The 57,671-nt window shown below is 46.3% G+C and carries 54 protein-coding genes, 12 tRNA genes, 1 rRNA gene, 2 riboswitches and 1 other annotated feature (1 of these 70 running past the window's edge); of the genes, 15 read left to right on the top strand and 52 right to left on the bottom strand.

All coding sequences use genetic code 11. The features are described from left to right. Both CES81_RS08340 and asnB read right to left on the bottom strand, forming a co-directional pair. A protein-coding gene (locus tag CES81_RS08340) for a UDP-N-acetylmuramoyl-L-alanyl-D-glutamate--2,6-diaminopimelate ligase (protein WP_089121379.1) crosses the window boundary here: on the bottom strand, positions 1-687 show its 5' end (the start). 849 nt of this gene lie to the left of the window's left edge; 687 of the gene's 1,536 nt are visible here — the first part of the coding sequence; it begins with the start codon at positions 685-687; its stop codon lies off the left edge, out of view. 101 nt (positions 688-788) lie between these two features. Further along, entirely contained in the window at positions 789-2,693 is a 1,905-nt protein-coding gene (gene asnB, locus CES81_RS08335; RefSeq protein WP_089087443.1) for an asparagine synthase (glutamine-hydrolyzing), read from the bottom strand. Between the two features lie 248 nt (positions 2,694-2,941). Here asnB and CES81_RS08330 point away from each other — a divergent pair, with 248 nt between their 5' ends. After that, a complete protein-coding gene (locus CES81_RS08330; RefSeq protein WP_089087442.1) occupies positions 2,942-3,178 on the top strand; it encodes a hypothetical protein in 237 nt (78 codons plus the stop codon). Positions 3,179-3,378: 200 nt separating this feature from the next. Here the strand turns inward: CES81_RS08330 and CES81_RS08325 are convergent, their stop codons facing one another. The 12 genes from CES81_RS08325 to CES81_RS08270 form a co-directional block, all read right to left on the bottom strand. After that, positions 3,379-3,636: a hypothetical protein gene (locus CES81_RS08325; RefSeq protein ID WP_089121378.1), complete on the bottom strand. Its 258-nt coding sequence runs from the start codon at positions 3,634-3,636 to the stop codon at positions 3,379-3,381. A 1-nt stretch (position 3,637) separates the two neighbouring features. Continuing rightward, positions 3,638-3,922 carry a hypothetical protein gene (locus tag CES81_RS08320; protein WP_089121377.1) on the bottom strand — a complete coding sequence of 95 codons (285 nt, stop codon included), beginning with the start codon at positions 3,920-3,922 and terminating at the stop codon, positions 3,638-3,640. A gap of 91 nt (positions 3,923-4,013) precedes the next feature. Continuing rightward, complete coding sequence (locus tag CES81_RS08315; protein WP_089087439.1) at positions 4,014-4,229, bottom strand: hypothetical protein; 216 nt, start codon at positions 4,227-4,229, stop codon at positions 4,014-4,016. Between the two features lie 110 nt (positions 4,230-4,339). Then, positions 4,340-5,248 carry a helix-turn-helix domain-containing protein gene (locus tag CES81_RS08310; protein WP_089121376.1) on the bottom strand — a complete coding sequence of 303 codons (909 nt, stop codon included), beginning with the start codon at positions 5,246-5,248 and terminating at the stop codon, positions 4,340-4,342. A gap of 26 nt (positions 5,249-5,274) precedes the next feature. Then, a complete protein-coding gene (locus CES81_RS08305) occupies positions 5,275-5,607 on the bottom strand; it encodes a metal-sulfur cluster assembly factor (protein ID WP_089087437.1) in 333 nt (110 codons plus the stop codon). 212 nt (positions 5,608-5,819) lie between these two features. Beyond that, positions 5,820-6,797 carry a polyprenyl synthetase family protein gene (locus tag CES81_RS08300; RefSeq protein WP_089121375.1) on the bottom strand — a complete coding sequence of 326 codons (978 nt, stop codon included), beginning with the start codon at positions 6,795-6,797 and terminating at the stop codon, positions 5,820-5,822. 159 nt (positions 6,798-6,956) lie between these two features. Next, positions 6,957-7,307, bottom strand: a complete 351-nt coding sequence (locus CES81_RS08295) for a hypothetical protein (protein WP_089121374.1) — start codon at positions 7,305-7,307, stop codon at positions 6,957-6,959. A gap of 85 nt (positions 7,308-7,392) precedes the next feature. Beyond that, the gene (locus CES81_RS08290) at positions 7,393-7,950 is read right to left on the bottom strand and encodes an ECF transporter S component (protein WP_089121373.1); all 558 of its coding nucleotides are present in this window, start codon (positions 7,948-7,950) and stop codon (positions 7,393-7,395) included. 13 nt (positions 7,951-7,963) lie between these two features. Next, the gene (locus CES81_RS08285) at positions 7,964-9,241 is read right to left on the bottom strand and encodes an acetylornithine deacetylase (protein WP_089121372.1); all 1,278 of its coding nucleotides are present in this window, start codon (positions 9,239-9,241) and stop codon (positions 7,964-7,966) included. A gap of 88 nt (positions 9,242-9,329) precedes the next feature. Next, positions 9,330-9,429: riboswitch (TPP riboswitch) on the bottom strand. Positions 9,430-9,525: 96 nt separating this feature from the next. Further along, positions 9,526-10,416, bottom strand: a complete 891-nt coding sequence (locus tag CES81_RS08280) for a polysaccharide deacetylase family protein (RefSeq protein WP_089121371.1) — start codon at positions 10,414-10,416, stop codon at positions 9,526-9,528. After that, on the bottom strand, positions 10,397-10,702 hold the full coding sequence (locus CES81_RS08275) for a hypothetical protein (protein ID WP_089121370.1): 306 nt from the start codon (positions 10,700-10,702) through the stop codon (positions 10,397-10,399). Before CES81_RS08275 ends, CES81_RS08280 begins: the two co-directional genes overlap by 20 nt. Positions 10,703-10,704: 2 nt before the next feature. Further along, positions 10,705-11,919 (bottom strand): glycosyltransferase family 2 protein, encoded by a 1,215-nt coding sequence (locus CES81_RS08270; protein ID WP_089087430.1) that lies wholly within the window; start codon positions 11,917-11,919, stop codon positions 10,705-10,707. A 440-nt stretch (positions 11,920-12,359) separates the two neighbouring features. On the opposite strand from CES81_RS08270, the gene CES81_RS08265 reads away from it, so the two are divergent. From CES81_RS08265 to CES81_RS08255, 3 genes are all read left to right on the top strand, one after another. Then, complete coding sequence (locus CES81_RS08265; RefSeq protein ID WP_089121369.1) at positions 12,360-13,052, top strand: DUF3862 domain-containing protein; 693 nt, start codon at positions 12,360-12,362, stop codon at positions 13,050-13,052. Between the two features lie 87 nt (positions 13,053-13,139). Next, positions 13,140-13,223, top strand: a tRNA-Leu gene (locus tag CES81_RS08260). A gap of 194 nt (positions 13,224-13,417) precedes the next feature. Continuing rightward, positions 13,418-13,846 (top strand): hypothetical protein, encoded by a 429-nt coding sequence (locus CES81_RS08255; RefSeq protein WP_089121368.1) that lies wholly within the window; start codon positions 13,418-13,420, stop codon positions 13,844-13,846. Between the two features lie 87 nt (positions 13,847-13,933). On the opposite strand, the gene CES81_RS08250 is transcribed toward CES81_RS08255, so the two are convergent. Then, positions 13,934-14,239 (bottom strand): hypothetical protein, encoded by a 306-nt coding sequence (locus CES81_RS08250; protein WP_089087427.1) that lies wholly within the window; start codon positions 14,237-14,239, stop codon positions 13,934-13,936. Between the two features lie 145 nt (positions 14,240-14,384). On the opposite strand from CES81_RS08250, the gene CES81_RS08245 reads away from it, so the two are divergent. After that, positions 14,385-14,936: a biotin transporter BioY gene (locus CES81_RS08245; protein WP_089121367.1), complete on the top strand. Its 552-nt coding sequence runs from the start codon at positions 14,385-14,387 to the stop codon at positions 14,934-14,936. Positions 14,937-15,065: 129 nt separating this feature from the next. Then, the gene (locus CES81_RS08240) at positions 15,066-15,530 is read left to right on the top strand and encodes a MarR family winged helix-turn-helix transcriptional regulator (protein WP_089121366.1); all 465 of its coding nucleotides are present in this window, start codon (positions 15,066-15,068) and stop codon (positions 15,528-15,530) included. A gap of 70 nt (positions 15,531-15,600) precedes the next feature. Here CES81_RS08240 and CES81_RS08235 read toward each other — a convergent pair whose 3' ends face one another. Genes CES81_RS08235 through CES81_RS08225 form a run of 3 tightly spaced genes read right to left on the bottom strand, consistent with a single transcriptional unit; the run spans position 15,601 to position 17,220 of the window. Further along, complete coding sequence (locus CES81_RS08235; RefSeq protein ID WP_089121365.1) at positions 15,601-16,308, bottom strand: type II CAAX endopeptidase family protein; 708 nt, start codon at positions 16,306-16,308, stop codon at positions 15,601-15,603. Positions 16,309-16,347: 39 nt separating this feature from the next. Then, a complete protein-coding gene (locus CES81_RS08230) occupies positions 16,348-16,584 on the bottom strand; it encodes a hypothetical protein (RefSeq protein ID WP_089087423.1) in 237 nt (78 codons plus the stop codon). Between the two features lie 39 nt (positions 16,585-16,623). Then, positions 16,624-17,220, bottom strand: a complete 597-nt coding sequence (locus CES81_RS08225; protein ID WP_089087422.1) for a hypothetical protein — start codon at positions 17,218-17,220, stop codon at positions 16,624-16,626. Positions 17,221-17,409: 189 nt separating this feature from the next. Here CES81_RS08225 and mscL point away from each other — a divergent pair, with 189 nt between their 5' ends. The 4 genes from mscL (at position 17,410) to pgmB (ending at position 23,870) form a co-directional block, all read left to right on the top strand. Further along, positions 17,410-17,778: a large-conductance mechanosensitive channel protein MscL gene (mscL, locus tag CES81_RS08220; RefSeq protein ID WP_089121364.1), complete on the top strand. Its 369-nt coding sequence runs from the start codon at positions 17,410-17,412 to the stop codon at positions 17,776-17,778. Between the two features lie 174 nt (positions 17,779-17,952). Beyond that, the gene (locus CES81_RS08215) at positions 17,953-20,250 is read left to right on the top strand and encodes a glycoside hydrolase family 65 protein (protein WP_089121363.1); all 2,298 of its coding nucleotides are present in this window, start codon (positions 17,953-17,955) and stop codon (positions 20,248-20,250) included. 208 nt (positions 20,251-20,458) lie between these two features. Continuing rightward, positions 20,459-23,176: a glycoside hydrolase family 65 protein gene (locus CES81_RS08210; protein ID WP_089121362.1), complete on the top strand. Its 2,718-nt coding sequence runs from the start codon at positions 20,459-20,461 to the stop codon at positions 23,174-23,176. A 22-nt stretch (positions 23,177-23,198) separates the two neighbouring features. Continuing rightward, entirely contained in the window at positions 23,199-23,870 is a 672-nt protein-coding gene (pgmB, locus tag CES81_RS08205; RefSeq protein WP_089121361.1) for a beta-phosphoglucomutase, read from the top strand. Positions 23,871-24,050: 180 nt separating this feature from the next. Here the strand turns inward: pgmB and CES81_RS08200 are convergent, their stop codons facing one another. The 3 genes from CES81_RS08200 to CES81_RS08190 all read right to left on the bottom strand — a co-directional run bounded on the left by CES81_RS08200 (position 24,051) and on the right by CES81_RS08190 (position 30,136). Continuing rightward, positions 24,051-24,716, bottom strand: a complete 666-nt coding sequence (locus CES81_RS08200) for a TetR/AcrR family transcriptional regulator (RefSeq protein WP_089121360.1) — start codon at positions 24,714-24,716, stop codon at positions 24,051-24,053. Between the two features lie 31 nt (positions 24,717-24,747). Further along, positions 24,748-29,082 (bottom strand): 2-hydroxyacyl-CoA dehydratase, encoded by a 4,335-nt coding sequence (locus CES81_RS08195; RefSeq protein ID WP_089121359.1) that lies wholly within the window; start codon positions 29,080-29,082, stop codon positions 24,748-24,750. A 283-nt stretch (positions 29,083-29,365) separates the two neighbouring features. After that, positions 29,366-30,136 (bottom strand): Cof-type HAD-IIB family hydrolase, encoded by a 771-nt coding sequence (locus CES81_RS08190; RefSeq protein WP_089087415.1) that lies wholly within the window; start codon positions 30,134-30,136, stop codon positions 29,366-29,368. Positions 30,137-30,347: 211 nt separating this feature from the next. Here CES81_RS08190 and CES81_RS08185 point away from each other — a divergent pair, with 211 nt between their 5' ends. Then, complete coding sequence (locus CES81_RS08185) at positions 30,348-31,007, top strand: deoxynucleoside kinase (protein ID WP_089121358.1); 660 nt, start codon at positions 30,348-30,350, stop codon at positions 31,005-31,007. Between the two features lie 64 nt (positions 31,008-31,071). Here the strand turns inward: CES81_RS08185 and CES81_RS08180 are convergent, their stop codons facing one another. Together CES81_RS08180 and pepV are read right to left on the bottom strand one after the other, a co-directional pair. Then, positions 31,072-31,557, bottom strand: coding sequence for a universal stress protein (locus CES81_RS08180; protein ID WP_225356369.1), 486 nt, complete (start codon positions 31,555-31,557; stop codon positions 31,072-31,074). A gap of 12 nt (positions 31,558-31,569) precedes the next feature. After that, positions 31,570-32,985 carry a dipeptidase PepV gene (gene pepV / locus CES81_RS08175; RefSeq protein ID WP_089087412.1) on the bottom strand — a complete coding sequence of 472 codons (1,416 nt, stop codon included), beginning with the start codon at positions 32,983-32,985 and terminating at the stop codon, positions 31,570-31,572. Positions 32,986-33,200: 215 nt separating this feature from the next. Between pepV and CES81_RS08170 the strand changes: the two genes are divergently transcribed. After that, positions 33,201-34,025 carry an NAD(P)H-hydrate dehydratase gene (locus CES81_RS08170; protein ID WP_089121356.1) on the top strand — a complete coding sequence of 275 codons (825 nt, stop codon included), beginning with the start codon at positions 33,201-33,203 and terminating at the stop codon, positions 34,023-34,025. A 209-nt stretch (positions 34,026-34,234) separates the two neighbouring features. Here CES81_RS08170 and CES81_RS08165 read toward each other — a convergent pair whose 3' ends face one another. From CES81_RS08165 to leuS, 13 genes are all read right to left on the bottom strand, one after another. Then, on the bottom strand, positions 34,235-35,899 hold the full coding sequence (locus CES81_RS08165) for a putative polysaccharide biosynthesis protein (RefSeq protein ID WP_439951289.1): 1,665 nt from the start codon (positions 35,897-35,899) through the stop codon (positions 34,235-34,237). A 275-nt stretch (positions 35,900-36,174) separates the two neighbouring features. Beyond that, the gene (purD, locus tag CES81_RS08160; RefSeq protein ID WP_089121355.1) at positions 36,175-37,428 is read right to left on the bottom strand and encodes a phosphoribosylamine--glycine ligase; all 1,254 of its coding nucleotides are present in this window, start codon (positions 37,426-37,428) and stop codon (positions 36,175-36,177) included. A 25-nt stretch (positions 37,429-37,453) separates the two neighbouring features. Beyond that, a complete protein-coding gene (gene purH, locus CES81_RS08155; RefSeq protein ID WP_089121354.1) occupies positions 37,454-38,983 on the bottom strand; it encodes a bifunctional phosphoribosylaminoimidazolecarboxamide formyltransferase/IMP cyclohydrolase in 1,530 nt (509 codons plus the stop codon). Position 38,984: 1 nt separating this feature from the next. After that, positions 38,985-39,575, bottom strand: a complete 591-nt coding sequence (purN, locus tag CES81_RS08150) for a phosphoribosylglycinamide formyltransferase (RefSeq protein ID WP_225356368.1) — start codon at positions 39,573-39,575, stop codon at positions 38,985-38,987. Further along, on the bottom strand, positions 39,547-40,584 hold the full coding sequence (purM, locus tag CES81_RS08145; RefSeq protein WP_089121353.1) for a phosphoribosylformylglycinamidine cyclo-ligase: 1,038 nt from the start codon (positions 40,582-40,584) through the stop codon (positions 39,547-39,549). Before purM ends, purN begins: the two co-directional genes overlap by 29 nt. 1 nt (position 40,585) lies before the next feature. Continuing rightward, entirely contained in the window at positions 40,586-42,037 is a 1,452-nt protein-coding gene (gene purF / locus CES81_RS08140; protein WP_089121352.1) for an amidophosphoribosyltransferase, read from the bottom strand. After that, entirely contained in the window at positions 42,022-44,241 is a 2,220-nt protein-coding gene (gene purL, locus CES81_RS08135) for a phosphoribosylformylglycinamidine synthase subunit PurL (protein WP_089121351.1), read from the bottom strand. The genes purF and purL overlap by 16 nt, the downstream gene beginning before the upstream one ends. 5 nt (positions 44,242-44,246) lie before the next feature. Beyond that, complete coding sequence (purQ, locus tag CES81_RS08130; protein WP_305792633.1) at positions 44,247-44,921, bottom strand: phosphoribosylformylglycinamidine synthase subunit PurQ; 675 nt, start codon at positions 44,919-44,921, stop codon at positions 44,247-44,249. After that, positions 44,918-45,175 (bottom strand): phosphoribosylformylglycinamidine synthase subunit PurS, encoded by a 258-nt coding sequence (gene purS / locus CES81_RS08125; protein ID WP_089087405.1) that lies wholly within the window; start codon positions 45,173-45,175, stop codon positions 44,918-44,920. The genes purQ and purS overlap by 4 nt, the downstream gene beginning before the upstream one ends. Before the next feature lie 10 nt (positions 45,176-45,185). Then, positions 45,186-45,896 (bottom strand): phosphoribosylaminoimidazolesuccinocarboxamide synthase, encoded by a 711-nt coding sequence (gene purC / locus CES81_RS08120; protein WP_439951288.1) that lies wholly within the window; start codon positions 45,894-45,896, stop codon positions 45,186-45,188. 20 nt (positions 45,897-45,916) lie between these two features. Beyond that, complete coding sequence (purK, locus tag CES81_RS08115) at positions 45,917-47,038, bottom strand: 5-(carboxyamino)imidazole ribonucleotide synthase (protein WP_089121350.1); 1,122 nt, start codon at positions 47,036-47,038, stop codon at positions 45,917-45,919. Next, the gene (gene purE, locus CES81_RS08110) at positions 47,022-47,507 is read right to left on the bottom strand and encodes a 5-(carboxyamino)imidazole ribonucleotide mutase (RefSeq protein ID WP_089121349.1); all 486 of its coding nucleotides are present in this window, start codon (positions 47,505-47,507) and stop codon (positions 47,022-47,024) included. The genes purK and purE overlap by 17 nt, the downstream gene beginning before the upstream one ends. A gap of 271 nt (positions 47,508-47,778) precedes the next feature. Then, complete coding sequence (gene leuS, locus CES81_RS08105) at positions 47,779-50,202, bottom strand: leucine--tRNA ligase (protein ID WP_089121348.1); 2,424 nt, start codon at positions 50,200-50,202, stop codon at positions 47,779-47,781. 69 nt (positions 50,203-50,271) lie between these two features. Continuing rightward, positions 50,272-50,475, bottom strand: a binding site (T-box leader). Between the two features lie 171 nt (positions 50,476-50,646). Here leuS and mnmM point away from each other — a divergent pair. Then, a complete protein-coding gene (mnmM, locus tag CES81_RS08100) occupies positions 50,647-51,213 on the top strand; it encodes a tRNA 5-(aminomethyl)-2-thiouridylate-methyltransferase MnmM (protein WP_089121347.1) in 567 nt (188 codons plus the stop codon). Between the two features lie 40 nt (positions 51,214-51,253). On the opposite strand, the gene CES81_RS08095 is transcribed toward mnmM, so the two are convergent. From CES81_RS08095 to metK, 3 genes are all read right to left on the bottom strand, one after another. Further along, entirely contained in the window at positions 51,254-51,559 is a 306-nt protein-coding gene (locus tag CES81_RS08095) for a DUF960 domain-containing protein (protein WP_089089627.1), read from the bottom strand. A 61-nt stretch (positions 51,560-51,620) separates the two neighbouring features. Beyond that, the gene (locus tag CES81_RS08090; RefSeq protein ID WP_089121346.1) at positions 51,621-53,087 is read right to left on the bottom strand and encodes an MDR family MFS transporter; all 1,467 of its coding nucleotides are present in this window, start codon (positions 53,085-53,087) and stop codon (positions 51,621-51,623) included. 124 nt (positions 53,088-53,211) lie between these two features. Beyond that, positions 53,212-54,420, bottom strand: a complete 1,209-nt coding sequence (gene metK / locus CES81_RS08085) for a methionine adenosyltransferase (RefSeq protein WP_089121345.1) — start codon at positions 54,418-54,420, stop codon at positions 53,212-53,214. Then, a riboswitch (SMK box riboswitch) is annotated at positions 54,418-54,514 on the bottom strand. Its footprint overlaps the gene before it by 3 nt. A gap of 130 nt (positions 54,515-54,644) precedes the next feature. On the opposite strand from metK, the gene CES81_RS08080 reads away from it, so the two are divergent. Further along, entirely contained in the window at positions 54,645-55,364 is a 720-nt protein-coding gene (locus CES81_RS08080) for a hypothetical protein (protein WP_089121344.1), read from the top strand. Positions 55,365-55,459: 95 nt separating this feature from the next. Then, entirely contained in the window at positions 55,460-55,822 is a 363-nt protein-coding gene (locus CES81_RS08075) for a hypothetical protein (protein ID WP_089121343.1), read from the top strand. Between the two features lie 45 nt (positions 55,823-55,867). Here the strand turns inward: CES81_RS08075 and CES81_RS08070 are convergent, their stop codons facing one another. The 13 genes from CES81_RS08070 to rrf form a co-directional block, all read right to left on the bottom strand. Next, the gene (locus tag CES81_RS08070; protein ID WP_089121342.1) at positions 55,868-56,278 is read right to left on the bottom strand and encodes a hypothetical protein; all 411 of its coding nucleotides are present in this window, start codon (positions 56,276-56,278) and stop codon (positions 55,868-55,870) included. A gap of 155 nt (positions 56,279-56,433) precedes the next feature. Then, positions 56,434-56,518, bottom strand: a tRNA-Leu gene (locus CES81_RS08065). A 48-nt stretch (positions 56,519-56,566) separates the two neighbouring features. Continuing rightward, a tRNA-Cys gene (locus CES81_RS08060) sits at positions 56,567-56,637 on the bottom strand. 27 nt (positions 56,638-56,664) lie between these two features. Beyond that, positions 56,665-56,736, bottom strand: a tRNA-Gln gene (locus CES81_RS08055). A gap of 9 nt (positions 56,737-56,745) precedes the next feature. After that, a tRNA-His gene (locus CES81_RS08050) sits at positions 56,746-56,820 on the bottom strand. Between the two features lie 13 nt (positions 56,821-56,833). Continuing rightward, positions 56,834-56,904, bottom strand: a tRNA-Trp gene (locus tag CES81_RS08045). Position 56,905: 1 nt separating this feature from the next. After that, positions 56,906-56,991: transfer RNA gene (locus tag CES81_RS08040), tRNA-Tyr, on the bottom strand. Between the two features lie 5 nt (positions 56,992-56,996). Beyond that, a tRNA-Phe gene (locus tag CES81_RS08035) sits at positions 56,997-57,069 on the bottom strand. A 40-nt stretch (positions 57,070-57,109) separates the two neighbouring features. Beyond that, a tRNA-Asp gene (locus tag CES81_RS08030) sits at positions 57,110-57,183 on the bottom strand. An 8-nt stretch (positions 57,184-57,191) separates the two neighbouring features. Then, positions 57,192-57,264: transfer RNA gene (locus tag CES81_RS08025), tRNA-Val, on the bottom strand. 44 nt (positions 57,265-57,308) lie between these two features. Continuing rightward, positions 57,309-57,380, bottom strand: a tRNA-Glu gene (locus CES81_RS08020). Positions 57,381-57,398: 18 nt separating this feature from the next. After that, positions 57,399-57,490, bottom strand: a tRNA-Ser gene (locus CES81_RS08015). Positions 57,491-57,571: 81 nt separating this feature from the next. After that, a 5S ribosomal RNA gene (rrf, locus tag CES81_RS08010) occupies positions 57,572-57,671 on the bottom strand; the annotation flags it as partial.

Genomic DNA, 57,671 nt, shown 5'->3' with positions numbered 1-57,671 from the left:
TTTACAGTGCAGGTAATCCGCAAAGGTCGGGTGTTCGTTTTCGCCGATGTGATCCGGTGAAATATTTAGGAAGATCCCGACGTTATACTTCAACCCGTAGACCCGGTTCTTCTTGTACGCCTGCGAGGACACTTCCATCACTAAGTGGGTCATGCCGTTATCCACGGCGTGGCGCATATCGTGAAAGAGGTCCAGCGATTCGGGAGTGGTTAAATCTGATTTAAACCGGTCTTCCGGTGCGTTACCGACGATCCGGTCAATGGTTGAAAACAGCGCTACCCGATCGTGGGTATGTTTTTGTTCGATTCCGTAAGTAAAGTAGGCAGACGTGGTTTTACCCTTCGTCCCCGTAAAGGCAATGATAAAGAGGTCATTTTGAGGATAGCCGTAAAAGGCCGCTCCCAGCAACGACATGGCTTTTTGAATATTAGTCACGATAATGCTCGTGAGTCCCTGGCCTTCTTCATAGCGGGTTTCAGACACGTAGGCGGTAGCACCGGCTTTCTTGGCGCCGAGTAAATAAGCCGGTTTGAAGTTGCCCTTACAAAAGAATAAGGTATCCGGTTCAACCGTCTGTGAATTGTAGTTCACATGTTGAAAGGCTTGGTTTGCATCGGTCATCGTGACCGTTTTTAATAAATGATGTTCATCTAGTAAAGTCACCACTTGGGTAATATCAAGTGACACGGCTTTCATCTCCAATTAGTTGAGTCTTAAACCCTATTATTTCATCATTCTATCCAAAAAGAAACCGACATTTTAGCCGGTTTCGTATGGAAAATTGCAGTTTAGTTAGCAGCTGGGATTTTGTCGATATCGGTCCGGCGAACCTTGCTGATCGTATCTGCAGAAGTATTCTCAGGGAAGTAAACTTCGTACCAGAGAATGAAGGTGTAGATAGTAAAGATCTTTTGCATGGATGACTTACCGTTGATGTGTTCTTGCAGAATCTCAAGTAAGGCGTCCGTGTTGAAGAACTTCTTAGCAACGTCAGAGGTAAAGGCCTCTTCGATCCGCTTGCGGTACTTATCTTCCTTGATCCAGCTAGCGATTGGAGATGGGAAGCCCATCTTTTCCTTTTTAGCCACCCGTTCTGGCAGTTCGGCCAAGGCAGCTGTCCGCAGAGAAACCTTCGTTTCGGTACCGCGGATCCGCGTCTTGATCGGCATGGTAGAAGCAAACTTAGCCACTTCTTTATCAACCAGCGGTGTCCGGACTTCAAGGGAGTTGCACATACTCATGCGGTCGGCCTTGTGCAGGATGTCGTATGGCAGCCAAGTATTGATGTCAAAGTACTGCATCTGCGTCATTTCATCCTTGTCTTTAACATCGTCAAAGATGTGCTTGGTGTATTCACCAGCATCGCGGTTTAAATCAGGGTTCTTCAAGATCTTCTCGCGGTCATGGTAGTCAAAGACGTAGTTGACCCGGTAGTAACGCTCACTAAGCGGCTCCGCTCCACGTACTAAGAACCGGCGGCCGTGAAATCTCGGCAGGTTAACAACGGCTTTAGCCAACCCTTTACGGATAAAGCCTGGCACCGCCTTTTGATAACGTTCAAACGGTTTAGCTTCCAAATAAGTGTTGTAGCCGCCGAAGAATTCATCGGCACCTTCACCAGAAAGCGCAACCTTCACCTTTTTACGGGTTCCCTTTGACAGGTAATACAGCTGCATGGCTGAAGGGTTGGATAACGGTTCATCCATGTAGTACATGATGGTCGGCAAAATGTCAAAGTAGTCATCACCGGTCATGGTCAACGGCGTGTTTTCCTGGTGAATTTCCTTGGCAAACTCGGTTGACCAGCTCAATTCACTGTACTTAGAGTTATGGAACCCTAAGGAGAAGGATTGAATCGGCTTGAGTTTAGCGGCTTCGTTAAGCACGTAGCTGGAATCGATCCCACTGGATAAGAAACTACCGACTTCAACATCGGCGATCATGTGGGCATCGACGGAATCGTCAACAAGCTTGCGAATCTTGATCGCATCGTCTTCGATGGTTTGGTTCTCGTCAATGTTGTCATAGCTAAACTTGTAGTATTCATGCGTTTCGGTGTGACCATCTGCTCTGTGAATGAAGTAGTGGCCTGGCATCAGTTTATAAACGTTCTTAAACATGGTGTCTTTTGAAGGAATGAATTCGAAGCTCAAATGAATGGCTAACAAGTCTTCGTTAAATTCTTTCTTGAAGTTTGGGTGTTCCAAGAAGGCTTTGATTTCAGAAGCCCACAGGAACGTCTTACCGTCATCGTAGTAGTAAAGCGGCTTGATGCCGAAGTGATCACGGGCACCAAAGACGTCACCGGTTTTAGAATCGTAAATGGCGAAGGCAAACATGCCGCGCAGGTGTTGCAGCAAGTCTGGACCCCAAGCATCGTAACCGTGGATCAGAACTTCTGAATCCACGTCAGTTCGGAATTCGTAGCCTAAGTCCTGCAGTTCTTTACGAATATCTTGGTAGTTATAAATTTCACCGTTAAAAGTTAAAACTTTAGTTTGATCCTGGTTATACATGGGTTGCTTACCATGCGCAAGGTCAATAATTGATAGCCGACGGAAACCCATCGCGACCTTATCATCATTAAAGTAAGCTTCGTCATCAGGTCCACGATGACGAATACGGTTGGCCATCTTCACGATCGTATCGCTAGGCACATCTGTCTGGTTAACGTAACCAACAAATCCACACATGTTGTAATCCCCTTTTTAGCATCTATTTACCGTTATTTTACGTTTCACGTGTCGCAACACGTTCGTCATTCTCACGCCTCGAACAATCAACGAGAGCTGTTGCAAGACGTGATTCAAAACAATGTTCATTTTATCAAAAAAACCGCTGTAATACTAGGAAACATCGTGGCTTATAACCTTTTCTTTAAACTCGCCTTGTGAAAGCGTTTGCGGTATAATGGAAACGAATCAAGAATGGAGTGATTTTAATGGATAACCTCATATTTTTCAATCCTGGTGATTCAATTGCCAACTTCCACGATTACGACGAAGCGGTAAGAAGTGCGCAGATCTATCGTCAAAATCACGCGCAGGATGGGCACATCCTAGTCGTAAAGGGAATGGAAAGCCAAAAGCAGTTTGACATTTTCCTGTCAGATAATGAAATCACCCATGATAATGAATTGGGTAATTCAAAACCGTATAAGGTGTCGAAAAAGTTCTAGGTGTGGAAGTGAGCGCCTAGAGAGCGGAGTGTAACTATGAAATGGCGGAAGCCCCTGGGTTTGGGGATTCTGCCATTTTATAGTTACATGCAGCTCTCTGCTCACTGGAACCCGATAATGCTAGGTGCAGGAGTGCAAGCAAAAACGGTAGCCACCCTGATTTTTAGGATCCCGCCGTTTTTGCTACTCTGCCACTACCTTCATCGTCCCCGCAGCGCCTTTGCGTACGGCAGCGTCATACTCTTCCCGTCTGACCGAATGCTGAGAAAACGATCCTGATCATACCGCTGGAAAGTTACCGGCGGCTGAACGCTCAACTGAGCGTACTCGCCCGTTAACGAGAGTAGGTCCTCGTTGCTAGCCGTGAGCTGATAGCCAATGCTGTCAAAGAAAAGCTTAATTTCAGCTTTTCGCTCCGGCAGCTTTAATTCTGAAACGTTGCCGATCAGCAACTGCACGTTAATCGCTCCCCTTTTCTGGTGACTTATCTTCAATATAGTCAATGGCTTGTAAGAGATGGTCCTTAAACCCGATTAAGTCGTAATACGCCATGGACTTCGATGGAATCGAAACGATTTGACTGGAGAGATCCAGCAGCACCTGCAAATAACGCCGGTGCAGTCGTTGCGATGCCATCGGTTCGCGCCTGGATAATTTTTCATTGGCCTGGTAGCTGGCACGAATTGCTAACCGTAACCGGTGATTTTCCTGAATCACGGCTTCAAAGTCGTGCTGATCACGCACGACCCCTTCAACGTACGTGATCTGCCAATGCCACTGCTGCAGCTGGCTTAAAATTGCCCGCTTAGCACTTGGGTAATCACCGAAGTCAATTTTACTTTTGTCGATCAGCCAGTGCCTGCTTTCCCTTTTCCGTTAAACCGTTAATGTACGGTTCGGCATCAATGTAGCCGCCATCGATCAGGGGTTGCGGATCACCGCCAATAACGTTATCGCAATAGTCGACAAAGTGCCGCGGGCTGGTACCTGGTTCCACCTTTCCTGAAGCAATCGCGTCTAAAATATTATAATCTGTCGCCGTTAATTCCATAATGATCCCTCCAAATTAAGTTAACCCCAAGATAATCCCGTTCGCACCAATGCGCAAGCAATTACACACAAAACGCATGTTACAGCTGATTACTGCAACATGCGTTTTATTCACGGCGTCAAATCAGCCAGTGATTCACCCTTCTCATAGCGGGTATTCAAAGCAGCTGCCTTGACTTCGATCACTTGGTTATCGTTGATCCGCGCAAAGGCCAAAACCTCGTTGATCAGACGGTCAATGACTGCTTTATCCTGTTTTTCTTCGATGGCGTTTTTTGCAGCTAAGAACTTCAGCCGCGGCAAAAAATACGTCACGTGATGTGCCGAGCACATGTCAACGCCCTTATCCACCAGCTTTTCACTCGCCTGCAGCTGACCGACAGAATTATAGTAGCTGGCCGTGAAGAAGATCATGGTCAGCAACCGTAAATAGTTGTCGCCAACGCGGTTAAAGTAAAGCTGTTCATCCTTGAGTACGTTGCGAATAAAGCCGTGTACTTTTTTGAAGTAAAAATTAGCCCGATCAGCCTGCTGCAGCCGGTTGTACATTACACCGGAACCGACGTAGACCAATTGCGTAAAGATTGTTTCGTGTGACTCGTCCAAATCGTTTAGAATTTGCGAAAAATCATACAGAACTTCTTCGGGCGGCTGATTGATCAGCGCCCCCATTAGGCCGCGTAGGTAATAAAACTGCATTTTTAACAAGATCGAATCCAACTGCTGCTCATCGATTGCTGAAAGTCCCTTGAGAACCTTTTGATAATTTTCCATCACAAGTTCCCGCTCAAGGGCATCCAAATCTACTTTGAGCTGGTTGGTACTGACCTTATTTGATTCGTTCAAGTCATCAATCGTGAGGCCGATCCGGGCACAGAGCTTGGATAAAATCTTCAGTGACGGCACGTGGCCGCCACTCTCAAATTTACTCAGTGTGGACTGGGTACAGATACCCTCACACATCTTGACTTGCGAAATATGCAGCGATTTTCGTCGCTCAACAAACTTTGCGATATCCATTGAAATATCAACCCTATTCTTATTGTCTAACCATGAATTCCTAAAGCAACCTTCGCAAACCGACTCATCCGGTCAATGCTCCATGCGGGCTCCCAGACCAGATCAATATCGCAAGATTCTACGCCTTCAACAGAGGTAACCGCTTCAGTAATCGAATCATTCAACAGATTCCCCAGTGGACAGCCCATGGTGGTCAGCGTCATTGTGATCACACAGTGACCCTTATCATCAACTTTAATGTCGTAAATCAAGCCAAGATTAACCATATCGATCCCTAGTTCTGGATCGATCACATCCTCTAACGCCGCCATGACCTTATTTTCGATTGGTGAAAATTGCTTATCAGCTTCTTCAGACATCCGCGTTACCTCCTCAAGATCGTCAAAAATCCTTGCGTGACTGATCATCACAATGCTATCAGCACATCGATTGCTTACTTTTCTAACCTAAATCATACCATATTTAGCCCTGAATAATGCGTTTTCTGCGTGGAAATTAGTGATTATCCGTCTGTCTTGTCATTGTCTAAGCTCAGGTCATTAACGCCCTTTTTAACGGGCCTCAACGACTCCTATTCATCCCGTTTTAACAGCAGTAAAGTCAGCTGCTTTAACGCCGTTTTGACCGGCAGTTCCGGCAACTGATCGATCAGACTTAACGCCTGCTGTGTCAGTTTGCTGGCCTTTGCCTGCGCTTTTTCGACCCCGTCATACCGTACTACCAATTGTGAAACGGCCTGCAGATCAGTGGCGGTCATTTGGTCCTTTTTAGCCAGATACGGTTTAAAAAGGTGTTTAGCATCCTTCATCGCTAAAATCAACGGCAGGGAGTAGACCCCGGACTTCAAATCCTCTAACACTGGTTTTTGCGTTTTTTGCGACTGCCCGTCATAATCCAAAATATCGTCCAGAATTTGGTAGGCCTTTCCAATAGTCATGCCGATTTCACCAGCGAGTTGCGTCACCGTCTCATCACTGTGGCTGAGTACCGCGCCCTGCCGGCAACTGAGCCAAAACAGTTTAGCCGTTTTACCGCTGATTTCGTGAAAGTAGTCCTTCTCCGTAACGGTACGTTTGTAACTCAGCTTCATTTGTTCCAGTTCGCCGGTTAAAATATCGCGCATACTTTGGACGTTTAACTGAAGCGCCGCTAGCTCATGCGTAGTCTTTAAAACTTCTTTAAAGTAGATGGTAAACAGGTAGTCCCCAGCGTAAACGGCATTCCGGGAGCCGTACAGCGTATGTATTGTGGTCACGCCGCGGCGCAGGGGTGAGCGGTCGATGACGTCATCGTGGATCAGCGTGGCCACGTGCAGCAACTCCAAGGAAGCAGCCCCTGCCCGTAAAAGATCGTCATCATGCTGATCGCCGAATTCACTGAACAGGTAGAAAAAGCCTGGCCGTAATAGTTTCCCGCCAGATTGCAATAAGGCTAAAACTTGGTCTTGAATCGGTTGGCTTGGCAGTTTTACCGTTTCCATTAAATACGGTTGAAGCGCTTTTAATTGTGCTTCGACTTGCGGAAATTGATGCCAAAGTTTGTGAACCATGCGTTGCCACTTCCCTGTTTAGAATTGCCCATGTCCCTTGATGAGCGCGTTAAACTGCTTTAATCATGGTACCACAGGATCGAAAACTAATGAATCATTAGGTGATGACTTACAATTTTAAAAGCCCGTTTAGATTTTGACCTAAACGAGCTTTTAACGCTAATCCGAAACTGCCTTAACTTGGTCTAAAACACTGAGCAAGCGTTTTTCGGCCCGCTCATATTCAGCAATCTGTCCGCCAAACTGCTGGTTAAACCCGTCCAAGCCGCCGGCAACAAAGGCATACTCGTACTGGTATACCGAGTGATAAGCAGCGGTCAGTTCGTGCAGTAGCGCTAGCTGAGCGGGATGAGCTAACTGCAGGGCAACCTGGATCACCCGTAGATCCGTATATCCCAGCTCAAACTGAATGGCCCAGGCACGCATAAACTCATGCTGCGCCTGAATGTGTAAAAAATGATGTTCCGTATTCCAAGCCAACCGTTCAACTGAATCTTTAACGTCAAGCATGTTAACACCTCCAAAATGATGGCACCGACTTATCGATGCCTACAAAATACTTAATTTGAAGGTGAGAAGCAACTAACTGCACTTACTATTTTTGCGGTCCCAAATGACGCAGTGCGTGGGCCCGATCCAATAGGTTAAAGACACTGTGAACTAGAACGGCACCGAAGAAGATCACTGAGATCAAGCGAACCGTAAAGAGTGCAATGATCATCCCAATGGAATAGTGGGTATAGCCTAACTTAAAGACTTCGTAGGTGAACGCAACAATGGTTGTGGTGACCGCGGAAGTCAGCAGGCTTGCCCAGCTCCAGTTTTTGTAACGCCATACTGCAAAGCCCAGTTCACTGCCGACGCCTTGAACAATTCCTGACAGCAAAGCGGCAATCCCAAACGTCCCGCCAAAGACCACTTCGGCGGCGGCCCCTAACACTTCGCCAACAATGGCAGCGCCGGGAATCCGGGTCAAGTAAATTGCTAGCGGCCCCGCCATGATCCAAAGGCCAAACAGGATTTCGTTTGCGAACGGACCAACTGCCACCGAAAGGACGTTGTACAGGTAATCCGTCCCCACAAAAATAGCACCAAAGATTAACGCAATCATGGTAATTAAAATAATGTCTTGAAGGTGAAATTGTTTTTTCATTATTGAGGTCCTTTCATGACTTAGTCTGTGAGCACCACGTCAGTACAAAGTCAGCCAATATTTTCGTGTAAGCAAGCAGTTGCGATAACTGTGCCGTTTCGTTATCGCTGTGAGCTTGGGCCATTTTACCAGGCCCGTACGTCACCGCCGGAATGTGGTAAAAGTCAAACCAGCCGCCATCTGAAACCGACGTTGACATATTGATTGCCGGTTTCGTTCCCAACTGGCGTTCATGACTCTGCGCTAACAGTTGAATAGCCAGCAGCGACCGATCGATCGCCAGTGGCGGGAAGACTTCACCCTTGTCCACTAACATGGAATCCCCACCCCAGCTGAAAGTCGGCAATATCTCCTTTAGCCACGGATCCGCTTTTGCCGCAGCAACCACCGCCGCTTCAATCTCATGTGTGACTTGATCGATGGTTTCGTCTGGGTAGAAGTGGACCGTGATCCATAATCTGCACTCATTTGCCACAAATGCTGGATGGATGCCGCCTTCAATGTAAGCCGGGTTAATGGTATTAGTCCCCGCCGGAAAGCCGGGATACTGCTTGGTAACTGCCCAGTAGTGTTCCAGTTTTTGAAGAGCTTCGATCACGACGGGCATTTTTTCAACCATGCTGGCGGCTTTCAGACCACCCCCGGCACTGATCATGTTCACCCGGTTACCATCATGATACGTGTGCGGACTCTTAAGGGTGATCCAACCGGTTACAACGCCGCCTTGTCCTTGAAAAACCAGGTCGCTGGTGTCCCCCACAACGGCAAAGTCGGCTTTTTCACCTTGTTGCAGCAACGTTTTCGTACCAGCTTCGCCCGCTTCTTCACCAACCACCGATTGAAATCTCAAATCCCCCGGTAAATGAATATCCAGTCGCTTTAATAGTTGAAAGAGGTACAAAAAGCAGGCTACTGCCCCTTTCATGTCACTGACACCACGGCCATACAAATCATCATTATGCTGCACTAATTGAAACGGGTCCGTCTGCCAGTGGTCGCGATCCGTCAACGCCGCCACATCCACGTGGCCGTTCAACAGTAAACTGTGATGATCATTAGGCGAAACACCCTGCAACTGACCTGATACCAAGACATCCTTGTCGTAAAACGATTGCTGTTTAACCGCAAATCCCGCTGCAGTCAGTTGCTGCGTCACGTACTGCTGAATATCAGCCGTATTTCTAGCCGGCGGTGAAACCGTCTGAAACGCTACCAGTCGCCGTAAAATTTCTAGCAAACTGGCCTGTTGTCCATCAATTGCCTGTTGCAGCTGCTGTCGCACATCCGCCATTTTCTCATATCCCTTCATGGTTTTACTAAGCCATGAACCTGGGTAAATAAAAAGCCCTCGAAGCTAGACTTCGAGAGCGTTTTTGTGCACACGTTCAAATCAGCTTTCCTACGTGAGTCCTAACTCTCAGGTTCAAAGGGTCTGGCATCCGCCATCTCAGCTCAATAAGAGCACCCCTAGCTTGTACGTTTATCATGTCATAATTAGTTGATTTTTGCAAGTACTTTTAACGATCAGCCAAAAACAAGAAACCACCTGTCCGGCAGTTTCTTGATTTGATTGACTTATTTTTCCAACCAGCTAGCAATACTCGGCCAGCTATTTTGCGTAATAATCATCCGTGGTGCCAGTTTAAGGCTGTTCTCACTGGTAACGATACCGTTATTCAACGTATAGATGACTTGCAGTCTGGGCTGGTGAACCAAGAAATTTTGGACCAGCGGCGTACCGCTACCGTAAGGATAAGTGAAGATCGGCGTTGTGTGGCCGGTTTTTTCCTTCATGACCTTTTGGCTAGTGGCGTAATCGCGGGTAAACTTCGGGTAGTTCCGCTTTAGGTTAAAGGCGGGTGTGCCCTTGACCAGATAGTGCATGTAGTTAGTGTGGACACCAAGTTCCATCTCATGGTCTTCAGAACGGTACAATTTCATGATCTGCGACCAAGTGGCAAGCTGCTCGCCACCAATATATTGGCCAGTAGACCCCGTGATAATTGATGCAGTAAACGGGTAGTGATACTGTTTCATCACCGGGGCCGCGTTTTCAGCCATGGTGCGGTCAATGTCGTCAAAGGTCAGCACAACGTATTTGCCATGAATGGGCCGATTATTTTTCAACATATTGATCATTTCAGTTGTAGAAATAACTTTAATGTGGTGCTGATGCAAAAAACGCATTTGTTTCTTAAATGCAGAAACGTTCACGTTATACACGTGCAGCTGATTATTGGGCGTTAAGGCCTCAACGCTTTTAACCATTGGATCGTTATCGTTCAAGATTCGGTGGTAGCAAAAAACCATGATGCCGTTTTTAATTTTGGCATCGCTGCTGGCTAACGCGTAATTTTCCCGCGTCCCCACTTCGAACTTGGTACTCTTGCGAACGTTGACGGCAATCAAACCGATGAACACAACAATCATGAGGCCTAACAGCCATTTACGCATTGTTTTTGTCATGTGCCGCCGCCTTTCGTTTGAGATTTCGAATATGAACAATACCGTACAACACTATAACGCCCCCGATGACAATCACAAGGTTGCCCAACAGCTTATAGAGGTGAAAGGAAAGGTTGAACAGTGAATAGTTCACAACTAAGGCATCAGAATAGATACCGAAAATAAAACACAGGTTAATTGTCAGAACGTAAATTGCTACTGCCCAGAGAACAATGAGCAGGATCATCCGCCGCAGCCGTGACCAGATAGACGTTTTTTTACGAATCACTAATTTATTTTTATCCATCGTTAGACCCCCCGATCAGGACTGGACCAAGTTCCCTTACGCTTGGGATCAAGGAAGAAGGAGCAAAGCGCAGTAATACAGCTGATCAAATTAACGACCCAGTAAAAGACAAAGTACACGGGCAGCAGCAATAAATCCTGCCAGTCAATGTACCCTTGCCGCTGGGAACTGGTAAACCCAATGACAAACTGAATGATACTGATCAGCGTCAGCACAAATAAGATCCCGCCATCCAAAATCAACGCGTGTGCAAAAAACATGGTCAGCACGTATAAAACGATCATGAAAAAGCAGCTTAAAGCCCAAAGATTACTAACCACCATATCAATCAAGAGCCACTGTTCAGCCAGTTTGCCCGTAAAGATCAGTTTGCGGTTACGTATCAAGACCTCCAGACCGCCGCGTGACCAGCGCCGACGCTGCCGGATCAAGGCTTTCAAGTGTTCTGGCACCAGGATCCATGACACGGCTTGCGGGCAGTATTTCACCCGCCAATTATGGGTATAAAGCTTCCAAGTCATATCGATATCTTCCGTGAGCGCTTCAACCGTCCAGCGGTTAACTTCTTTAATCGCCTGCTTACGGTAAACCACAATCACACCGGAGACCGTTGTAATGTGGCCAGTAATAAAGGCCTGACCGCGTTTTATAATATCAATAATACCGATGTACTCCAGTAATTGGAGGCGTCCTAACAAGGTCGTCCGGTTGCGGACAACTGGCCGGCCGGCAACGGCGCCGACGTTAGGATCGTTATAAAACTCCAGCATCATGTGTTTTAAAGCATCCTGGTCAATGTACGAATCAGAATCCAAGCAAAGCAGGTACTCGCCAACCGCGCTGTCTAAACCAACGTTTAAGGCGTGGGCCTTACCGCCGTTTTTAACGATTGGCACAACTTTGACCGGAAATTGTGACTGATACTTTTTCTGCAAGTCATACATCACCGCGAGTGTTTGATCAGCACTGCCGTCATCAATTAAAATTAATTCAATGTTTGAATAAGATAAGTTTGCAACTGATTCAACAACTTCGTGTAACGTTTCTTCCTCATTATGGGCTGGAATTAAGACCGAAACCAGTTGTTCCGGTTCCCCTTTACCAGGTTTTTTTAAAGGAATTTGGCGCTGCTGAACACGAAAAAAGATTGCACCCATAATCCATATAAGTGATACGATCATTGGGTACAAAACAACAAATCCACTAAGTATATTCATCTAAAAGCTCCCTTAACGATATTCCCGCCAATCTCTGGCAAATCGTTTGATTGCGTGTGTTCATATCTTTAAGATGTTTCACTGACGATCCTACTGCGTCAGCTTAAACAACAACTTTCACATTGTACTGATGCAATACAACCCCGTCAAGCCTTCAGCAACCTGAACTTGGGGCAAATAAAGTATTAAAGTTGACAACATCAGCCATGTAATCGGATTCCTCTAGGCCATTTAAGAGGTTAAGAATTACTTAAGATATCGCTATTTTCAATTAACCGGCCCGTTTTTACCCCCGCTTCCAACTTGAACCGCCATTACAATAACACCAACCCCCTTAATCGTTAAGAAGTATGCTTGCATGGCTAGTTTTACTATGTGAAAATAAGGGTGAAAACAGGTCGTTAAAATACTGATACTGCTATCCCTTAAAGGAGTAAATCATGAAAAAGCTTTTAATCACAGCGGTCGCACTGTTAACAACTGCGTCCTTAGCTGGATGCGGCAACGGCACCCCAAAATCAACCCGTTCTGCTATCAGCAACAAACAATCAACCAAAGCTGCTAACCATAAACAAACCCAGCAGCCGCAAAACACCACGGCCATTAATCAAAAAATGACGGCTCAATTTAATCAGATAAAAACCGGTGCAGTCACTAACGGCAGCGGCGGCAGTTCGAAAGCACAGGTGCTTTCCGTCATGGGTAAGCCCGACAAAGAATCCAAAGCAACTAAGCAAGGTACCGCAAAGGGCTCTAAAGTCTATACTTGGAAGTTTTCACAACAAACCAGCAAGCGCACTTATAAGGCTATCAGTATCGACATCGTTAAGGATAAAGCCGTTTCCAAAAACGCTTTCCAGGTCGGGTCTTCCACTAAGATCCACGCTAGTCAATATCATCACATCAGCAAGGGTGCTCAACTGGCCAGCGTTAAAAAGCAGTTAGGTACACCTATTGAAGAAATGGTCATGGGAAACAAGGGCCCCTATAGTTCACAAATCCTCGTTTATTTGGATAAAGATAACCAGATTACTTACACGTTTAGTTTCATCGATCAAAAACTAATGGACAAATCCAGCTCGACTGAAAAGAACGAATCCTCAACCTCTCAAGATTTACCTAGTATCGACTAACACCATTTTGCAAGAAAATGTAAAAAGCACGTATAAAATTGCTTTACAAAACCACTCACAATAGTGTATGATTATTCCTGTTGTGATGCCCCGGTGGCGGAACTGGCAGACGCGCAGCGTTCAGGTCGCTGTTTGGGTAACCAAGTACAGGTTCGAATCCTGCTCGGGGCATAAGAGAAACATCACGTTACATACAAATACGCATCACGTCAAATAAGTGTTTGACGCGATGCGTATTTTTTACGTCACCGAAAACGGCTTTTTAAGCCACACAAAACCATTTTTATGATGGTATTATTTAATCAATATTTTGCCTTTCCCCCACGTTTTACTTGGCGTAAAATGTTGGCGTGGGAGGAAATAATATGAAAAAATCTGTCTTAGTTACAATCGCATTGTCTACTAGCTTGTTTGCAGGCCTTGGTGCTGCTTCCGTTCAAGCGGACGCTTCGGCTTGGCATAAAGGTACGCCAAGCTTCTTGGTTGGCCACAAATATCGAACCAGTATTAAACATGGTTATCACGGTATGCCAACCTATCAATACTTAACTTCAACTAAGAATTCAATTGATTATATTTATTCGCAAGCAGACGGGTATGGCGGCAGTCACACTGGTTATAAACGTAGTGGCCATGTTTATACAGTCCGCTACAGAGCAATCGATTGGTATGGTACCCACAAATACCACACCTACAAAATATCTCGTTTAAGCGCTACTCGGATAAAGGTTGGCAAGACCCATTTAGTCAAGTTCTCAAAATACCCAACTTGGCACGGGAAAACTGTTCGTTAACATTTTCTAGCACTCTTCGGGGTGCTTTTTTTTTACAAAACAAAAAGGACCCCGATTGACTAGAGTCCTCTACCATTGATTTTAAAATTATTCCCCATCATCCTTATGCGCCTGCTTCTTCGGCAATGAAATCACCGTCCCGTAGCCGTGAACGACCAAAAACTTTGGTGCCACACTCATCCGGACAACTTCGGTGTTGAACGAAACGTCTACAATGCCATCACCCTGCTTCTCCTTGGCTTGTTCAAACAGCTTTTGCTTCGCCTGATCAAACAGCCCATCAAACTTGGAAAATTCATCCGGTTTTTCCGAACTAAGCATGGTTGAAACGGTCACTGCAATAACGCCCTTAATAATATGAGCCTGATTAAAACCGCCAGTTGACATAAACATCCTAACGCCCCCTCAAAGGTTCATTATACCGAATGCAATTTGGTCGCGCATTAATTTATCGTCATTCTGGCAAATTGCGAGTTAAATACTTGACTATCTCCAGCTCATGGTATAATTTCTAACATAACCTAGTTGGAGGTCAATCATGAATTCAAATAAATCCTTGCTCAGCTGGATCTTAGCCAGCCAATTTGCCGCAATTTTAGTTGTTTGCTCCAAACTTACCATTCCGCTTGGTCCGATTCCATTAACTGGTCAAACCCTGGCGGTGGGCATCATTGCCTCACTGCTGACCGTTCGAACGGGTCAAAAAGCAATCTTTTTATACTTGTTGCTTGGTCTAATCGGGTTACCCGTCTTTGCTGGCAGTTCAACCAGCCTGGCAGCACTTTTAGGCCCCACCGCCGGCTATTTATGGGGGTTCTTTGTCTACGTTACCCTCACCGCCTGGTGGCTGCGCCAACGTGTCAAGACACCCATCACGCTGTTTTGTGCCAACTTGTTCGGTTCCGTCGTGCAGTTGGCCATGGGCAGTCTTTGGCTCACTATCAGTAATCAACTCAGTTTGACCAACGCCTTTTTAACCGGTTTTGTGCCCTTTGTGATTCCGGGACTCATCAAATTGGTCATGGTAGTGGCCGTTGTTCAACTGATTTCGCAGCGTGTGTCGTTGCCTTTAGGAAGCGGTACCCATTAATTGCACAAATCTCACAAGATTTATCCCAAGTTTATAGACAAATTAGGTACAACACGCTAAAATAACAGCAGTAAAGCAATTTAGTTGCACACGATTAATCCCTGTAAATACCGGAAAGAAGGTTCTTTCATGTCAAATACAACGCCACGCCGATTAGACGATCAGCTTTGTTTCGCCTTCTATAGCGCCAGCAAAAAGTTTAATCATTTTTATCAAGACGCGTTAAGACCGTTTCACCTCACCTACCCGCAATACATCACCTTACTTGCACTTTGGGAAACTTCACCGATGACTGTTCGGGAGCTCGGCAGCCACTTAAACCTGGATAGCGGCACCTTAACACCGCTGTTAAAACGGCTGGAAAAGCAGGGTTGGATCACCCGCAAACGCAGTGATCAAGATGAACGTCAGGTTAACGTCACTTTAACCGACCACGCCCTTGAAAAACGCGACGAAGTTTACGCCCGGGTCAATGACTGCATTGATTTAATGTCCTTCGATGGCGTCGATTACGACCAATTAATTGACCAAATTCACCAGGTTATGACTGAACTCGACGGTATCAGCCATAAAGATTTAATTCACGAATCATAACTCACAAATCACTTAAAAAGACTTTGACCCTGAAATAATCTAGGTCAAAGTCTTTTTTACCTTTACTAGCTTAATGAATCATGACTGCCATCCCAATCATGGCAATTAAATTATTGATCATATGCAACCCAATGGACGCGGCCAGATTTTGCGTCCGCCGGTACGTGTAGGCCAAAAAGAACCCTAAGGTCATGTAAATCAAATAACTGACAATGGTGGTACTGGCATGTGCCAGCGAAAATAAAATTGCACTGACAAAAATCGGCAGCCAGAAACGGTCTGGTTTAAAAAAAGCGTTCATTAAATAGCCGCGGAACAGTAATTCTTCGGCAATGGGTGACAGAAAAATGCCCGAAAACATCAGCAGATAAAACACCCACTGATCACTGGAAAGCAACGTGTTAATCGATTCATTATTAGCGGTCTGTGCTTGATGAAAGACGCTGCGGTTGATAAGATTTAAAACGAGCTCAATCACAATGGCCGCAACGTACACCGTCAAAATCAGCTGGACTTCGCTCAGCCTTGGCCAGTGCCAATAAGATTCATGAGTAACGTGTTTCATGCAGGAGATCAAAGCTAGAATAATGACCGCAAAACTGCCGAGATAAAGAATTGCCAAACCACCGCGCAGCAAAAGCTGGCTTGTAGCTGCGTCCCGGATCCAGACTAAGACCACCGACACGGCTTCGATAGCAACAAAGAACGTCGCAAATAATAACAGCCGCGTAAACATTGACGGTTTAGTCGGATCTCTGGAAAATTTTAGTTGCTGCATATCGCCACCCCTAATTGTATGTAAGATAAGTCAACAAAATTAATGCTGTTGGCTTTCTTGATGATTTTGTTTTGAAGCTGGTTTCTGTGGGTTGTTTGGTTGATGAATCAGTAATAAATACAAAACCGTGACCAAGATCATGGAAACAAGCCAAGCAGCGGTCCAAGTAACGATGGTCAGGATGCTGGTTGGCGCCCAATGACGTGTTAGGTACACGGTTGTGCCGATAATCACCGTTGGCACCAAAACAATTAAAAAATAAGCCAAACCCTTCAAGTGATAACCCCGTTTCTCAGAATTTCGTTGCCAATTATATTAATGATAGTCTTTTGACATGTAACGTTCCAGTACAGCGGTAACCCCGTACGTTTTAAAGCTGCCGACCTCAACGTAATTCAGCTCAGCATACGCGAACTTATACTGCCAGCGCGCTTTTAAATCGGTAGGATCCACGTTATTCAGCTGCAGTTTTTGACGTTTTAACAACGCCAAAAACCCAGTAAACGTTTCCTCCGTTTGCCCTGGATGCACCCCGAGGCTCACGACTTGGTCCGTTTTAAACGCCCACTTCAAAGTCGCCTTTAAAATAGAGTGCCGGCTGAAATCCAGTTCGCTCAGCAGCTTTTCAACGTGCCAAACATCAACGTAATGCCGTTCACGTGCTAACGCAATGATGGCCACCAAGGACTTTAAATAATCCGACTGAGCAACCACTTTGGAAACGGTATTGATCCGGATCACAATTGCGCCATCCGTTGCCCCGTTTGGGTTAATTCGCTTCAGCAACAAAAACTTATGATCCACCGCAATGACGTTCCCTGCTAAGAAGTGGTGCGTATCGCCATAACGGAAAATCTCCACTAAGCGGCCCTTTTTCTGAGCAGCTGACAACTGTTCTCGAATCGTTTCCATAAGCCTGAACCTCCTGTAAAACCTCGTCGGGGACAATCTTTACCAGTTTGCAAACAACGCTGTGATTTAAAGGTAGCAAGTTTAAATCAATAGTTCAAGCATCTTGTTGTCAAACTGCATATTTATTGCCAGCTCACCCTATTATTAGCTAAAATTGAACTAAACAATCATTCGATTTGAGGTGGAAATATGCTGAATGAATTCAAAACGTTCATTGCCCGTGGCAACGTCGTCGACTTGGCCGTGGGTGTCATCATCGGTGCGGCGTTCACATCGATTGTCAAGTCGCTAACCAAAAATCTGATCAACCCGCTGATTGGCCTGTTCATCGGTAAAATCGACCTCTCGGGCCTGGTATTCAGCGTTGGCGATGCTCATTTTCGCTACGGGCTATTCATTGATTCGATCATTAATTTCCTGATTATCGCGTTTGTGGTCTTTCTGATGGTCAAAGTGATTAACAAAATCATGCGCAACGCCGCTAAAAAGACTACAGCTCCTAGCGCTTCGGAAACTTATCTCAAAGAGATTCGCGACCTGCTCCAAGAAAAAGAATAGGGATTTAACGGTTTGAATTCAGCTGCTATGGTTGAATTCAAACTTTTTTGATTAACGTCAGGATTTTGATCTCGCAATGTAACACTAAAATAACAATTTTCCAATAGGTCTTAACAGTGACTTGGATTGCCTTATAATGAGCGTAAATTATCAATTAAACGGGGGACAAACTAAATGGACACAAACGATGCATTTCAGCTTCACTTACAAAAATTACCGCCTCAAGACAAGAAAACCTTTGAAACCATTTACACCTTAGGCAACGGCCACTTTGGTATCCGGGCTTCCAACCCGCTTCAAGGCAATAACAGCCATTTCAACGGTCAGCCGGGATTGTTCGTGAATGGCTTTTACGATTTAACGCAGCTCTCCTACGGCGAAAACTACTCCGGCTACGCTCAGAATTCGCAAACCATTTGCCAGCTGCCGGATCTGCGGTTCATTATTTTTGAATTGGATGGCATTCGCTCTGACGAAACCCCGTATAACGTCAAGCTAGTGGATAAAAACTTGGACATGCGCACGGGCGTTTTAATGGAGATTTTCGACATCAAGAGTCCCACTAACAAGTTATTTCGACTCACTTTACAATCCTTTGCTTCCCACGCGGATAAGCACTTATTCGTGATTAAATACAGCGTGTCGGCACTCAACTTCACGGGAGCTTTGACCGTCATTAAACAGCACCCGTACATCAACCAGCAGATTCAATCACGGACGGATGACATGCGTGCTTCCCGGCCGGAAACCGCCCTGGACCGTACCTTTATCAAAAGCAAGCTGCCAATCATGCTGATCAGTACCCGGAAGAGTCAGCTGGCTTTGATCGTCGCTCAGCAAGCCTTAAAGGACAACCCGATGCAGGTCGGCATGATCGATGACTTGCCTTGTCACAATAAGACCTTCGATTTAACTCAGGGGATGTCACAGAGTTTTAGTTTCGTGTACGCCATCAGCTACCCGCACCCGCTTTTAAAGACCACTTTATCGCAGTCGTCCTTTGCGGCTTCAGCAGAAAAGCGCCTTGCTAATAAGTCTTTCAAACAGCTACTGGATGAATCGGCGGCCAAGATCGGGGAATTTTGGGATAACAGTGACGTTGAGCTGACTGGTGACACCGCTTTGGCTAAAGATATCCGTTTTAACCTGTTCCACTTATACCAGGCGGCCGGAAACGACGGCCTCACCAGCATTCCAGCAAAGGGGCTGACCGGCTCTGGTTATGAAGGCCACTACTTTTGGGACGCCGAAATGTTTATGCTGCCCTTCTTCATTTATACGGAACCCGCGATTGCCAGGCAGCTACTCCTTTACCGCTACCATACCTTACCGCAAGCCCAGCGCCGAGCTCGGGAAATGGGTGTTAAAAACGGTGTCATGTTCCCGTGGCGCACAATCAACGGTGAAGAATCCAGCAGTTACTATCCGGCGGGTACCGCCCAAGTACACATTAACGCTGACATTGCCTACGCCATCGACACCTACGTACGGGTCACGGGCGACGAGGATTTTCTGTATGACTACGGCTACGAGATCATCGTCAAAACCGCCCGTTTCTGGCTGTCGTACGGCCACTGGGGCAAAGACATTGCCCACAAAAGCAAGTTTGTTATCGATGATGTCACCGGCCCCGACGAATACACCGCCATGGTCAGCAACAACTACTTTACCAACCGAATGGCGCAGAATAATTTGAGCATTGCCGTCAAATACTCTAACCAGTTGAAGCATAGCCACGCCGAAAAACTTGTGACACTCAACGTTACGGACGAAGAAATTGCCCAGTTCAACCAAGCCGCAGATGAGATGTATCTGCCCTATGACGACCAGAAGAAAATCAAAATGCAAGATGATTTATCCACCAGCAAACCGGTTTGGCCAATCAAAGAAACCCCGCGCAATCAGTTTCCGTTACTGCTGCACTTCCACCCCATGACCATTTATCACTATCAGGTCAATAAACAAGCTGATACCGTCATGACCGACTTCCTGTTCCCTAAGGATCAGGATGCTGCTCAGTTAAAGCGCGATTTTGACTACTACGAAGCTATCACAGTGCACGATTCATCACTGTCACGTGCCATCTTTGGTATTTTGGCTCACCGCCTGCATCACGCTGACGACGCCTACGGTTACTTCATGCAGACGGTCATGATGGATCTCAGCAATTCGCAAGGTAATACAAGTGATGGGATTCACGCGGCAAATATGGGCAGTTCCTGGCTCAGTTTAATCTATGGTTTTGCTGGAATGGGCCTGGAAAAAGATAGTTTCAACCTATCACCAGAATTGCCAGAAGCCTGGAGCAGCCTACGCTTTCGCATTTGGTTCCACGGCCGGCAGATTGAAATCACCATTACCCAGACGGCCGTAACGGTCAAATTATTGTCGGGTAATCCCATCAAATTTTACTTAAAACACAAAGCCTTTAAGCTGACGAAAGAGCAGCTTGTGAATCATTTCTTAAAGTAACCTTAATCACGTCTATCTTGGCCCCACTTACTCTCTAGTCCTCTTTGCATTAATTTACCATTGGTCAACGATTATCGAAATGGTTACAAAACCTTTAAGAATAAGGCATTCTCGATTTCGCCGAGCCGTGTTATTTGCGATATTTGTAGCAAAACTTTATCATTGAACTATGAGGCATAAGTATTACTCATAGAAAAGAGGACTGATTATGAGAACAATTGCACTACGAGTCAAACGGGACTCGATGGAGCTCCTGTATTCAAAGAATGATAATCAAGAACCTTTCCGAAAGTTCATTATCACCTACGATACCGGGCAAACAATTGGCGATAACCTGGAAAAGATTAAGGTCGCATTAGCAGGGTTAAAAATCGATGCTGCGATCCTTTTGAACTCTTTGGAATATGAATTTTCCGATACGATCGTTGGGGTTAATCACAACCGGATCGATATCGGCTTGGCCATCACTAACATGCTGAACATTCCGGTCGTTTCACAAAGCGACGTGGAAAAGAACGGCTTAAACAAGGCTGTTAAACGCAAAGAAACTTACAACGAATGGCACTTGGACTACTTTGGCGAGTACGAAAAGAAGCGCAACTATGGTCAAGAAGCCATGCTGACAATTGGTAACGGCTACTTCGGGCTGCGTGGTGCCTACGTGGAATCACGTGCAGACAGCGATAACTATCCGGGGACGTACGTTTCTGGCGTCTACAACCAGCTCACCACTAAGATCGGTGATCATGACGTGACTAACGAAGATTTAGTCAACATGCCTAACGCGCAGTTCATCACGTTCGGGGTGGATGGCCAGCCGCCATTTACGATCAATAAAAAAGATATTCAAGATATCTACCGCAGTTTGGACCTCAAGCACGGCGTCTTAAGGACTGCCATGCATGTTCAGCTCTCCACTGGTCATGACTTATCGATCGTGACGACCAAGGTGGCTAACATGAAAAACTGGCATGACTATGCCATTCACTACGCCATTACGCCACTGAACTTCAGTGGCACACTGCAGATCTATTCCGAAATCGATGGGACGGTAATTAACGGTAACGTTGAACGGTACCAAGATTTCGACCAGCACCACCTACAGATCACTGGCATGAGTTCCCACGAAAACGAGATGTACATGACTGGTGAAACGAAAACCTCCCACATACAATTTGTTGTTGGGAGTAATTTGCGTGTCCGCGACCAGAAGAAACAGCCGCAAATTGAAGTTAATAACCAGGCTAACCGTCTGCAGCAAGTCCTATCCACGGACGTCAGCGTCGGCAAGACTTACGGTTTTGAAAAAAACGTCACCATTTACACGGACCGGGAAACGCCCGCAGACGAATTGATTCAAACGGCCAATGACGACATCAAGCACGCTTCGTATGATCAAACGGCCAAGCAAAGCGAAACTTACTGGAACAAAGCTTGGAACAACTTTGACATCAAAATTGACACGGATATTACCAGTCAAAAACTGACCCGTGTTAACCTCTTCCACAGCATGGTAGCTGCTGCTGCCATCGGTTCCGGCAAGCTGGACGCTTCCGTGGGTGCCCGTGGCCTGCATGGTGAAGCTTACCGTGGTCACGTCTTCTGGGACGAAATGTTTATCCTGCCATTTTACACGCTGCACTATCCGGAACTGACCAAGCAGTTATTGATGTACCGCTACCGTCGGCTGGATGCTGCTCGGGCATACGCTAAAAAGGAAAACTACGAGGGTGCCATGTATCCATGGCAATCAGGGCAAACTGGTGATGAACAGTCACAGTTCCTGCACTTAAACCCAATTACTCACCAATGGGACCCCGACAACAGCCGCTTGCAACGTCACGTTTCGTTGGCCATCGCCTACAACGTGATCAACTACACGCAAGTTTCAGGCGACCACGATTTCATGGCAAAATACGGGCTGGAAATGCTGCTATCAATCGCGAAGTTCTGGATCAGCGCCACGACTTATGATGAAAAAGAAAAGCGTTACAGTATCGCTCACGTCATGGGTCCAGATGAATTCCACGAAAATTATCCCAACGCTGATGAGCCCGGTTTGACCAACAACACCTACACCAACATTATGGTGGCTTGGCTATTCAACTACCTGGTTGAGATCCGTTCTAAGATCACGAAGAGTACGTTTAAAGCCGTCCAGAAAAAGAGTGCCTTTGACGATTCACTGTTTGAAAAGATGACTGATATTTCTCACAAGCTCAAGCTGGATATTAACAAGAACGGCATCATGGCACAGTTCGAAGGTTACTTCGACCTGCCGACCCTTGATTTCGATGCTTACCGTCGTAAGTACGGTGATATTTCCCGGATGGACCGGATCCTCAAGGCCGAAGATAAGACGCCGGATGCCTACCAAGTTGCTAAACAAGCTGATACCTTGATGGCCTACTACGTTTTGAACATTAAAGAAGTCGACCAGATCCTCAACCAATTAGGCTACCATATGCCAACGGAATACCTCACCAAGAACATTCAGTACTACTTGAACCGGACGACTCACGGGTCAACCCTTTCACGAATCGTTTACTCCGTTCTGACCGAAATGGACGACAACATGGATCAATCATGGTCACTGTTCAGCCAAGCACTGTTCTCTGATTACTACGATATTCAAGGCGGGACGACTGCTGAAGGGATTCACCTCGGTGTCATGGGTGCAACGCTCATGATCGAAACACGGAACTATGGCGGTGTTGATAGCCTAGGCCGTGAGATCAATCTGCATCCTAACCTGCCGTCGAAATGGACTTCAATTTCATTTAAACAGTTCATTCGTGGTCACTGGTACGACTTTACGATTACGCAATCTCAGATTCACGTCACTGCTGACGCGGATTCCACCGTTCAATTTAAGGGTAAGCCGGTTGAACTGAAAGCTAACCAGGAAAAAGTCATCGAATACTAATAAAAACGAAGGAGTGGATCACATGGCAACTTTCAAACAGATTAAGGGTTTCGTTTTTGATTTAGATGGTGTCATTACTGACACATCGCTCTACCACACCAAAGCATGGCGTCAGCTGGCCGAAAAGCTGGGTGTCACGTGGAATAAGGACCTGGAGGAAGGCCTGAAGGGTATTTCACGGATGGACTCTCTTGAGTTGATTTTAAAGACTGGCGGCAAGGAAAACGACTATTCACACGACGAAAAAGTGGCTTTGGCTACCGAAAAGAATACGAACTACGTCAATGAGATCAAACAGATGACGCCAGCCAATATCTTACCTGGTATCAAAGACTTCTTAGACGACCTGCGTGATAAGGGTTACTTAATTTCGCTGGCTTCCGCTTCAAAGAACGCACCAACGGTCTTAAAGCAGCTGCAGCTAACGGATTACTTCCCGAAAGTCGTTGATCCAGCCAGCCTAAAAAAGGGTAAGCCGGATCCAGAAATCTACACGAAGGGTGCTGAATTATTAAACCTCGCACCGGAACAATGCATCGGGGTCGAAGACGCTGAAGCCGGGATTCAAGCCATCAACGCGGCTAACGAAACTTCAGTGGGCATTGGCAGTGCTAAGACGTTGTCGGCTGCGGACGTTCGCTTTGACGATACTTCGCAAATGACGTTGGCTAACATCGAAAAAGCCATGGCTTAGCTGCTAAATTATTAAAAAAGTAGGGGCTGTGACTTAAGTCTATATCGATAAAAATTTCATTTGTTTTCTTGACTTAAAGACAATTTAAAGTTTACTTTTGCTCAATACTTTAATCTAGTCTAAAAAACGTATTCCGACAAAGTTCGACGGAATACGCTTTTTTGCGTTAAATTCTGGAATCTACCGAGTTGTGTCACACTCTCTAGGTTTTAACCCATCCAACAAGAATTCGCACACTTCATCGGTAGTCTTATCGACGTCTAACGGGGTATCACTCATGATGATATTGGGGATCAAATACCCCACGATCACCCCGCTAGCCAACCGGACAATCCGCATGGAGTCCCAATCCACCAGCTCCCCGCGTTCCTTATACTCTCGGAACAAGGAATCAACCCCGCTTTGAAGCAGCTTACTCAGCCGCTTGGTCAAACTGGTCATTATCGATGGATCCTTGACCATTTCCTGAATAAAAATCTTCATTTCCTGCCGGTTATCCATCGCGTAAACCATGCGGTCTTTAACGGCATACCTTAAAAACGACTCGAAGTTCTCAAAGGGGTTCTGGTGCAACGTCACTAAAAATTCACCCGCCACTTTGGGAAAAATATCGTGCAGGAACGGCTTCAAAATCGCTTGACGCAAGCCATCCTTCGTTTTGAAATGTTTAAAAACGGTCCCTTCAGACACCCCAGCTAAATGAGCAATATCAAGCGTACTGGTATTCTCATAACCCTTCTGAGCAAATAACGTTAAACTCGCTTGTAAAACCTTACGCTGCTTTGCCGATAAACTGGTCGCTTTAATATTATTGGCAAACAACGTTTCCACATCAGTATGTTTCATTGCATTTCCCCATTTTTAATCTGTTTTTTGCTTACCGACCACTAACGGTACTGCTGATTTTTGACGGCTGTGTTTGTGCAACATGCTGATTTTCCCTTACTTTAGTTGTTTCGGCGGCTAACTTCTTATTGGCCGTGGCAAGCATCAACCGAATCCGGTTCAACTGGTTGACCACGGAAGTACCTGGATCATAATCAATTGGCGCAATGTTGGCACCCTTGAATTGACGCCGGAGTTCCTTGATCATCCCCTTGCCCACAATGTGGTTTGGCAGGCAGCCGAATGGTTGCATACAGATGATGTTCGGCACACCGCTCTTCAGCAGTTCAATCATTTCACCAGTCAAGAACCAGCCTTCACCGGTTTGATTTCCTAGCGACAAGATCTTGCTGGCATCTTCAGCAACTTCTTTGATGGCTTCACTTGGTTCAAACCGATTCGAAGCTTCAAAGGCCTTTTGCATCGGCTGTTCACACCATTTGATCACTTGCATGGCAAATTCGGCAAACCACTTTGCCTTGGCAGACGCACCCAGGTGCTGGTACTTGTAGATCTGGTTATAAAGCGAATAGTTCATAAAGCCAACGATATCCGGAACAACTGCTTCAGCGCCCTCTTTTTCCAGCAAACGCACAATGTTGTTGTTAGCAATTGGTGAATATTTCACCAAGATCTCACCCACTAACCCAACTTTTGGCTTACGCACTTCATTGAGCTTAACGGTGTCAAAGTCCTGAACGATTTCATTAACGTTTCGTTTAAATTCTTTGAAGCTGCCCTTTTCGATGGAAGGCCGAACCAGTTTGAGCCAGTCTTCGTGCATCTGATCGATCTGACCAGGCGTCGTTTCGTATGGCCGGGTGCGGTAAACCACCTTTTCAAACAAATCACCATACAGAAAGGCAATGGCAACCCGTCGAAGCAGCGGCAAGGTCATCTTAAACCCAGGTGTCTCTTCCACACCCTGGTTCCCCAGTGACAGTGACACAACGGGTACCTGGCCAAAACCAGCGTCTTTCAGCGCTTTACGAATTAGCGGAATGTAGTTCGTTGCCCGGCAGCCGCCACCGGTCTGAGTCATCATGACGGCCGTGTGGTCCACGTCGTACTTACCGCTCTGGAACGCTTCCACCATTTGACCAATGGAGATGATTGCCGGGTAGCAGGCATCGTTGTTAACGAACTTTTGGCCGACATCCACTGATTTGCGGTCGTTCATTGGCAAGTTGACCACGTTGTACCCTGAAGCCTTTAACGCCACATCAACCAGTCCGTGCTGGTGAATCGGTGACATCATTGGCAGAAGCAGCGTGTAACCTTTTTGGTGCATTTCAGGCGTAAAGTCCACCGGTTTAGGACTGTCATGCAGCTTCATTGGCAAGATCTTCCGGTTTTGCCGTTCCTTCACGGCGGCCTTCAGGGACCGTAACCTGATTCTAACGGCTCCCATATTGGTACCTTCATCGATCTTCAATGAGGTGTAAAGCCGGTTGTACTGATTCATGATTTCCTCAACCTGATCCGTATCAATAGCGTCGATCCCGCAACCAAAGGAATTAAGCTGCACAAATTCCAACTGAGGGGTCTTGGCAGCCACTCTGGCGGCCGCGTACAGCCGTGAGTGGTAAACCCATTGATTGACCACCCGTAAGCCCTTAACGTCGCCTAAATGGGCGATGGAGTCTTCAGTCAGCACGTGGAAACCTTCGGCAGTCATGATTTGGGAGATCCCGTGGTTAACCTGCGGGTCCAAATGGTATGGCCGACCTGCCAGCACGATACCGTGCTCCCCGGTGGTCATCAGCATCCGCATGGTATCTTCACCGCGGTCACGGATCTTCTGCTTGAAGTCTGCCAGAGCCTGATAACCCGCTTCGAGGGCCGTTTTAATTTCGGAACGGCTAATATCAAATTTACTCAGGGCATCAACCAGGTTATCGGTGGTGCCTTTTTTATCGGCTAAATTCAAGTATGGCGAAATCAGATCGACTTTGCCGGAAGTAATTTCATCCACGTTATTGCGGATAACGTTGGGGTAAGACTGTACGATCGGGCAGTTGAAGTGATTGTCCGCCGCTTTATTTTCGGCGACTTCGTAGACCACTGCTGGGTAGAAAATGGTCTTGTAGCCTCCGTCGATCAAGGCCTGAATGTGGCCATGAACTTGCTTAGCCGGGTAGCAGACCGTATCGGAAGGAATCGTTTCCATTCCCTTCTCATACTGTTTAGCATTCCCCTTAGGTGACAGCTGTGCACGAATACCCAAATGACGGAAGAACGTCTGCCATAACGGGTAATTTTCGTACATGTTCAGCACCCGCGGAATCCCAATGGTGCCCCTGTAAGCTAACTTTTTACGCAGCGGCCGGTAACTAAAGAGCAGCTTGTACTTTTCAGCAACTAAGTTGATCTTGCCGTTATCCTTTGGTACCCGCTGCTTCATCCCGCGGGCTTCACCACGTTCACAGCGGTTACCAGTAACGAACCGGCGGCCGTCATTAAAGACGGTGATGGTCAACGCACAGTTGTTTTCGCAAGCGCCGCAGTGCATGTATTCTTTGTTAAAGCTTAAGTGATCCATTTGATCAACGGAAAGCAGCGTGGTCTGATCACCAGTCTTGTAACCTTCCTTGGCAATCAGGGCTGCGCCGTACGCACCCATCAACCCGGCAATGTTGGGCCGAACCACGTGAGTCCCCGCGATTTTTTCAAAGGCCCGCAGCACCGCTTCGTTATAAAAGGTCCCGCCTTGGCAGACAATGTGGTGGCCCATATCGTCTACCTGACGCATTTTAATCACTTTAAACAGGGCGTTCTTAATGATCGAAACGGAGAGTCCAGCGGCAATGTCGCCGATCGTGGCACCTTCCTTTTGGACCTGCTTAACCTTCGAGTTCATAAAGACCGTGCAGCGCGAGCCCAAATCTGAAGGGTGCTTTGCCAGCAGCGCTGCTTGGGCAAAGTCTTCAATTTTGTAGTTTAACGAAGTGGCAAAGGTTTCCAAAAAGGACCCGCAGCCGGATGAACAAGCTTCGTTAAGCTTAATGGTCGATAAGGCATCATTTTTAATGGTCATGGCTTTCATGTCCTGACCGCCGATATCCAAAATGAAATCAACTTCGGGATCGAAATAGTGAGCAGCCTTGTAGTGGGCAACGGTTTCCACTTCACCAATGTCGACCATCAAGGCGTTTTTGATCAGGTGTTCGCCATAGCCGGTAACGGCTGCTTTCCCGATCGTCACGCCTGCCGGAATTTTACTGTACATATCCCGGAGGATCATCTTGGTTTTCTCCAGCGGATCACCATCGTTATTATCATAGTAAGTGTAAAGAATCTTATTATCGTCGCTCATCAGTGCCACTTTAGTGGTAGTTGACCCCGCGTCGATGCCTAAGAAAGCAACGCCTTGATAAGTTGCTAAGTCGCGGGTCTCAACCTTGGCCTGAGCGTGACGCTTACGGAACTCCTGCAATTCATCGTCGTCTTTAAATAACGGCTTCAAAGAAGAGCTGGGATGCATCCCAGAATCGTCACCGTTAAGCAACTGATCTAACAATTTTCCCAGTGTCGTTTCCGGTTGATCAGAGGCGTACAGTGCAGCCCCCTTAGCCACAAACAGCTGCGGATCTTCTGGGAAAACAACTTGTTCCGGCTTCAGCTGTAAGGTTTCAATAAACCGGTAACGTAATTGATCCATGAAGTATAAGGGGCCGCCTAAGAAAGCCACGTTACCGCGAATCTTGTGGCCGGCAGCCAACCCGGAAATCGTCTGATTGACCACGGCTTGGAAAATGGAAGCCGCAATATCGGCCTTTTTAGCCCCATCATTGATCAACGGCTGAACGTCGGTCTTAGCAAACACCCCGCAACGACTAGCAATGGGATAAATCGTCTCGGCATCCTTAGCCATGACGTTTAAACCGTTGGCATCCGTTTTGAGCAGGGTCGCCATTTGATCGATAAACGCCCCGGTACCACCGGCACAGCTACCGTTCATACGTTGTTCCAAAGAGTCGCCAAAGAAAGTGATCTTAGCGTCCTCGCCACCCAGTTCAATGGCAACGTCAGTCTTCGGGATCAGCGTTTCAACCGTCTTCGTGCAGGCAATCACCTCTTGAATAAACTTCAATTGAAGTAAATTAGCCAGCCCAATACCGCCTGATCCAGTAATCGTGCAAGCAATTTTAACATCCGCACCCAGCTGCGAAATTGCTTCTCGCAAAATTTTCTCACTGGCTGCTTTAACGTCTGAATAGTGCCGCTCATACCGCGCAAACACGGTTTGGTTGTTTTGATCCATGACCACGAGCTTGACCGTGGTCGAACCCACATCGATACCGCCGAAATACTTTGTCTGTGCCATTTCTCTCACCTCTCCTGATCTCTTAAAACCCGTTACGAAGGCCGAAGCCGATTTGCTTATTTATCAACCGATTAAATACCTCCACTTAAAAAGTAAAGTGACTACTCACTTAGAGTAACCCATGAATGATAACGGTTTCAATAGCATATGCAATTATTAACTTTATAGGTAACCAAGGTGGCATTGTTTGGCGGAATATTACCGGAATATTATTCCTAACAAAAAACAGCTTAAAAACCCCTCGTAAGAGGCTTTTAAGCTGTTTTATTTCAATTAACTGCGTTTATTTAATTAAATGATAATGACGCAACCCGTTAACGATTCCGTTATCCATATTTGAGGTCGTCACGTAAGCGGCTTTCTGCTTGGCCAGCTTGTGACCATTCGCCATCGCAATTGGGGTATCAACCATGTCAAACATCTGCAGGTCATTAAGCTGATCGCCAAACGCGTAGGTGTGAATATTTTCTAAGTGCGCCGCTTCCAACAGGATTTGGATCCCCGTCCGCTTAGAAACGCCGGCTTTCATGGTATCTAAAGCCCGTGGATTATTCCGAACTAGCGACAAAACACCCTTAAACCGCTCCTGGTACTGCTTTTCTTTATCTTCATTAAAGACGTTCATAAAGTTAATGTTTTCGTGATGATAGAAATCAGGATCCACCTTGGCGTCTAACCGCAGCAGCTTGAAGTTTTCCTTAGTGGCATCATTTTCCCGACTCAAACGGAAACCACGGTTATTGAAGTAACCCACGGGATCGCCCTGCTGGTTGGCATAGTCGGTGAATTCCGCGATGACGTCTTCGGGAATCACTTCTTGATGGAGTTTTTTACCCTTATACTGAACGTAACTGCCGTTAGCACTGACAATGGTATCCAAACCAGTCTCGTCAAGCACGTACTGCACTTCAAAGATATTTCTGCCAGTGGAGATCACGGACAAAATATTGTTCTTTGACATCTGCTTGATAGCATCAATACTACTTGGCAGAACGTTTTTTTGATCGTCAAATAGCGTCCCGTCTAAATCAAAAAATACGATTGCATCATACATTCAAGAACCACGCTCCTTTATCCCTTTAATTTAATTATACTACTAGATTTTTCCCACCGGGATTTGACGCCTTATCTGCGAGCAATCTTTAGAAACCCTTATAGCTAGGCGGGTGAAGCGCTTAAAAGCGAAAAAGTTAAAAAGAACATGTAGTATCTTGGAAAACTATGGTACACTATATGTTGCATATTTTATTAAAAGAGGGGCTATTATGGTGATTATTACAGCCGGAATGATTGGTGTTGGAAAAACAACTTTAACTGGAATGCTTGCGGAACACTTAGGAACCAAGGCATTCTTTGAACCAGTGGGTGACAACCCAGTACTACCTTTATACTATTCGAATCCGAAACAATACGGTTTTTTGCTGCAGATTTATTTCTTAAATAAGCGTTTCTCAATGATCAAACAGGCCCTGGCTGACGATAATAACATCCTCGACCGCTCCATCTACGAAGACGCCTTATTCACGAAAGAAAATAACGCAGAGGGTAACATCAGTGATACTGAACTGTCCGTTTACCTTAAATTACTGGACAACATGATGAACGAACTGAACACGTTGCCAAAGAAGGCACCCGATCTGCTGGTCTATGCCAACAGTGATTTTGAAACCATCCTCCACCGGATCAAAAAGCGTGGTCGTGATTACGAACAAATTGATAGCCATCCTGAATTGGAATCTTACTACTACAAGATGTGGTCAGCTTATCAAAAATGGTTTGATGACTTTAATGTCAGTCCTAAAATCAAGGTTGACCTGCAACGCTATAACCTGGAAGACCCTGACAACGTCAAGGTTGTCCTCAGCCAAGTGGATGCAGCGCTAAGCAAGATCAGAAACACAAGTTCCGTTTCAAAAGCAATGTAATTTTGAATGAAAAGGCTTCGGTGCGCAGCATTTGCACCGAAGCCTTTTGTCATTTTGAAAACCGTTAAAATGGCTGATTATCTAATTTTGTTCGCACAATTAAAACATCAGCGTGGGCATTGGCCACAACGTAGCTGGCGTTAGAGCCCATCATCATCCGTTCCACAACGTTGGTTCCAGTAGCCCCGATGACGATCAGATCAATTCCCAATAATTTGGGCAAGTTTTTAGCCAGCTCCAATTTGGGATTACCGAAGGTCACGTGAATTTCCACTTTTTTAACCCCCGCCTGAGTAGCTTGATCACGATATCCCGCAACTAGTTTATCCATTTTTTGCTTGAACTCATCCAAAACCTCCGGGTCAGCGGCACCAAAGCCAAACTGAGCCTTGCCAATGTTCGTCAGCCTACTCACATCAAGAATCGTTGCAATATAGAGGGCTGACTGGTTTCTTTTAGCAACCGCAATTGCCTTTTTAACTGCCCGTTTAGCCTGTTTTGAACCATCTACACCGACCAGTACGTTTTGATAACTACTAAGCTGTGCCAATGCCATCACTCCTTAGTTTGGTAATTCGTTTGCCAGTGCTTCAATGGAACGGCCGTAAATGGCCATTGCCATCATCAAATCAGAAAGTGGCTGGAATTCATCAACTTGGTGCATGGTATCTGGCGTATGATCCATGAATAACGCGCCAAAGGCTACGCCACGTTTCATTAACCGGCCATAGGTACCGCCGCCAACAACTTCCGGCTTAGCAGCCTGGTTACCTGTCATTTCACGGTAAGCACCCATTAAAGTCGTCACGATTGGATCCTTAGGGTCAACGTAATGCGGCACCATTTCACGGCCCTTATTTAATTCAAAGTGGTTTTGATCAGCGACTTGGGCAAGCTTATTTTGAATATCCTCAGCCGTCATGCCCTTTGGATAACGGAAGTTCAGAACGATCTTACCGGTTTTACCAGCATCAAAGTCCATCACACCGATGTTCATAGTTAAGTCACCCATAATCTTATCAGTGAAGGCTAAGCCCAACTTGTTCACCCGCGAATCATCATGCAGATCTCCGCCAACTAGCTCGACAAATGACCGGGCGTCACCGCCAAAGTCTAAAGTCTTTAGAAATGAGGCGAGGTAAGTCCCAGCGTTAATCCCGTTCTTGGGTTCCATCCCGTGGGCTGCTTTACCGATCACGTGGAAGTGAACCCCGTCGCTATCAATGTGCACGTCGCCAGTTACTGGTGCTTCGTCCAAGAAGGCGGTGAAGTCACTGACCAGCTTTTCATTATCGTCTGTTTCAACGACCGCGTGCGCATCCCGCGGCACCATATTTTCACGTAAACCAGCGCTGAAATGATTCAGCTTATACTGGCCGCCGTTTGAGCCCTGGGTCGTCAAAGTAAAGGTAGCATTTCCCTTTTCACCGTTGATCAGTGGAAATTCAGCATCTGGCGAAAAGCCCATGGTTGGTTCCGGCTGGGTCTTGAAGTAGTGCTTCATACCGGTCCAGCCGCTTTCTTCATCAGTACCCAAGATAAAACGCACCTTTTTATTAAGCTTAATACCCTGTTCTTTTAAAATCTTCAAACCATAGTAGCAAGCCAAGGCGGGTCCCTTATCGTCAGAGGTACCGCGGCCATAAAGGTTACCGTCTTTTTCAGTCAGGGTAAAGGGTTCAGTTGACCACCCCTCACCCGCAGGCATAACGTCAACGTGGGCCAGAATAGCGATGGTTTCGTCACCCTCACCGTATTCCACGTAACCCGCTAAATTATCAAGGTTAGTGGTCTTAAAGCCATCACGTTCAGCCATTTTCAAAAAGGCTTGAAGGGCTTCTGCAGGCCCTGGTCCTAACGGTGCATCAGCGGTTTTTTTGGCGTCGTCACGAACACTTTTAATGGCGATTAGTTTCGTTAAATCATCTACGTAAGCTGCTTGATGTTTCTGAGCAGCGGCTTTCCAATCAATTGACATTTAAGTTCCTCCCAATAGTGGTTTCTCAAGTACCATTTTAGCATACAACTGGCTTAGTGGGGAGCCGTCCGCTAAGCCCGTCAGCAAAAATGATCTAGCCGTTCATTTCAAAAAAAGAACCGCTGATTAACGTCAACGAGCATCAAAATCACTCACAGATTTAGTGCATAATGCTATACTCGAGTTAAGCATCTTATTATAGGAAGGCGATAACAATGGAAACTTTAACTGAACAGATTCTCGCCCAAACGATTCGTGTTCGGCCCAAGGAAAGCCACAAGGGTACTTATGGCCGGGTATGTCTGGTTGGCGGCAACGACCACTTTGGCGGGGCCATCCTGATGGCGACCGAGGCCAGTGTGTACAGCGGTGCTGGTCTGAACACGACGCTCACAGATCCAAGCAACTTTATTAGCCTGCACTCCCGACTGCCGGAAGCAATGGTCGCCAACTTTACCAACCGTGATGAATTAACCGACTTAGTTTCTGCAGCAAATACCGTCGTCGTTGGCCCTGGGCTGGGGACGACTGACACGAGCCTGTCGGTTTTGAAAGCCGTTTTTGATACCGTCAGCGACAATCAAACACTAATCGTTGATGGCTCAGCGATCACTCTCATTTCTAAACATGACCTCAAACTGCCTAAGGCCCACCTGGTGTTTACACCCCACCAAATGGAATGGCAGCGGCTGTCCGGCATCAAAATTGCGGCTCAAACCGATGAAGCAAATGAAGCCGTACGCCGGCAATTAGGCGGTACCGTCGTCTTAAAATCACACCAAACCAAAGTCTATACTCCCACCGGCAGCTTTTTAAACACGGCTGGTACTCCCGCTCAGGCCACTGGCGGTATGGGTGACACCTTGGCGGGCATGATCGGCGGCTTTACAGCTCAATTTGCGGATCAGACCAACGCCGTTCTCGCCGCGGTTTACGCCCACAGCGCAATTGCCGATGAACTCGCTCAAAACCAGTACGTGGTCTTGCCGACCCAAATTATTCATCAGCTGCCCCGTTATATGCATGAACACCAGGGCTAAAAAGGGTTCATGCACTTCTAAAAGCACCAAAAACGCCATTCAGACGAACTGAATGACGTTTTGTGTTGAAATGGCTGGTTGTGAAACACTTCTAAGCAACAAGCCATCAGTAGAAAGTGGTTCATAGCGGTATTCACATCTGAGAACCGGCGGAGATTTACTTCATAATGACTGATCTTTCAAAGACTTATTTCACATTAGACCATGCCTTATTTAATGTGCAGCAGACTTCTTAGACGTCTCATCCGGTCACCCATCACCGTATCTGCTAATCGCGTATGGAGTACCAGATAAACGTACAGATAGCCGGCGATCCCCACGGCAAAAATCACCACGATTAAGCTGCCAAAACGTGAATCTACCACCATAAAGGTGCTAATCAAGCGACTGACCAGGCGCACGAGCAGGTAGGCAATCGCGCACATAATAATGGAAAAAGCTAAAATACCGTTGACTTTTTTGGAGATACTCTGAAAATCAACACCGTACTTCCGGTTAAGCCAACTAAGAATCAAAATATTAGCGACCAGGAAACCAAAAGTCGTTGCAACCAACGGACCAAATACGCCCATGTAATGAATGCAAGGCCACTGCAAAGCTAACTTGACAATCGTCCCAACTGCAAAATAACGAACCGCCCGCTTGTTTTGCGAAACCCCCTGCATGATGGCAGACGTCACACTGAAAAGGCCCAGCATAATCGACTCAAAAGCAGAGAAGGCCAAGACAGCTGTTGCTAAATCTTTATGTGATGTTCCGTAAAAGATAATGTTCAACGGGTGTGCAATGGCTGCCATCCCTAAAGCACTGGGAATCATGACAAAAGCGAAGAGCAACATGGCGTTAGTCAGTTGATGGCTAATATTTTCATGCTCATTACGGGTATAAGCTTCAGATAATAATGGCACCACTGTAATGGCTAACGCTGAAGACAGCGAAACAATGATCATGATCAATTTATTGGCATTCACGCTGAACATGGCGAATAAATTGTTGAGCATGACCGTTGAGGTGATCCCGGTACTACGCATGAAATTAAAGAACGTGTATTGGTCGATCAACTGAAAAATGGTGATTCCAGCACCAAGCACGATAAACGGCAAGGCCTGCTGAAGGATCTCTTGATAAAGCTGTTTTGCTGGAACCACAATTTGGTTTTCACTATTGGTAACCAAGTCATTGAAAGATGCCCGATTTTTAAGGTAGTACCAAGCTAAGGTCAGTGTACCGGCAATGGCACCCACGCAGGCAGCAAAAGTTGACTGAGAAACGGCGGTGATCCAGTTGCCATGCAGAACTCGCATAATGACGAAGGCGGATCCCAGCATGTAGGCCACTCTGGCCAACTGCTCCACAAATTGAGAAATGGCGGAAGGTGCCATTTGCTGATAGCCTTGGAAAAAGCCGCGGGAAAGGCTCATTACAGGGATGATCAAAACCGCCCAAGCGAGGGAATGCAAAACGGGAACCACTCGCGGATCCCCGCCATCAAACAGCGGTGCGCCAAAGTACAATAATCCCGCACAGATCAGCCCGGTCATCGCCGCTAAAATAAAGCCGTGTTTATAAAGCCGAAAACCAACACCATACTCATTCATCGCATTATAGTGAGCCACTTGTTTGGCAATTGCTGATGGAATTCCGGCAATCGCAGCAATCAAGAAGAAACTGTATATGTTATAACCTTTTCCGTAGAGGGCATTTCCTTGGAAGAAGTAACTGCCAAACCAGATACCCCAAGGGATGATGTAGATGGCGCCAAGTATCCGTGAAAAGATACTGCCGGCAGTCATCCAGGCAGACCCAGTCACCATCCGGTCTTTAGAATTCGGTTCTGTGTTGCCGCCTTCATTGTGATTTGACATCTCAGTCATTAAAAAACCTGCTTTCATTCGTCCATTTTTTGCAAATTACATATTATTTTAATATTTTTTCGAGCATTGAGCAATGCTTTCCGAATAGAAGTCATTCAAACTACTTTACCACAAGCTTTAATAATAACAGTTTTACGCACATCCATGTCAATCTTTAAACTTACTTAACAATTTAAACAAAAACACCATGATCATCTGTCAAAATTGACAAACATCATAGTGTTCTTTATTTTTAAAGTTCATCATTTCTTGCATGCTATCGCAGCGTTAATCCATCATGAATGATCAAGCGCTCGAAAGCCGATATCATGCCGAAAAGTATAGGCATTTTGATCGACGTCTGCATCCAGTGCGGCATTCACTCTCGCTTGGGCGGTCTCCAAATTGGCTGCGCTTGCCGTCACCATCAAAACGCGGCCGCCATGACTGACAATGCGATTATCTAACCGGCGGACGCCTGCATAACTGACTTTAACGTGGGCATCACTAAAAACCGGTAACTCCCGGTCGTTCACAACGTTACGCGGGTAGTCTCGTGACGCCACTACCGTACCAAGATAGAACTCACCGCTTTGCCATTCTGCTGTAGGATGCTTTCCCTGTTTCAACTGCAGAATGAGTTCACCCAGATCACTTTTAAGCTGCGGTAAAACTACCTGCGTTTCTGGATCTCCCATTCTGACGTTAAATTCAATAACTTTGATTCCCTTTGGAGTGTTGATTAAACCGGCGTACAAAAAACCGCTAAATGGCATCCCCGCATTAGCCATGCTGGTCAAAATTGGCTTAATGATTTCATCAACCGCGGCTTGTTTGACCTTGGCATCAACGTGCGGCACAGGACTATAAGCCCCCATTCCGCCGGTATTGGGTCCCAGATCGCCGTCCAATAGGCGTTTATGATCCTGCGCAATCGGCATGGTAACAAACGTTGTGCCATTGACCATCGCAAACAGCGAAAATTCTTCGCCCGCCAAATAATCTTCTATAAGAATCTTTTTTGAGCCATTGGCAGTCAACTTTTCAACTGCATCGATTGCTTCCAGCGAAGATTTTGCAATAATCACACCCTTACCTGCCGCTAAGCCATCCGCTTTGATGACTAACGGCGGCTGCTGAACATGAGCGTAAGACAACGCTACCGTTACATCAGTAAACTCACGGTAATCAGCCGTTAAAATACCGCTGCGCTGCATCATTCGTTTGGCAAAGGTCTTGGAAGATTCTAGTTGCGCAGCCTGCTTATTAGGGCCGAAAATCGGTAGATCCCGTGCTTCAAAGTAGTCTACGATACCTGCTGATAGCGGGTCTTCTGGTCCAACCACGGTGCACTGGACCTGATGATCACTGGCAAACTTGGCGAGCTCAGGAAAGTCCATTTCGCCAATGGCAACCGACTCAACTCTTGGCAGCTTATTCATCATCACGTTTCCCGGTGCTGCGTACACCCGCCGGTTCGGTGATTTTGCCAGCGTTTGAGCTAAAACGTATTCGCGTCCGCATCCGCCAACCACTAACCAGTTTTCCATGTTAAATTTCCTCCCCGGTTCGAAATTAGTGCTTGAAGTGACGAACACCAGTAAAGACTAAGGCAATCCCATACTCATTAGCCTTATCAATGGAGTCTTGGTCCTTAATACTGCCGCCAGGTTCCACAATCGCCTTAATGCCGTGCTTAGCTGCGTATTCAACACAGTCATCCATCGGGAAGAAAGCATCCGAAGCAACGATCGCGTCATCATAACCCTTTTTCTCTTCGGCCTTATCCACCGCAATCTTTAGCGAATCAATGCGGTTCATCTGACCCGCACCAACGCCTAGTGTTTGGTTAGCCGTTGTGACAACGATGGCATTGCTCTTCACGTGCTTAACCACGGTCTGGCCAAACGCCAATGCTTTAAGCTGTGCATCCGTCGGTTGTGCTTTAGAAACCACCTTGAAATCAGCCGCCGTTTCGTGAACAGTATCTGCATCTTGGTACAACGCCCCGCCGAGCACCGTTACCATGTCTTTTTGGTTGGGATTCAATTTACCAAAATCGAGGGTCATGATCCGCAGATTCTTCTTCTTTGCCAAAACAGCGTAAGCATCGTCATCAAACGCTGGTGCAATAATGATTTCCAAAAATAGGGCGTGCATCTTTTCGGCAGTTGCCAAGTCCACCTTACGATTTAAAGCGATGATGCCGCCAAAAATAGAAATTGGGTCGGATTCATACGCTAAGTTCCAAGCCGACAGCAAGTTATCACTCACCCCAATACCGCACGGATTCATGTGCTTCAGGGCAACCACCGCGGGCTGGTCAAAATCGGCGATGATCCGTAAAGCCGCGTCAGCATCACGTAAATTATTGTATGATAACGCTTTGCCGTGAAGTTGAGTGGCGTTAGCTAGGGAGTATGCTGCAGGAATCGGTTCCTTGTAATAGGCGGCCGCTTGATGACTGTTTTCGCCGTACCGCATATTCTCAACTTTTTCGTAGGTCACCGTTAATTTTTCTGGGAAGGGTTCTTCAGTCATATACTTAGCAATCAGAGCATCATACGCGGCGGTTTGCCGAAAAACTTTAGCAGCTAAATGGCGACGGTAGCCCCTATCCACCTGCTGCTCATCATAACGTTTCAAGAATTCTGAATAATCAGCTTGGTCAGTAATAACGACCACATCCTGAAAGTTTTTAGCAGCCGCTCTCAGCATTGAAGGCCCGCCAATGTCGATTTGTTCAATGGCTTCGGCATCGGTTACCCCATCTTTTTGAATCGTTTCTTTAAAAGGATATAAATTAACACAGATAAGGTCAATTGGCTCGATCCCGTTTTCCTTTAATTTAGCCATATGCTGAGGGTTATCCCGCTTGGCCAAAATTCCAGCATGGATTCGAGGGTGCAACGTTTTTACACGACCATCCAGCATCTCTGGGAAGCCCGTTACGTCCTCAACGGCAGTTGCTTTCACACCGCCATCAACCAACGTTTTTAAGGTCCCGCCCGTAGAAATAATCTCATAACCGCGCTTCGTCAGTTCTGAACCAAATTCTACGATGCCAGTTTTATCAGACACGCTCAATAATGCTAATTTAGCCAAATTAAAGCACTCCTTTTTCAATTAATTGACGTACCGTTTTCGGGTATAGCCGATGTTCAACCTGATGAATCTTAGCCTCTAAAGTTGCTAGCGTATCTTCTTCACTACGGTAAACCGCCTCCTGTGCAATCACTTCACCAGTGTCAACACCGCCATCTACGTAGTGGATCGTGACGCCGGTAACTTTGACTCCAGCCTGATAAGCATCTTCGATTCCGTGTCGGCCTGGAAACGAAGGTAATAATGCCGGATGAATGTTGACGATTCGCCGTGGAAAAGCGTTCAGCAACGTTGGGCCCACAATACGCATATAACCGGCCAGTACTAAATCAGTGACGTGATACGGCACCAAATCCTGAAGCAGCTTCTGTTCCCGTATCGCTTTGCTGACGCCTTTTTTAGGCAGTGACAGGATGACCGGTACTTGGTGTTTTTTTGCCCGTTGAAGCACTGGTACATCAGCGTGATCACAAACCAAAACACAAATTTTAGCTGGCAAATCAGCATTGATCAACGCCTCAAAATTAGTGCCATTTCCCGATGCAAAAACGGCAATTCGCGGTTCATTCCTGATACTGGACTGGCTGTTCACGTCGCTTCACCACCTTACCGATCATTTGGTAACCCGTTTGCTGCTGCTCTAAGACTGTCTTCACATCATCCACGCAACGTGGCGGCACCACCAATACCATACCGATACCCATGTTGAAGACTTGCCGCATTTCAGAAAGTGACACTTTACCGGCAGTCTGCAGCACCTTAAAGATTGCCGGTACCTGCCAGCTTTCCGGATCAATCAGTGCCGTTAAATCTGACGGCATCATTCGACCAAGGTTGTCCGCCAAACCGCCGCCAGTAATGTGGGCCGCTGCGTGCAAACTACCCGTTTGAATCAGGGGGTAGACTTGATTGTAATAAAGTTTTGTAGGGGTTAAAAGGTCATTGATCAAGGGCTGTTTCAATCCCGGATAGACCTTCTTCAAGTCTAGGTCAGCGTCCTGAATAATTTTGCGAACCAGTGAATAGCCGTTAGAGTGAACCCCGCTGGAATCTAAGCCGATTAGTAAATCACCTGCTTGAACCCTCATGGAACCAAGCAATTGTGCCTTATCGGCAATGCCAACCGCAAAACCACTTAAATCATAATCCTTCGAGCGATAAATTCCCGGCATTTCTGCCATTTCGCCGCCAATCAACGAGAGACCCGCCTGCTGGCAGCCTGCCGCAATCCCTTTTACAATGGTCATTACCTTACCCGGCTCCAGTTCGCCCAACCCAATATAGTCGAGGAAAAATAACGGTTTAGCTCCTTGTGCCAGGACATCATTAGCACACATGGCGACTAAATCGATGCCGATAGTGGTATGGTTATCGGCCTCAATTGCTAACAACAACTTGGTGCCAACGCCATCCGTACCGGAAATCAGTACCGGCTGATCAAGATGGCCTACCTCTGACGTCAGTTCGTATTCGGCACCGAAGCCGCCTAGTCCGCCTAATACATTACTGTCATGAGTTTGATTGACGATTGCCTTAATATCGCGAACGGCTTCTTCACCAGCATGAATATTCACACCTGCTTGTTCGTATTGACTGGTCAACTTAATTCGCTCCTTCATATAAACCTAGACGGGCAACCTCAGCATCAAAGCCGGCCTGGTAATCGTAAAGCGGGGTGGGATACTTCCCATCAAAATAGGCCGTGCATAAGCCGTGATTAGCTGCAGTATTTAAAGCACCGATCGATTTCACCAAACCGGCCACACTCAGATAAGCCAATGAGTCCGCACCAATCATCTGACAAATTTCAGGCACCGAATGATTCGCACCGATCAGTTCCTTAGTCGTCTGAATGTCGATCCCGTAATAACACGGGAACTTCAACACCGGTGAGGCGATCCGAACGTGCACTGACTTTGCGCCAGCCCGTTTAAGCAGTCGCACAATGTATTCGCTGGTGGTGCCGCGAACGATTGAATCGTCCACTAACACGATGTCTTTACCGGCTACTACCGATTTAACCACCGACAGCTTAAGGCTGACACCACGGACACGTTTGGCCTGTGTCGGTTCAATAAAGGTCCGCGCAACGTACTGATTTTTGATCATTCCCATATCATAGTGAATACCGCTGGCCTGCGCGTAACCAATGGCAGCGGAAAGGGACGAATTTGGTACCCCAATCACCACGTCTGCTTTAACGGGGGCTTCTTTAGCAATCGTTGCGCCCATCCGTTTGCGTGCTTCATGAACGCTGATACCGCGAATCACAGAATCTGGTCGGGCAAAGTAAATGTATTCCATAGAACAAATCGATAAATGCGTATCAGTCGTAAAGTGGTCAATGGTCATGCCGTTGTCCGTCACAATGATAATTTCACCGGGTTCAACGTCCCGAACGAACGTTGCACCAACTTGATCCAAAGCGCAGGTCTCACTGCAAATAATAATGGCACCATTCGGCATTTTGCCAACCACTAACGGCCGAAAGCCATTCGGATCTAAGGCAGCCACCATCATTTTAGAAGTCATCAATAAGTATGCAAAACCGCCGCGAATTTGGTTTAAGGAAGCTTTCAGCTGATCGATAAACTTTCCTTCTGAACTGGTTTGAATCAGTTCACCTAATAATTCACTATCTGAAGTGGCCTGAAACTGAGCACCCAACTTTTTTAGACTGTGACGTAACCGGTTAGCATTGGTCAAATTACCGTTATGTGCTAGAGCAAATTGCTGCTCACTGGGGTGGTCAAAGTACATTGGCTGAATATTTTCAATACCATGATTTCCCGCTGTGGCATACCGGACGTGACCAATTGCCGCGTTGCCTGGCAGGGAAAGCATTTTTTCGGGGTCAGCAAATACTTCCGCTAAAAGGCCCAAGCCGCGCTGTCGGTGGAACTTGCCGTTTTGATTACTCACAATACCGGCACCTTCTTGACCGCGGTGCTGCAAGCTATGCAAACCATCATAGGTCAATTGAGCAGCGTTATCAGCCCCCCAAATACCAAAAAGGCCGCATTCCTCATTAAGTCCCTTTATTTCATTAGGCATCCAAGTGCACCTCCGAAAGTGGCTTTTAGTTCCGAACAGGTCGCTTTCAGTTCACCATCAGTTGTTGTCAGTCTAACCTGATCTCCATCAGTGGTCTTACCCAAAAAGACAGCACGGTTACCAGCAAGCGCCTCAAACTGCGCTTGATCTTCAGGCGCAACACTGACCACAAAACGGGACTGCGTTTCGCTAAACAGTTGCTGATTGGTTAAAGTCGTTTGGCCTTCAAAACCTAAACCAGACTCGAATAAAGCCTCGGCAAGTGCAACACCTAGACCACCTTCACTTAAGTCGTGAGCACTCTGAAGGAGGCCCTGCCGAATTGACGCTTGAACTAACTTTTGATTGGCAGCCTCAGCCTCTAAATCAAAGTTTAATTGTCCCGTCGGCGTAACCTGTCCCCGTAATTTTTGAATTTCGGAACCGGCAAAGTCGTCACCCGTTTCACCAATTAAGTAAACGGCATCACCCACGTTCTTAAAGGCTTGCGTGGTAATGTAAGCCACATCTTCAATGAGTCCCACCATACCGATCATCGGTGTTGGATAAATTGAATGACCATCGGTTTCGTTATACATTGACACGTTGCCGGAAATTACCGGCGTATCAAATTGTTCACAGGCCAATGCAATTCCTTGGACAGACTGATCCAGTTCCCAGTAACTCTCAGGATCATTAGGACTGCCAAAATTCAAGCAATCCGTAATGCCAATTGGAATCCCACCGCTAGCCACAATGTTGCGAGCCGCCTCACTAACCGCAATTTGCCCCCCAACGTAAGGATCAAGGTAAATATACCGTGCGTTGCAGTCCGTGGTCATCGCCAGTGCCTTCTTCGTGTGCCGAACCCTGACAACCGCGGCATCACTGCCTGGCGTAACAGCCGTATTGGCTTGAACCTGTGAATCATACTGGCTAAAGACCGCTTTTTTAGAAGCAATTGTTGGTTGAGCCAGTAAGGCTTTCAAGGTATCCGCTGGATCTTGGACTACTGGTGCCTGGGCCGGTTGAACATTCTCCAGCCGAACTGGTTTACGGCTAGGCTGCTTTCTTTCCAGGACATCGTCCACCAAACTGGTCACCGGCACATCAGTCACCAATTTGCCGTGCTGGTAGAGTCGGTACTGGCGGTCATCCGTCACGTGTCCCACTACAACAGCGTCGAGATCGTAACGTGCGAAGATGTCTAAAACCGTTTGTTCTTCACCCTTCTTCACGCACAGCAACATCCGTTCTTGAGACTCTGAGAGCATGATTTCATAGGCACTCATATTGGGTTCACGCTGCGGGACTAAATCCAGGTCCATAGTGACCCCGCTTTTGGCCTTTGAAGCCATTTCAGCAGACGACGATACCAAACCGGCCGCCCCCATGTCCTGAATTCCCATGAGGATTTCAGCGTGGTCATGAATAATCTCTAGACAGGCATCCGTCAGCAACTTTTCCATAAACGGATCACCGACTTGAACAGCAGACCGGTCGGCTTCCTTTTCTTCACTAAATTCGTTAGATGCAAAGGTCGCCCCGTGAATCCCGTCACGCCCGGTCTTAGCACCAACGTAAATGATACTGTTACCAGTCCCGGTAGCCCGGCCACGCTTTAAATCAGCCTGATCCATTAAACCCACACACATCACATTAACCAGTGGATTACCGTCATAAACGGCATCAAAGCCGATTTCACCGCCAACCGTTGGAATCCCGATGCAATTGCCGTAAGCCGCGATGCCAGCAACGATTTCGGTCAATAAATAGCGGTTCTTCTGGCTGTTCAATTCGCCAAAGCGCAAACTATCCAGTGAAGCAATCGGTTTAGCACCCATCGAAAAGATGTCCCGGATAATACCGCCGACACCCGTGGCTGCCCCTTCAAAGGGTTCCACAAAACTCGGGTGATTATGACTTTCAGCTTTGAAAACAACCGCCTGCCCATCACCAATATCAAGAACGCCTGCACCTTCACCGGGGCCTTGAATCACCCGCGAACCATCGTTCCAAAACTTCCGCAAGATTGGCTTGGAGTCCTTGTACGAACAGTGTTCGCTCCACATCACTGCGAACAGCCCCGTTTCGGTGTAATTCGGTAGCCGGCCAATCAATTTTTGGGAAATATAATCGTACTCAGTTTCTGACAGGCCCCAGGCTTCATAAGGCTTTTGTTCACGAATTTCTTCTGGTGTTGGTTCGCTTTTCAATTCCTGCATGCACTTTACACCGTCCTTAAATGAGCTTTCAGCAGTGATTTAAACACCAATAGGCCATCCGTTCCGCCCTGAATCGTCTCAACGGCCCTTTCCGGATGAGGCATCATCCCTAAAACGTTGCCTACTTCGTTGGTGATTCCAGCAATATCTGACACACTGCCGTTGGGATTATTTTGATAGGTAAACACGATTTGGTGGTTGTGGCGTAACTGGGTTAGCGTTGCCTCATCACAATAGTAGTTGCCTTCACCATGGGCAATCGGCAACGTGATCTGCTGTTGATCCTGGAAGGCTGACGTAAACGTCGTCTGATTATTCTCGACCCGCAGCGGCTCTGGTTCACAGATGAACTGCATTTGTCGGTTATGCTGCAAAGTACCCGGCAACAATCCCGCCTCGGTGAGGATCTGAAAACCATTGCAAATTCCCAGTACTGGTTTACCCTGCTGAGCAAAAGCTTTCACTGCGGTCATCACTGGCGCAAATTTGGCAATCGCACCGCTTCGTAAATAATCACCATAAGAAAAGCCGCCCGGAATCAAAACAACGTCAAACTCTGATAAATCAGTCGCGGTATGCGGTACGATCTTAGCAGTTTCGTGCAAGTCATCCGTAATAGCGTAATACAGGTCTTCATCACAGTTAGAACCAGGAAAACTAACCACTGCAAATTTCATCATTGATTAGCCAGCTCCTTTACCTCGTAGCGATAAGTTTCCATATTAGGATTAGCCAGTAACTGATCACAGATCGCTTCGGTTTGATTTTCAGCTTCATCAGCGTTTGAGGCCTTGAGAGTAATTTCAAAATACTTACCTTGCTGCACAGCCGTCACTTCATCAAAATCTAAGCGGTGCATGGCGTTTTTGATGGCCACCGCTTGAGGGTCTAAGATCGAGGGCTTATAGGTTACGTGAACTTGGGCTAAGAACATATTGAGCCTCCTATTTGGCTGTTGCTTCTAGACGTGAAAGAACGGTTCGATAACCATCCATGACGTTGCCAGTATGCTTTCTAAACACATCTTTATCCAGTGATTCGTGGGTCTGCGCGTCAACTAAGCGGCAAGAATCAGGTGAAATTTCATCCCCTAAAATCAGGTTTCCGTCCGCGTCAAAGCCAAATTCAACTTTGAAGTCAACCAGTGTAATCCCGGAAGCTGCAAACAGTTTAACCAGTGCGTCGTTGATCTTGAAAACTTGGTCGCGCATCGTACTGAGTTGCTCTGCAGTCGCAATTTTTAGCGCATGAATCTGTGAGTCATTGATGAAGGGATCGTCTAACCGGTCACTCTTGTAATAAAATTCTTGGACGGGCTTCTCAAACTTCAAAAGATATTCCGTATCAAACTTTCGTTGAAAACTACCGGAAGCGTAGTTCCTGACGACCACTTCCAGCGGAATCATCGTCATTTTTTTAACCAGTTGATCACTGTCCGACAGCTGTTTGATGAAGTGAGTTGCAATGCCCAGATGGTTCAGATACTCAAAGATCAAACTATCGATCTGGTTATTAACAACACCCTTATCTTCGACATGTTCTTTACGCTTCCCGTTTAAAGCTGTTGCCTGATTCATATAGTGAACTTGAATCTCATTAGGATCATCCGTTGTAAATAACTGCTTTGCCTTACCCTCATTAATTAATGTTGCCAATCTTTTCAGATCCTTTCAGATTATTTAAACTGACTAACAGACGCTAACAGTGCTTCAATAGACGGGCCGGTAACGGTGATATGGCCCATTTTACGACGATCTCGAACTTCCGCTTTACCATAATCATGCAGATGCCATTCCGGATGAGACGGCCAGTCAGCCCTCGCGGACAACAGGTTTTTACCCAGCAAATTAACCATCACAGCCGGTTCAAATTGATGGATCGGTGGAATCGCCAGTCCGCAAATACTTCTGATGTGAGCATCAAATTGAGAAATGTTGCAGGCTTCGATCGAATAATGACCGGAGTTATGCGGCCGCGGTGCCAATTCATTGATCATCAATTCACCCGATGGTAATTCAAATAGTTCAATTCCCAAGACCCCCCGCAGATGTAAAGCCTCCGCCGTACTAATTGCAATCTGCTGGGCTTTGGTCTTTACTTTGCTACTGGTCTGCGCAGGAATGATACTGGTGTGTAAAATGTGGTGCTGATGCCGGTTCTCGCTAACCGGAAAAGTGATCACCTGATTTTTACCGTCACGCGTGACCATCACGGACAGTTCCCGGACAAAGTTTTGCTTCAATTCGTAGATCCATTCGGTCTTGTCAATTTCACTTCTGATCAAGTCCCAATCAGTTTTCTCGTTGATATCAAACTGACCGTGACCATCATAGCCGCCTTCAACCGTCTTTAGTATTCCTGGCTGACCGATTTTTTGAATTGCTGTTTGCAAGTCAGCCATGGATTTAACATCGGCAAACGGCGTCACGGGTAAACCATGCTGCCGGCAAAAGGTTTTTTCCCGCAATCGGTGACTGGTGATTGTTAAGAGGTCAATTCCTTGGGGAATCTTGGTTAAATTTTCAACTTGTTTAAGCGCATCTTGGTCCACGTTTTCAAATTCATAAGTTAAAACATCACTCTTATTTGCAAGCTGCGTCACCGCTTTCAAATCATCGTACTCAGCTACGATTTGAAAATCAGCGACTTGGCCTGCGGGCGCTTTATCAGTCGGATCAAGAACCCCGACTTTATATCCCATCGCCTTGGCTGATAACGCCATCATCTGACCAAGCTGGCCGCCACCGATAATACCGATGGTTGCCGGGGGTAAAACTGGACTACCGTAATTGGTCATTACTTTCAGTAGCCTCCTTAGTCTGACGAGCCCGAAACGCTTGTAATTGATCATCAACTTCTGGATCCTGCAACGCAATAATTTCAGCTGCCAATAGTGCTGCATTTTTAGCACCAGCGCTGCCAATGGCTACCGTCGCTACCGGGACACCGGATGGCATCTGAACGATCGACAGCAACGAATCCATCCCGTTCAACGCTTTAGACTGAATGGGAATACCAATCACTGGTAACGTAGTATTAGCCGCTAACATACCTGGTAAATGCGCAGCACCGCCAGCAGCTGCGATAATGACTTGGTAATGTTCGCTTTTAGCTGTTTCACCAAAGCGTTGCAGTTCCCGCGGCATTCGGTGTGCGGATATGACGTGACTGTCGTAACTAATGTGTAATTCACTGAGCAGATTGGCCGTGGCCTTAACTTGTGGCCAATCGGAAATAGATCCCATTACAAGTGCAACTTGCATCATCAAAATCTCCTTTGCCTTTTATACCCATAGAGTAACAACAGATATTATCACTGTCAATACAAAAATCGAACTATATTATTACTTGTATATTTAATGTTCGTCTTTAAATCGTTTTAAATAAGTCTCCTGTTCGTTGATTCACGGTAAATTCCAATCTAAGTGCCAAAAGCTGTGATTCTAACGGGATCAAAAAAGAACCTGATTAACAGCCGACTAGCTGTTAATCAGGTTCTTTTTTATTTATTTGTAGCGAATTAGTACAGACCTACCATTATTTTGCAACAACGATATTAACGATCTTCTTAGGGACAACGATTACTTTTCTGATATCGTGACCCTCGGTATATGATTTAAGCTCATCATCAGCTAAAGCGGCATCCTTAACGGTCTCTTTATCTGCATCGGTAGCAACGGTAATGTGACCACGAACTTTACCATTCACTTGAACGGCTATTTCGACTTGGTCAACAACCAGTTTTGATTCATCATAAGTTGGCCACTTGGCGTAAGCAATCGAATTATCGTGACCCATTAATGACCACAGCTCCTCAGTAATATGAGGTGCGATCGGTGCCAGCATCTTAACTAAGCCTTCCATGTAAACCAATGGTAGGCTATCAGCCTTGAACGCTTCGTTAACGAAGACCATCATTTGAGAAATGGCTACGTTAAACCGCAGTTCTTTCATGTCTTCTGACACCGTCTTAACCGTTTGGTTATAAATCAAATCCAATTTACCGTCGTTGATCGTCGTTACCCGGTCGCGAAGGTGGTTATTATCGTCAATGATCAACCGCCATACACGGTCAAGCCAACGATAAGCGCCGGCGATTCCTTCGGTACTCCAAGGCTTTGAGCCCTCAAGAGGACCCATAAACATCTCGTAAACCCGTAAGGTATCGGCACCATACTTCTCAACGATCTCATCCGGGTTAATGACGTTCCCCTTTGACTTAGACATCTTTTCGTGGTTAGTTCCCAGGATCATCCCTTGGTTAACCAGCTTTTGGAAAGGTTCCTTAGTTGGAACAACGCCGAGATCATAAAGGAACTTGTGCCAGAACCGTGCGTAAAGCAAATGCAAGACGGCATGTTCCGCACCACCAATATAAAGATCAACGGGCAGCCAATACTTCAGCTTTTCGGGATCGGCGATCATTTTATCATTGTGCGGATCAATGTAACGCAAGAAGTACCACGAACTACCTGCCCATTGCGGCATCGTATTCGTCTCGCGTTTTCCCTTACGGCCGTTTTTATCCACCACGTTAACCCAGTCATCTACGTTAGCCAGTGGGCTTTCGCCAGTACCAGAAGGTTCCAGTTGTTTCGTAGCTGGCAGGCGTAAAGGTAATTCATCTTCGGGAACCAACGTGGTTTCGCCGTCTTCCCAGTGGATCACTGGAATTGGTTCGCCCCAGTAACGTTGACGGGAGAAAATCCAATCGCGCAAGCGGTAATTAACCTTCTTCTTACCGGCATCGTGCTCTTCTAGCCAGTCAATAGCGGCTTTGATTGCCGTCTTCTTATCCATGCCGTTTAAGAAGCCAGAATTAATGTGCTGGCCGTCACCAGTATAGGCAGCTTCATCCACGTTGCCGCCTTCAATGACTGGCTTGATCGGCAGGTTAAACTTGTGCGCAAATTCGTAGTCACGGTCATCATGAGCGGGCACGGCCATGATTGCACCAGTCCCGTATGAAGCTAAAACATAATCACCAATCCAGATCGGTACTTTTTCACCGTTGATTGGATTGATACCATAGGCACCGGTGAACACACCAGTCTTATTCTTGTTTAAATCAGTCCGTTCCAAATCCGAACGGCTTTCAATTTCTTCTTTATAGGCAGCTACTTCGCTAGCTTGTTCTGGTGTTGTAATTTGGTCAACCAGCTCATGTTCAGGTGCTAAGACCATGTATGAAGCACCAAAAAGCGTATCTGGACGAGTCGTGTAAACTTCAATCTGCTTATCTTCATCGCCAGCAACCTTAAAGAAGACACTGGCACCTTCAGACCGGCCGATCCAGTTACGTTGCTGCTCCTTGATGCTTTCAGGCCAGTCAAGGTCGTCCAAATCTTTGAGCAGGCGATCGGCATACTTCGTGATCCGCAGTACCCACTGCGTCATTGGTACCCGATAAACCGGGTAACCGCCACGTTCAGTTTTGCCATCAACGACTTCTTCGTTGGCAACAACGGTACCGCCCATGAAGTCCGGTGCCCAGTTGACCATGATCTTGTCTTCATAAGCAAGACCCTTTTTGTATAACTGTTCGAAGATCCATTGCGTCCACTTGTAGTAGGCAGGATCAGTCGTATTGATTTCACGGTCCCAATCATACGAGAAGCCTAGTGACCTGATCTGACGCTTAAAGGTTTTAATGTTTTGCGCCGTAAAGTCCTTAGGATTGTGCCCCGTCTTCAATGCATACTGCTCTGCAGGTAATCCAAAGGCGTCCCAGCCCATTGGATGCAAAACATTGTACCCCTGCATCCGTTTCATCCGGGCAATAATATCAGTTGCCGTATAGCCTTCTGGATGCCCAACGTGCAGTCCCTGTCCTGACGGATACGGAAACATATCTAGTGTATAAAACTTCGGCTTTGATTCATTATCAGAAGTTTTAAACGTTTTATGTTCTTTCCAATAGTGCTGCCATTTCCGTTCAATAATCGTGTGATTGTAAGCCAAACAAATACGCTCCCTTTCTCATATGTAACAAGCTGAAAACTAAAAAAGCCTACAAGAAAACAACGTTTCTTGCAGGACGGAATTTCCGCGGTACCACCTAACATTCCCGTTAATACGGGCACTCATTATTTCGTAACGCGAAAAACACGTCTCAGCCTACTTCAGTTCAGTTGAAAAACTCAGAGACGAGTTCAGTGTGCAGCCGACGGATTTGCAACAACCATCCGCTTTCTGAACGGCGTAACACACCTACTAGTCCTCATCAGTCTTTAATTTTTGTTTAGTGCTTTTATATTACCAAATTTAAGTTGGAGAAGCAAGTACCTTCACGGAGAACACGGAATTGCCGTTCAGCGATTTCCCCGTTAAACACCCTCCCCAGTGAATCGTGCAGCTTAAACGACTATAATATGATTGAAATGCGTTTGGAAGGGACCTTTTGACATGAATCTTGAACCAGCATTAAAGTACAGCCACACCCTGCTAAAGACCGTTATTACTCAGGGTGACACCGTCGTTGATGCCACCATTGGTAATGGCAACGATACTGTTTTTCTGGCTAGCTTGGTCGGTATCACCGGACACGTACTGGGCTTTGACGTCCAGCAGCAAGCCTTAGACAACACTGCCACCCAGTTGACCCTCACGGGGATGATCAACCGCGTCCAACTGATTCACGACGGCCACGAAAACCTGGACCAGTATCTAGCCCCGCAACAGCGGATTGCGGCTGCCATCTTTAATTTAGGCTATTTACCCGGTAGCAATAAACGTATCATCACCCATAGCGACACAACGCTCAAAGCGCTAAATACGTGTTTAAGTCATTTGCGCCGCGGCGGGATCGTTGCCCTGGTGGTTTATTACGGTCATCCTGGCGGCGAGCAGGAAAAGGCCGCGGTATTAGAAGCCGTTAAAGCACTGGATCAGCATCAGTATCAAGTCCTGCAATATGGCTTTATCAACCAAATTCACCAGCCGCCGTTTTTATTGGCGATTCAAAAACGCTAACTCAGTAAAAAAGCCTTCGCAGCTGCGGAGGCTTTAGTCGTTACATTTCTTCTTTTGGTAACATGACAATCTGACTGCTGCCGTCATCGTAGACCCACAGTGAGGCCGGAAAACTTTCAGCATATGGAAACGGCGTATCAAAACTCGCCACGACATCATCTCGCTGTAAGAAGTCAAAGGTCAGGTGGTTATTATGGTTAGTCAAATTGAAGTTAATGATTTGGCCCAATTGAAACATACCTTGCAAGTTATTATCGATGATGTACCAAATTTGATCAATAATTTCGCCAGGTAAGGAATTGACGATTCCAAAACTAGCGTATCTTGGACGATTATTTTCGAACACTTAGATCGTCTCACTTTCTGTTTATATCTGTCTTCCAGTATACTTCATTTACCTAAAAATATCAGGTTTCAGGCTTATTGCGACGGTCTAGTTGATTGATCAAATAGCTCAAAATAACTAGGCCAAGAGCAACGATAAAGACCCAGTGTAAACCGCTATAAAGAACCTGACGCAATGGCTTAAGCAACCCGTTGCCTAACGTTTTAGCCGTTTGCGGATTGATCAGCCGGTTCATCATGGCCATAGTAGTTCCCTTATGAGCGGCAACACCGTTGGCCATTTGAACGTTCATAATAATCCCAAAAACCGAGATCATTAGTGTTTGACCCAGGGTTCTAGACAGTGTGTTAAGTGAAGTGGCCACCCCAACGTCTTCTTTTGGAACCTGGTTTTGAACCGTCACCGTGGTTGTTGTAATTGTGATACCAAAACCAGTCCCGCAAATGGCAGCAATCACGAAAAAGCACCAGAACGGTGTCGTCTGAGGCGCTAATGCCATTGCCAGTCCGCCAACTAAAATAAAGGTCAAACTAAAGTTAATAATTTGTTTGGGCGACCAACTCAACAGCAGTTTCCCAGCAATAAAAGAACCAACGATCCACATCAGCGAACTGGGAGTAATCGCGAACCCCGCTAATGAAGCCGGTAATCCCAGCAGCCCCTGTGTCCAGGTGGGCAGATAAACTTCAAATCCCATGAGGAAGCCGCTAATCAGAGCAGCAACTAAATTTTGCGTAACAAACGTGCGAATTTTAAATAACTGTAGTGGAATGATGGGGTTAGCAACCCGGCCTTCTTGCCGAATAAAACCACAGAAACTCAGCACAGCGACCACTAAACTGACACTTAAGCTCAGCCAGTTAATATGGGTATCACCCAGCACCTGAAAACCGTACATTAAGGCCAGCAGTGCCACCGAAAGCCAAATGCTGCCTAGGACATCGAGTGTTTGGGTACTCTTGCGGGGTTCTTCCTTTAAGAAGATCCAAATGCCAGCCATTGCCAGCAACCCCACGGGGATGTTAATAAAAAAGATCCAGTGCCAAGACATTTGATCCACGATAAACCCGCCTAACAGCGGCGCAACAATGGAGGCAATTCCCCATGCTGAACCGTTAAAGCCCATCACCTTTGCCCGCTTTTCAAACGGATAGATATCGGCAATAATCGTAAAGGAAATCGGCATAATTGAACCCGCGCCGATTCCCTGGACCGCCCGCCAGAAAATTAATTCGGTCATGCTGTTAGACGTCCCCGACAGCGTTGACCCGATAATAAAAATGGCCAGGCCAAAAAGAAATAGCCGCTTGCGGCCAAACATATCTGACAGTTTTCCGTAAATCGGCGTTGCCATAGCATTGGTCAATAAAAAGATTGAGAAGACCCAATTCATTAGCGCAACCCCGCTTAAATCCCCAACAATCGTGGGCATGGCAGTGGAAACGATCGTCCCCTCAATTGCACTCATAAACGTTGCAATAAAAATGGCGCCCGTCACTAACGGGACATTGGTTTTTCTTGAACTCATCATTATTCCTCGCTTCGCGCTGGCCCACACCCCCAACGCAGTCTGAGAGTCTACAACTCCCGCCACAAAAATAACGACCAGCCCGAAAGTTAGTCGTTATTTGTTAAATTCAATGTCTTTGAATTTACTTGTTTGCTGATTCAATCTGTTTAAGTGCGTGCTTTAATTCATCGACTTTATCGGTGTGTTCCCAAGGTAGATCGATATCAGTTCGGCCAAAGTGACCATAAGCAGCTGTCTGTTTGTAAATTGGCCGCTTTAAGTCCAGCATCTTAATGATACCAGCTGGCCGCAAATCAAAAATCTGACGAATGGCCTTAGTCAAGTCAAGTTCGGAAACCTTGCCCGTACCAAAGGTATTCACAGAAACTGAAACGGGTTGAGCCACCCCAATGGCATAAGCCAATTGAACTTCTACCTGGTGGGCTAGCCCAGCTGCCACAATGTTTTTGGCAATGTAGCGCGCCGCATAGCTGGCGGAACGGTCAACCTTAGTGGCATCCTTACCGGAAAAACAGCCGCCGCCATGGTGAGCGTAACCACCATAGGTATCAACGATGACCTTCCGCCCGGTTAAACCAGCATCCCCTTGGGGACCGCCAATCACAAAGCGACCGGTTGGGTTGATCAAATAACGGGTGTTTTCGTCCAGTAAATCCGCTGGAATAACCGGCTTGATTACCTTCTCAATCACATCTTTACGAATTTGATCAAGACTTGCCGAGGCAGCATGCTGAGTACTCAACACAATGGTATCAACTCGGAATGGCTTACCGTCGTCATCATATTCAACGGTGACTTCGGACTTTGCATCTGGACCCAAATAGTCCAAGATGTTTTCCTTACGCACTTTAGCAATCCGTTGCATCAAATGATGCGCCAAGGAGATTGCTAATGGCATCAGCTCTGGTGTTTCGTCAATTGCGTAACCAAACATCAAGCCTTGATCACCAGCACCGATCTGATCTAACGGATCGGAATCACCCTTTTTCTTCTCCAGTGCGTCATCAACACCCTGAGCAATGTCTGGTGATTGTTCATCAATAGCAACTAATACGGCACAATTATCGCCGTCAAACCCATACTTGCCATTGGTATAACCAATTTCCTTAATGGTTTCACGGACCACGTGCTGAATATCAACGTACGCACTGGTCGAAATTTCACCAAATACCAGCACTAAACCGGTAGTGACTGATGTCTCACAGGCCACGCGTGCGTCTGGATCTTGTGCGAGCATTGCATCCAAAATGGCGTCACTAATTTGATCAGCAATTTTATCTGGATGACCTTCAGATACAGATTCTGAAGTAAACAAATGTCTTTCTTGCATTTTAAAGATTCCCCCAACATTATTTTTCGGTTACAAGGCATCTTCACTAAGTCAAGCTAGTGAATCCTATCGGGAATGAAGACTCATAACTCTAACAGTTTACCACATTCTTTTCTTCTTATAAAGCCAACCTGTAACCCCTTGCAAATTCCTGCAGGTTGACCAGAGTTTTGAAAATGGTAAGCTATTCTATATCACTTAAAAATAAAAGGGAACTATTGAATATGTTAGAAAATATCGAAGCAGTTATCGTTCACCATCGCCGATTACTCCAAGGCCTGTTTTTCGGCATTATTGAAATGAGCGGGTTATTGCTTTATGCAAACGCCAACTCATTTCAATCTTATACTCAGCCTCAACAGCTACCGCTATCATTACTAGCGTTGTCGACCGTCTTAATTTTTACTTGTTGGTACGTTATTAGAACCACTTCCGCACGTAGCAAAACTGCTCCCATTGTTATTCTACTAACAATTGCCGTCATTCTGGTCAGTATGCCGAAGCTGCCGGCACTGGTTAATGTCATTAATAGCTTAGCCATCATCGTACTTTTACTAGTTCGCTACTTACCACAGTGGTTTGATAACGAACTGGGGATCGTCTTGCTGGCATTGGTCCTAGCCAATTTAGCCGCGGGTAATTTCTTGTTAACACACGATTATCTGTCTACCAGTTACCTAACCACGATTATTTTACCGCTGCTCTTATTTAACTATTTTTTTCTGTCACAAAGAGCCTTTAAATTTTTGCCGCTACCAATTGGCCTTGCCTTTTTAACGTTAGCTTGGCTGCTTTACTTACGTTTAAGTTTGGTCGTCGTCATTTTTACCGTAATCATCTTATTTATTTGGTTTGTTATTCAAACCATGTGGCGCCCGTCACCATCTCGTGGTTTACTGATTGCAGCACTTTTGCAAACCATCCTGTTTGTCTGCAGTCGTTAATTAAAACTTTCTAAAGCTTACTTTCAATCTTTATGATCATCCACCATTTGTCATATGATGAAAGTGCAATAACCATAATACTTGGGGGCTTTTGATTGACTCAGATTAAAATTGTCGGGGATATTTGGACCGGAAAATATCAACCCGCACTAACCGGTAATCGAATTGTTGACACCGCACTTTTAACACAATTTTGTGCCAAGTTAACGGCTTGGCTTGCGCAGCAAAATATTAAGCTTTCAGTCAAGATTGAGCACGAATTCAGCCTGTCCGATTCAGCCGATGACGATACACTCTATTTGATTGATTCCAATATTGTTGCTGCCTTTCCGAAAGACTTGTTAAGAAAGGTTAACTATCTTTCAATAAAGCATCAAAACTTCTTGCATGGCGATCCCAGTGCTAATTATCATGCAGTATCAAAACGACTGGAAGTATCGTTAAAACAGCAACAATAAAAGGTTAGGCCAAAACATCTTCTGTTTTGAACCTAACCTTTTTAGTTACACAAAAAGCCCAGGAAAAATGACGCAGTTAAGGCACGGTTTCGCAATTTGTCTGAGTTCAGGTTCCAGGTGACTAATAAAGTAGTCCTTATCAACTTTTTGATTTCCCATCCAACCCACGAAATACTTAGGCAGATAACGATGGTCGGAAATATCAAACGCGTGGTATGCTTTCAACTGCGTTCCTTGATAAATGACTTCAATGGCCGCTAAGCCTTCACAAATACGCAATTGTTCAGCCTGTTTGAGCTGCTCATTTCGAACTTCGATTTTATGTTGATGCATTTTGTCATTTAGATGAAGTACCACTTCAATCTGACAGCTTTGCTTAAGAAATTGACGACTGTTTTGTAATAAATTAAGGTACGTGCGGATCAGTTCTTTCAAGGTTGTTTCACCGAAGAGCATTACGGCTCCCTCCTATGGGGTTGTCTGCATGTTCTAGTTTTGATTTTTACCAAGTATGCAATTTGATTGCACGCAGAGTATACCACGATGCATTGGTATAGACAATTAAAATACGCTAAAAAAAGGATCAAGCAATTTGCTTGATCCTTCTGTGATACCGGAGGTGGGGTTCGAACCCACACGTCCTCAACGGACACTGGATTTTGAGTCCAGCGCGTCTGCCAGTTCCGCCACTCCGGCATATTCAATTTGATGATAAATAAATAGCCAATCCCATCGAATCGGGAAAGGCGGTAATCGGATTCGAACCGACGATAGAGGTTTTGCAGACCTTTGCCTTACCACTTGGCTATACCGCCATAATCATGATGCAATGGGCTACCCAACTGGGTTAGCTGGATTCGAACCAGCGCATGACGAAGTCAAAGTCCGTTGCCTTACCACTTGGCTATAACCCAATCATCAAGGGCGGTATGTGGGACTCGAACCCACGCGTGCCGGAACCACAATCCGGTGTGTTAACCAAACTTCACCAATACCGCCATTATAACAAAACAGGGATAGCAGGAATCGAACCCGCACTAGCGGTTTTGGAGACCGATGTACTACCGTTATACTATATCCCTATGGTGGATGGGAGTGGATTCGAACCACCGAACCCGAAGGAGCGGATTTACAGTCCGCCGCGTTTAGCCAGACTTCGCTACCCATCCATATATGGCGCGGGACGGAATCGAACCGCCGACACACGGAGCTTCAATCCGTTGCTCTACCAACTGAGCTACCGAGCCATGTAATGTCTATTCACATATGTTAATCAAAAATTAACAACGGTCCGTACGAGACTCGAACTCGTGATCTCCTGCGTGACAGGCAGGCGTCCTAACCAGCTAGACCAACGGACCATCTTTTATGGAGGATACAGGGCTCGAACCTGTGACCCTCTGCTTGTAAGGCAGACGCTCTCCCAACTGAGCTAATCCTCCAAGAAGTACATTTTATAACTATTAATAATCAAAGCATTGATTAATGACCCGTACGGGATTCGAACCCATGTTACTGCCGTGAAAGGGCGGTGTCTTAACCACTTGACCAACGGGTCATACAAAAAGTTGTTGAACGGAGAGTGAGGGATTCGAACCCTCGAAACAAGCTTTTACTCGTTTACACCATTTCCAGTGGTGCTCCTTCGGCCAACTCGGACAACTCTCCAATAATTTCCCGACAAACTTTTGTCGAGGACAAACTTATAATTCAAGAGTTATCCCAACAACAAAGTTTGCCGGATATATCGCGTGGCAACGTCCTACCCTCGCAGGGGGCGATCCCCCAACTACTCTTGGCGTGCTGAAGCTTAACTACTGTGTTCGGCATGGGAACAGGTGTATCCTTC

Source organism: Secundilactobacillus pentosiphilus (assembly GCF_002217985.1).
GTDB classification, from domain to species: Bacteria; Bacillota; Bacilli; order Lactobacillales; family Lactobacillaceae; genus Secundilactobacillus; species Secundilactobacillus pentosiphilus.
The sequence above is the reverse complement of the archived record's forward strand: the minus strand, read 5'-3'. Positions and strand labels throughout refer to the sequence as shown.

Bases quoted from the DNA above. Each gene is read 5' to 3' on its own strand.
- pgmB (WP_089121361.1), top strand. From the start codon at position 23,199: ATGGCAACTTTCAAACAGATTAAGGGTTTCGTTTTTGATTTAGATGGT.
- purL (WP_089121351.1), bottom strand. From the start codon at position 44,241: ATGCAGGAATTGAAAAGCGAACCAACACCAGAAGAAATTCGTGAACAA.
- purE (WP_089121349.1), bottom strand. From the start codon at position 47,507: ATGATGCAAGTTGCACTTGTAATGGGATCTATTTCCGATTGGCCACAA.
- purF (WP_089121352.1), bottom strand. From the start codon at position 42,037: ATGCCTAATGAAATAAAGGGACTTAATGAGGAATGCGGCCTTTTTGGT.
- CES81_RS08195 (WP_089121359.1), bottom strand. From the start codon at position 29,082: ATGGCACAGACAAAGTATTTCGGCGGTATCGATGTGGGTTCGACCACG.
- purQ (WP_305792633.1), bottom strand. From the start codon at position 44,921: ATGATGAAATTTGCAGTGGTTAGTTTTCCTGGTTCTAACTGTGATGAA.
- CES81_RS08275 (WP_089121370.1), bottom strand. From the start codon at position 10,702: ATGGATAAAAATAAATTAGTGATTCGTAAAAAAACGTCTATCTGGTCA.
- CES81_RS08265 (WP_089121369.1), top strand. From the start codon at position 12,360: ATGAAAAAGCTTTTAATCACAGCGGTCGCACTGTTAACAACTGCGTCC.
- CES81_RS08250 (WP_089087427.1), bottom strand. From the start codon at position 14,239: ATGTTTATGTCAACTGGCGGTTTTAATCAGGCTCATATTATTAAGGGC.
- CES81_RS08255 (WP_089121368.1), top strand. From the start codon at position 13,418: ATGAAAAAATCTGTCTTAGTTACAATCGCATTGTCTACTAGCTTGTTT.
- CES81_RS08200 (WP_089121360.1), bottom strand. From the start codon at position 24,716: ATGAAACATACTGATGTGGAAACGTTGTTTGCCAATAATATTAAAGCG.
- CES81_RS08185 (WP_089121358.1), top strand. From the start codon at position 30,348: ATGGTGATTATTACAGCCGGAATGATTGGTGTTGGAAAAACAACTTTA.
- CES81_RS08285 (WP_089121372.1), bottom strand. From the start codon at position 9,241: ATGGCGGATGTGCGACAGCAGCTGCAACAGGCAATTGATGGACAACAG.
- CES81_RS08270 (WP_089087430.1), bottom strand. From the start codon at position 11,919: ATGAATATACTTAGTGGATTTGTTGTTTTGTACCCAATGATCGTATCA.
- purD (WP_089121355.1), bottom strand. From the start codon at position 37,428: ATGGAAAACTGGTTAGTGGTTGGCGGATGCGGACGCGAATACGTTTTA.
- CES81_RS08300 (WP_089121375.1), bottom strand. From the start codon at position 6,797: ATGGTTCACAAACTTTGGCATCAATTTCCGCAAGTCGAAGCACAATTA.
- CES81_RS08165 (WP_439951289.1), bottom strand. From the start codon at position 35,899: ATGACTGAGATGTCAAATCACAATGAAGGCGGCAACACAGAACCGAAT.
- metK (WP_089121345.1), bottom strand. From the start codon at position 54,420: ATGCAAGAAAGACATTTGTTTACTTCAGAATCTGTATCTGAAGGTCAT.
- CES81_RS08090 (WP_089121346.1), bottom strand. From the start codon at position 53,087: ATGAGTTCAAGAAAAACCAATGTCCCGTTAGTGACGGGCGCCATTTTT.
- CES81_RS08225 (WP_089087422.1), bottom strand. From the start codon at position 17,220: ATGGAAACGATTCGAGAACAGTTGTCAGCTGCTCAGAAAAAGGGCCGC.
- CES81_RS08310 (WP_089121376.1), bottom strand. From the start codon at position 5,248: ATGGATATCGCAAAGTTTGTTGAGCGACGAAAATCGCTGCATATTTCG.
- pepV (WP_089087412.1), bottom strand. From the start codon at position 32,985: ATGTCAATTGATTGGAAAGCCGCTGCTCAGAAACATCAAGCAGCTTAC.
- CES81_RS08315 (WP_089087439.1), bottom strand. From the start codon at position 4,229: ATGGAATTAACGGCGACAGATTATAATATTTTAGACGCGATTGCTTCA.
- CES81_RS08305 (WP_089087437.1), bottom strand. From the start codon at position 5,607: ATGTCTGAAGAAGCTGATAAGCAATTTTCACCAATCGAAAATAAGGTC.
- CES81_RS08070 (WP_089121342.1), bottom strand. From the start codon at position 56,278: ATGCTCTTCGGTGAAACAACCTTGAAAGAACTGATCCGCACGTACCTT.
- CES81_RS08170 (WP_089121356.1), top strand. From the start codon at position 33,201: ATGGAAACTTTAACTGAACAGATTCTCGCCCAAACGATTCGTGTTCGG.
- CES81_RS08215 (WP_089121363.1), top strand. From the start codon at position 17,953: ATGGACACAAACGATGCATTTCAGCTTCACTTACAAAAATTACCGCCT.
- purK (WP_089121350.1), bottom strand. From the start codon at position 47,038: ATGACCAATTACGGTAGTCCAGTTTTACCCCCGGCAACCATCGGTATT.
- CES81_RS08330 (WP_089087442.1), top strand. From the start codon at position 2,942: ATGGATAACCTCATATTTTTCAATCCTGGTGATTCAATTGCCAACTTC.
- purS (WP_089087405.1), bottom strand. From the start codon at position 45,175: ATGTTCTTAGCCCAAGTTCACGTAACCTATAAGCCCTCGATCTTAGAC.
- CES81_RS08235 (WP_089121365.1), bottom strand. From the start codon at position 16,308: ATGCAGCAACTAAAATTTTCCAGAGATCCGACTAAACCGTCAATGTTT.
- CES81_RS08290 (WP_089121373.1), bottom strand. From the start codon at position 7,950: ATGAAAAAACAATTTCACCTTCAAGACATTATTTTAATTACCATGATT.
- asnB (WP_089087443.1), bottom strand. From the start codon at position 2,693: ATGTGTGGATTTGTTGGTTACGTTAACCAGACAGATGTGCCTAGCGAT.
- CES81_RS08245 (WP_089121367.1), top strand. From the start codon at position 14,385: ATGAATTCAAATAAATCCTTGCTCAGCTGGATCTTAGCCAGCCAATTT.
- CES81_RS08190 (WP_089087415.1), bottom strand. From the start codon at position 30,136: ATGTATGATGCAATCGTATTTTTTGATTTAGACGGGACGCTATTTGAC.
- CES81_RS08080 (WP_089121344.1), top strand. From the start codon at position 54,645: ATGTTAGAAAATATCGAAGCAGTTATCGTTCACCATCGCCGATTACTC.
- CES81_RS08295 (WP_089121374.1), bottom strand. From the start codon at position 7,307: ATGCTTGACGTTAAAGATTCAGTTGAACGGTTGGCTTGGAATACGGAA.
- mscL (WP_089121364.1), top strand. From the start codon at position 17,410: ATGCTGAATGAATTCAAAACGTTCATTGCCCGTGGCAACGTCGTCGAC.
- mnmM (WP_089121347.1), top strand. From the start codon at position 50,647: ATGAATCTTGAACCAGCATTAAAGTACAGCCACACCCTGCTAAAGACC.
- CES81_RS08280 (WP_089121371.1), bottom strand. From the start codon at position 10,416: ATGACAAAAACAATGCGTAAATGGCTGTTAGGCCTCATGATTGTTGTG.
- CES81_RS08210 (WP_089121362.1), top strand. From the start codon at position 20,459: ATGAGAACAATTGCACTACGAGTCAAACGGGACTCGATGGAGCTCCTG.
- CES81_RS08240 (WP_089121366.1), top strand. From the start codon at position 15,066: ATGTCAAATACAACGCCACGCCGATTAGACGATCAGCTTTGTTTCGCC.